This window comes from Loktanella sp. D2R18 (genome assembly GCF_003318235.1).
Classification (GTDB): domain Bacteria; phylum Pseudomonadota; class Alphaproteobacteria; order Rhodobacterales; family Rhodobacteraceae; genus Yoonia.
In genome coordinates, this window is record NZ_QOCG01000014.1 from 1 (window position 1) to 56,213 (window position 56,213).

Here is a 56,213-nt window from a genome sequence, read left to right on the forward strand (position 1 = left end):
CGCGCGTTGATCGTTGCCGCGACCGCGTCGTAGCAGCCAAACCAGCCAACAATGGATTTCATATGGGCGCGGGAGAGCTTCAGAAGGTCAGCCATTCGAAACCTCGTTTCCTTTGTCAGCATCGGAAAAAACGGCACAACTTCGGTATGAGGCAAAAACCTGAATTGAAGGGGGCATTGAGAGGGGCGCATTCATCGTGCGACTTCCTCGCTATTCGCAACGATGTATTCGCTCAGTCGATCAGCAACCCGGAGCGAACAAGTCCCGCCATTCATAAGACGCGAATAGAGCCGGCTATTTCCAACGGCCCGCTCGCAAACTGTCGAAGCAGCAAGGCCCGAACTGGCAGCAAACGCCTCGACCATTTTTATAATACGTTTTTCATTCATTCCCCGTATGTGGACTTTTGTCCGCATTACGTCAATGGACTTTTGTCCGCTACACCATCGTGCTCGAATAATTTAGTTTAGGCTCATGTCCAAAACCTTTCGCGATGCTCTAATTGAAATGCTTGAACAGACAAAAATGTCTGTTGCAGAGCTTGCACGCGTCTCAGGCGTATCCAAGGATCAGCTTAATAAGCTGCGCCAGCGCGATACAGCCAAGACAAACGTTGAGGATGCACGCAAGATCGCGTCAGCATTTGGGAAAACCCTAGATAACTTCATTGGTCACCCCATATCGAAAGACGATGTTGATTTAGCGAAAGTTCTATCTCAGCTAGAACCATCGGAACGCAAGTTTCTAATAAACGCAGCAAAAGCGCAGATCGCCGCACGGAATCAGTCTCAGAAACAACCTGACGAAGACGGCTAATAGTTTCTTGGTTTTGCATTTATGCACCCCAGATGTGTTTCAACAAACGGGGCGCATGGTCTCGCAGGCGACCGATACGGCATGTACCCTTGCGGTCAAAAAGCTATCGAACCGCAGTCGACACATACGAGAACATTAGAAGAACATCAGCTAGAGTTAGCATATTTCAGGTGTGGCTAAACTCTGCATTGCGGCTGCGATCATCCAGCATAGTCAATGTCAAATGCGCAGGTAAGAGCCTAAAAAGGCGGCCCAATCCAGTCCGAATACACGTCGCCTTCGTATAGGACTTTTGTATTTTTCAGCTTTGGACTTCAAAAAATAATACAGGACTTTTGTCCACATAATTATTGACGTGGACTTTTGTCCACGATAAATACCTCTCCAGCAAACGGAGAATGACATGAGAATGCCAAAGCACCCCCCAAACACAGCAAACGCCTGCGACATCGTCGGAAATCCGCAATGGTTTCACACCCGCAGCCTGCGCACGCTCGCTTGGGCGGCTCTAAAAGCGGATCGCGGCCAGACCGTCCATCAGCACCGCCTGCAGGTGATGAACATCGCGCAACCGTCCAGCCCAACAACATAAGGAATTTGAACAATGATAGGGCTTACCCCAACGCCAAACTATCCGCTTGCCGCGCAGCTTGGCATCGACATCGCAGCCATGACCCAGCACTTCCAATGCTGCGTGGCTGAAAGCATCGACAACCTTGATGGCTGCGACGCGGAAACAGAAATTCGTAAAGCCGTCGTTACACACGGCGGAACGCTGATCGAGCCCACGTCGCAGTGGGGGCCGCTCGAAGTGCAGCTATCCATGATTGGCGTCAGCGCATCAGGCGCAACCATCGCCGAAGCCGGGCGCCAATGGGTTAAGGCAGTCAGCCGCATGACGAAAGCTGCGGCCTAACTATGAACGCTACGCACCGCCCTGCCCGCACCAGTCGCACAACGAACGCAGGCACGCGCCTCAAGCGCTTAGGCTGGGCGCGCGGCATTCTCGCTGACATAGAAATTCATTCAGACGCGCGCATCCGGCGCGCCTGCAAAACAATCCTGACGCACAGTCACGACCACGCAGAGCGCCAACTATCCATCGATCTATGGCGGATGGTGAATTGTGGAAAACCACTAGAAGTAAAGGCGCAAAAATGACAACGACATTAATCGCCATCGATCCAGCTGCAATCGATGCCTTAACGGCTGAGATTAAACGTCTTCACCAGCGTTTAGATGCTGTTGAAATGACGCCGCGACCTGATTGGGTGACCGTAAAAGAGTATGCGAGCCACATTGGCCGAAGCCTTCGCACGGTTACACGAAGGATTGATGCAGGAGAGTTGGAAATTAGAAACGAATGTGGTGTTCGTATGGTCCGAATTAATCAAGACGCTTCGCAATAGATGCGGCGGGCTCATTATAATAGGTCATTAATTGTGAAATGTTTTTATGCCCAACCATCCGGGCCAAGTCTAAGACGTCCAACTTTCGCGCCAATCGAGTGATCGCAGAGTGCCTTGCATCGTGAAAGGTCAGCCCATCAACACCCGCGCGATCACGGAGCTTGCGCCACAAAGCATCTCTAGTCACGGCGTCCAAATTGAATATTGGATCTGCACGCGGAAGCGCGAGCAACAACCGCAAGGCCTCACGTGAAAGCGGTACATCACGCGCCGTACCGTTTTTCGTCATCGGTAAGTGCGCCACGCGGTTTTCTATATCTACATTGTCCCAAGTCAGCCCCAGTAATTCGCCCGAACGCATTGCCGTTTCAATCGCGAATAGAAATGCATGAAATGCGCGTGCTGTTGCCTTAGTCAGATCAGTGCCCGCAGAAATCGAAAGCGCATCCAACTCACGATCTGTTACCAAACGATCACGAGGACGCGCAGACTTTGGACGCCTCACGTCGGTCAACGGGTTACCGTTCATGTAACCCCACTCTTGACGGGCAGTAGATAGGACACCGGAAATCAAGCCGAGTTCGCGAGTGACCGTCCCACCCGCGACAGTTTCCAATCTCTTGTCACGCCATGCCGCAAAGTCTGACGCCTTTAATGCTGTTAATTGGATGTCCGCGAATGGCTCTTTGCGCAAACGTCGCAGACGCAAAACTTCCCAGTGCTCCCCACGCTTTGTGGGAGATACTTCGCGGGCATAACGCACGAAAGCTTCACCTAAGGTCACGCTTTTCTCAACGACCTCGACGTTGAGAATCAAGTGTTCTTCGCGCGCGGCCCAGTCTTTGGCCTCCTGGCGCGACTTAAATGACTTTGATTTCCTAACCCCTTGCCGTGCAATTTGAGCCTGCCAACGCCCTGACGGTAGTTTCTTGATGCTGGACATTACGAATCCTTCGGAATTTATTCGTAATGAATTGGCAAAACCCGTCTGTAAAGCAAGGACAAACCACCGTTCACGATGCGCGCAGTAGCTGCATTGTCTATATTTATCTAGGGAATGATGTCACCGGGTGACATTACTGGTGCCGATGGAGAGACTCGAACTCTCACGATATTACTATCGGGGGATTTTGAATCCCCTGCGTCTACCATTCCGCCACATCGGCCAGTGCGGACCTCCTAATGCGGTGCGCGGGCGGCGTCAATCAGTGGATTGCAGATTCATGCAAATATTCCGATTGCTTGACCCTGCGCCCCCATCGTGGCCTAACACATGGAACTTGCAAAGGGTCGAATAATGTTGCGCAGTCTTTATGAATGGACGTTGTCATTGGCGCAATCGCGCTACGCGCTTTGGGCGTTGGCCTGTGTCGCCTTTGTCGAATCGTCGTTCTTCCCAATTCCGCCAGATGTCTTGATGATTCCTATGATTATCGCCCGACCGTCACGCGCATTTTTGATTGCTGCAGTGGCGACAGTTTCTTCGGTCCTTGGCGGGATGTTTGGCTATTATATTGGTTTTGCCCTGATGGAGAGCGTCGGTCAGCCAATTTTGGATTTCTACGGCAAAGGGCACTATTTCGAAGAATTCGCGCTGAAATACAATGAATGGGGCGCTTGGGCTGTGTTGACTGCAGGCGTCACCCCCTTCCCGTTCAAGGTGATCACGATCGCGTCAGGCGTGACACAACTGTCACTCCCGGTCTTCTTGATTTCTGCCATTATCGCCCGTGCATTACGCTTCTTTTTGGTCGCTGTATTGCTTTGGAAATTCGGAGAACCAATCCGCGACTTTATCGAACGCCGTTTGGGGCTGATGTTTATTCTCTTTTGCGTGCTGCTGCTTGGTGGGTTCGCGCTTGTGGGGCTACTATGATACGTAATTTGATGGTTCTTTTTGCGGCTGGTGGGTCAGCGGCACTGATGGCTGGTGCCTATCTATTTCAGGCGCTCGGATACCCCCCTTGCGCAATGTGCCTTTGGCAACGCTATCCGCATGTGATTGCAATTTTGATTGGATTATTGGCGTGGAAAATACGCGGGCGGCTTCTGCCGACCTTGGGCGCGCTTGCTGCTGCAACAACAGGCTCAATCGGATTTTTCCATATGGGCGTCGAACGTGATTGGTGGGAAGGTCCGTCAAGCTGTACTGGCAACGGTCTTTTGAACGGCCTTGACGGTGCCGGGCTGCTTGCCGTCGAAGGCCCCAAAGTCATTATGTGCGATCAAGTGTCATGGGAATTTCTGACACTGTCGATGCCGACATGGAACGGAATCTTTTCGTTTGTCTTAGTCGGATTTTGGATTGCGGCCGTTATGCGGAACGACGCGTCGACAAAAGCAGGCTAGTTTCAGAGCGCGTCACACCTTCAAACCTGCGGATTGCGAACAGCACTTGATCGAAGTCTTCAAGCGTTGCTGTACTGATCTCCGCGATTAAATCCCAGGTTCCATTGGTCGAATGCACCATTTGGACTTGTGGCATCCGTGTCAGGCTTTTCCAGATTTTTTCTGTGCCGCGCCCGGCAATCTCGATCATCATCAAGCCGCGCACCGGATCAGGCCGCACGTCAGATCGCGTCACAACCGAAAACCCCACAATTTCGCCACCCGCGATCAACCGATCAAGCCGGGAGCGCACTGTACTGCGTGTCACGCCCAGATCGGCGGCCAATTCAGACAGTGACGCGCGCCCATTGCGGCGCAACGCCCCAATCAGTTGATTATCCATATCGTCCATTTTGATTATCCATGATGTCATATTTGGATTCATTTTGCACAATTTGCCAGCTATTTACACCCGTTCTTTTGCGCAATGATGCGGTATGACACAAAAACACTGCATATTAATTGGCGCCCCTGTGGATTGCGGTAAGCGTACACGTGGGTGTCTCATGGGCCCCGACGCCTACCGCACTGCCGGTATTTCCGAAGCCATCGCCGCACTTGGCCATAGCGTCGAAGATATCGGCAACCTTACCCCAGTCGCCGTTGACGTCCCTCCACCGTCAAACCCGTTGGTGCATAAACTGGCTGAAAATGTTGGGTGGACACAAACATTGATGGCGGCCGCACAGGCGCATGCGCCGCGTGGGATGCCGATTTTTTTGGGGGGTGATCATGCGCTTGCCGCCGGCACCGTTGCAGGTATGGCCGCCCATGCAGCGGACCAAAACCGCCCGTTCTTTGCGCTTTGGTTGGATGCACATAGCGACATTCACACGCCTGAGACTACGGATAGTGGCAATTTGCACGGCACGCCGATGGGTTATGTGACCGGGCGTGACGGGTTCGACGCCTTCCCGCCCCTGCCCGCGCCGGTCGATCCGGCCAATATTTGTATGATTGGCTTGCGGTCGGTGGATGCCGCAGAGCGCGCTGTGCTGGCGGATGGTGCGGTAACGCTTGTCGATATGCGGATGATTGATGAACATGGGATCAGTGCGCCGTTGCAAGCGTTCCTTGATCGGGTCTCCGCCGTGAACGGTATGTTGCATGTGTCATTGGACGTTGATTTTCTTGATCCGTCGGTCGCCCCTGCTGTTGGGACAACCGTGCCTGGCGGCGCGACTGTGCGCGAAGGACATCTGGTGATGGAAATGCTGTCTGATTCCGGGCTGGTGACATCACTGGACCTTGTTGAATTGAACCCCTTTCTTGATGACCGCGGCCAGACCGCAAACCTTATGGTGGACCTGACAGCATCGCTGATGGGCCGCCGCGTTTTTGATCGACCAACCCGGAGCATTTCATGACCCTCAAAGCCTCAGAGCTGGCGCTTGTACCATTTGTCAGCGTCGATAATATGATGCGCCTTGTGCATAGCATTGGGATCGACACGTTCATGGCCGATCTTGCGCGTGAAATAGAAACGGATTTTGCACGGTGGGAATTGTTCGACAAAACACCGCGCATCGGCAGCCATTCTGATGTGGGCGTCATTGAATTAATGCCAACATCCGACGGGACGCATTATGGGTTCAAATATGTAAACGGCCATCCGAAAAACATGAACGAAGGGCTGCAAACGGTCACTGCATTTGGCGTCCTATCTGACGTTTACACGGGTTATCCGATCCTATTTTCAGAAATGACGGTGCTAACCGCATTGCGCACGGGCGCGATGTCAGCGGTCGCCACCAAACAATTGGCCCGCAAAGACGCAAAAACCATGGCGATGATCGGCAATGGTGCGCAGTCTGAATTCCAATGTCTGGCGATTAAGGCGGTTTGTGGGATCAATGACATCCGGCTGTATGATGTCGACCCAGCCGCCACCGAAAAATGCGCGGCTAACCTTGCGGATCTTGGGTTTACCATCACTAAATGCACGACGCCTGAAGACGCCATTCAGGGCGCTGATGTGATCACTGTCGCAACAGCGGATAAGGACATGCAAACCATTCTGACAGACAACATGGTTGGCGCAGGCGTGCATATCAACGCCATCGGCGGCGATTGCCCCGGTAAAACAGAACTACACCGCGATATTGTTGCGCGCTCGTCTGTTTTTGTTGAATATCCGCCGCAAACCCGGATCGAAGGCGAAATTCAACAAATGCCTGATGATCACCCGGTGACCGAACTTTGGCAGGTCATTACAGGGGCGCAACAAGGACGTACATCGTCGGGTGAGGTCACGCTTTTTGACGGTGTTGGTTTTGCGATCGAGGATTTTTGCGCCCTGCGCTACGTCCATAAGCAGATCAAGGACACGCCGTTTTACGTTGATATCGACCTGATTGCCGACCCCGATGACCCGCGCGATTTGTTCGGGATGATCAAGCGGGCGAGATAAGCGCCAATCAACGCCAAATATATTCCCATAATAACAAAGGTTTAGGGCCTTACCGCGGTCCCTAAACCTGCAACTTTGCATCGCCCATTGCACCCTATATCAAGTGTCTGATAGTATACCACGAACGAGATATAGCAGTAAAAATAGCAACAGGCGGTCCACGTGAACTATACTCCTCAAACCCCTGAAAATGATGATGAAAACACGCCCTCAGCCTATGTGTACGATGGGCCTGCCGTTACTATCGAGCATGAGCTGAAAACCAGCTACCTTGATTACGCAATGAGCGTGATCGTTTCACGTGCGATCCCTGACTTGCGTGATGGGCTTAAGCCCGTGCACCGCCGCATTCTTTACGGCATGAACGAAAGCGGGAACACAGCTGATAAATCATACCGAAAATCGGCGCGTTCTGTTGGCGATGTGATGGGGAAATATCACCCGCACGGCGATAGTGCGATTTACGATGCGCTTGTACGGATGGCACAAGATTTCTCTATGTCGCTCAAGCTATTAGACGGCCAAGGTAACTTTGGGTCTATGGACGGCGACCGTGCTGCGGCGATGCGTTATACCGAAGTGCGCATGGATAAACCTGCAGCGTTCTTGCTGGCAGATATCGATAAAGACACCGTTGATTTCCAAGATAACTACGACGGAAAAGACCGCGAACCCACTGTTTTGCCAGCACGTTTTCCCAATATGCTGGTCAATGGCGCGGGCGGTATTGCTGTTGGTATGGCGACAAACATTCCGCCGCATAACCTTGGCGAAGTGATCACGGCTACGCTTGCGCTGATCGACGAGCCTGATCTGACATCAGAGCAATTGATTGAATACGTCCCGGCCCCCGATTTCCCAACTGGCGGGATCATTTTGGGCCGCTCCGGCGCGCATAAAGCTTATCTTGAAGGGCGCGGTTCCGTCATCGTACGGTCCAAAACGCACATCGAAGAAATCCGCAAAGATCGCTATGCTATCGTCATCGACGAAATTCCGTATCAGGTGAATAAGGCCGCGATGATCGACAAGATCGCCGAAGCTGCCCGCGACAAGCGGATCGAAGGCATCGCACATGTCCAAGACGAATCCGACCGGAATGGTGTCCGTGTTGTGGTCGAGCTTAAACGCGATGCAACGGCCGAAGTCGTCTTGAACCAGCTGTTCCGCTTCACACCGATGCAGACCTATTTCGGCTGTAACATGCTGGCGTTGAACGGCGGTAAGCCCGAACAATTGACGCTGCGCGTGTTCCTAACCTCCTTTATCGATTTCCGTGAAGATGTGGTCGCGCGCCGTACCGCGTTTGAGCTGCGCAAAGCCCGCGAACGCGCGCATATTTTGTGTGGTTTGGCAGTGGCCGTCACAAATATTGACGAAGTTGTCGCGACCATCCGGGCATCTATCGACGCTGCAAGTGCGCGCGAGGCGCTTATGACCCGCCGCTGGCCTGCAGAAACGATCCTTGAATATATCGCGCTGATCGATGACCCGACCCACACCGCCAACGACGACGGCACCTATAACCTATCAGAAACACAAGCCCGCGCGATCCTTGAGTTACGTCTGCAACGCTTGACCCAAATTGGCGTCAAAGAAGTCACCGACGAGCTGCAAGAACTTGCAGGTAAGATCCGGGAATACCTTGAAATTCTAGGATCACGTGACCGGATCATGCAGATCATTCGTGATGAGCTGAACGAAGTGCGTGAAAAATTCGCTGTGCCACGTCGGACGGAAGTCGTCGATTGGGCTGGAGATATGGACGACGAAGACCTGATTGAACGTGAAGACATGGTCGTCACGGTCACGTCTGGCGGCTATATCAAGCGAACCGCGCTTGCCGATTTCCGCGCGCAACGCCGTGGCGGTAAAGGTCTGTCATCCATGGCCACTAAAGAAGAAGACGTGGTAACCACGCTGTTCGTGGCTAATACGCATACGCAACTGCTATTCTTCACAACCGACGGTATGGTCTACAAGCTGAAAACATGGCGCTTGCCATTGGGCAGCCGGACAGCCAAGGGCAAGGCGATTGTGAACATCCTGCCAATCCCGGCAGGTGTTTCTATCGCTGCGATTATGCCTGTCGACCGCCCCGAAGAAGAATGGGATGACCTACAGGTCGTCTTCGCAACCTCTGCTGGAACTGTGCGTCGTAATAAGCTGTCAGACTTCACAAATGTGATGCGCAACGGCAAGATCGCGATGAAGTTTGAGGACGATCACGCCGAGACAACCCTGATCAATGCGCGCATTGCGTCCAACGATGATGATGTGATGCTTGTCACCGATTCAGGGCGCGCAATCCGCTTCCCGGCGACCGATGTGCGAGTGTTCAATTCACGTGCCTCTGTCGGTGTGCGTGGGATCAAACTGCAAGGCGATGATACCGTCGTATCTATGTCAATCATCGGCCATTTTGACGCCGAAGCGTCCGAGCGCGCCGCCTATCTGAAAATGCGCCGTGCAATGGCCGGGCTTGCGGATGATGCTGAAACAGATGATGAAGATGAGGCGGCACCTGGCGCTATCAGCCAAGAACGCTATGCAGAGATGTCAGCAGCCGAAAACCTGATCCTGACGATCACGTCGCAAGGGTCCGGTAAACTGTCATCCAGCCACGACTACCCTGTGCGCGGGCGTGGTGGCATGGGGGTTGCGGCGATGGATAAGGCGATGCGCGGCGGACCATTGGTGACATCCTTCCCTGTAGAAATGTCTGACCAGATCATGCTGGTCACTTCAACTGGCCAATCAATCCGTGTGCCAATCGAGGGTATCTCATTCCGCTCGCGCGGTGCTGGCGGCGTCAAAGTCTTTAACACGGGCAAAGGCGAAACCGTTGTCAGCGTTGCCTGGATCGCAGATCAAGGCGATGATGAGGAAGACGGCGAAGGCTAGTCGATCTCACATTTGCTTTAGTTTTTGTAAGTATAAGTAAGGATTTTCCTACTTCCATTTTGCAGAACCTGACGTTAGGTAATCAATTATTCATAATTTTATGAGTTGCGATCAATTTTGACCGCCGAAATTCTCATAAACTGACCCTATGTGGGGTCACTAACTAGGAGACGACCAATGACTAAGAACATTTTACTCGCAACAACTTGCCTTGTTGTTGGCGCAACAAGCGCGAGCGCACTTGAATTTACCGGCGCCACAATCGGTGCCGATTATACGGCTTACACAAGCTCCGGCTTAGACGAAGTAACCTCACTCGGTTTCTCAAGCGAGCTCGAATTTTCACTCGCTCCGAGCTTTTCGATGGCGTTGAACATTTCGCGTGAAAGCTTTGACGTTGATGGCGCGCCGTTTGATCTCACGTCTTCAGATATTTCCCTGCACGGGATTTATAGCGTGAACGACGCCGTAAAAGTTGGCGCATTTGTCGCCCAAAGCAGTTTTTTCTACTACGATTCAGATAGCTATGGGGTTGAAGCCGCTTATGATGGCGGATCATATAATGTAGCCGGCTATATCGGCGCTGCTGATTTCGAAATTGCTGACGAGACAATGACATTGTTTGGATTGAACGGTGATTACGGCTTCGCCAACGGTTTTGGCGTTCAAGCTGCCGTTGATGTCGTCGATTTCCAAGACTTTGATCTTACTGTTGCTACCTCAACTATTGGTGCAACCTATGACTTTGGGAACGGGGTATCAATTTCAGCTGATCTCGGCCGGATCGACATTGACGATACTGGCTCCTCTGACGAAGAAACCTTTGTTTCTGTTGGCACGACCTTTGCGTTTGGCCCAGAGGGTGGCACTACATTTAAAACGCCTAAGGGTTTCGACCTATTCTTCTTCTAGTCTGAGGACAGTTGCGTTCGAAAATAGTTTGCAAAAGCCCCGTGGGAAACCTCGGGGCTTTTCATTTTTGTGCGCGCACACTACATCCCTCATATGAAAAATACACTCAATATCATCGGCGGCGGCATGGCCGGATCAGAGGCCGCGTGGCAGGCGGCGAACGCTGGTCTGAACGTCATTATCCATGAAATGCGTCCCAAGGTAGAAACCTTTGCGCACCGGACCGGCAACCTTGGAGAAATGGTCTGTTCAAACTCATTTCGCTCTGACGATCATGAGCATAATGCTGTCGGTCTGCTGCATTGGGAAATGCGTGCTGCTGATGGGTTAATCATGAAAACGGCTGAGAAACACCGCATTCCTGCGGGCGGCGCCTTGGCGGTTGATCGCGACCCCTTTGCAGAAAGTGTTACCGCGGCGCTTAAAGCCCACCCCAATATCACGATTTCTTATGAAGAAATCACTTCCTTGCCCGAAGACGGTCATTGGATTATCGCCACCGGTCCGCTGACATCAGGCGCGCTAGCCGAAGCGATCCAAGCCGAAACCAGTGCAGAGGCGCTCGCATTCTTTGATGCTATTGCCCCGATTGTTTATCATGAAAGCATCAATATGGATGTCGCATGGATGCAATCGCGCTACGACAAAGGCGAAACAATCGAAGAGCAAACCGCCTATCTGAATTGCCCGATGACCAAAGACCAATATGAGACCTTTATCGACGCGCTTTTGGCGGCCGATAAGACGGAATTCAAAGAAGGCGAAACTGCGGGCTATTTCGATGGCTGCTTACCGATTGAGGTGATGGCCGAACGTGGCCGCGAAACATTACGTTTCGGACCAATGAAACCGGTTGGCCTGACAAATGCCCATGACCACGAAAACAAGGCCTATGCCGTCGTGCAGCTGCGGCGGGACAATGCGCTTGGCACACTTTACAATATAGTCGGGTTCCAAACTAAGATGAAATACGGCGCACAAAAGGATGTTTTTAAAACGATTCCTGCGCTTGAAAATGCCGAATTCGCACGCCTTGGCGGGATTCACCGGAACACATTTATTAATTCACCGACACTGCTTGATGGTCAAATGCGTTTGAACTCTCGTCCTAATATCCGGTTTGCGGGTCAAATTACGGGCGTTGAAGGTTATGTCGAAAGTGCGGCGATGGGCCTGCTAGCTGGCCGGATGGCTGTCTCCGAAATCACCGGGAAACCGATGCCCGCCGTGCCTAACACCACCGCGATGGGCGCGCTGGTCACCCATATTACGGGCGGGGCAGAGGCAAAGACATTCCAGCCGATGAATGTGAATTTCGGGCTATTTCCACCTCTCGAAGGCGCGAAAAACGGGCGTCGCAACCGTAAAACCCGTTACAAGGGCTATACCGACCGGGCCAAAGTTGATTGGCAAGGCTGGTTGGAGCAGAGCGCCTAGATGATCACGCGGTTTGCCCCCTCGCCGACAGGCCCGTTGCATCTGGGGCACGCCTACTCCGCGCTCACGGTCTGGGCTATCGCTAAAAAACACGACGGTACTGCGTTGCTACGGATCGAAGACACGGACAGCACGCGCGCGCGATCCGCATTTGAAATCGGTATTTATGATGATTTGGACTGGCTTGGACTACACTGGCCAACACCTGTACGGCGGCAGTCAGACCATCTGGCAGGCTACGCAGCGGCGCTGGAAAGCCTGAACGCACGTGGGCTGCTTTACCCATGCAGTTGCAGCCGTCGCGAAATTCTTGCGTCCGGTGCGACACCGGGTGCCGAAGGCTTGGTCTATCCCGGCACTTGCCGGCAACGGTCTATGGCGACCGCCAAACCCGGCGACGCCATAAGGCTGAATATCGCAGCCGGTCTTGATCACATTGGGCAGCTGCGTAGCTTTGTTGAATGCGGTGCGGGAAAGGTTGTCGAACATCAGGTTTCCACCAAATTCCTGCTTGATCAAATCGGCGATCCCGTCCTTAAACGCAAAGACAGCGGCGATATTGCTTACCACCTTGCCTGCGTCCACGATGATGCGCTCCAAAATATCACCCATGTGGTGCGCGGTATGGATCTCTGGTCGTTGACACCGTTTCAGGTTTTTTTACAGCAGCTTATGGGATGGAAGACTCCGCAATACCGCCACCACGCTTTAGTCACCGACGCGGATGGAAAACGCCTTGCCAAGATCGATCGCTCCAAGGCGCTGTCCAAATACCGTACCGAAGGAATATCACCAGATGACATCGGCGCAATGATCGGACTACCGATATCATCTCGCTAAAAATACTCCCGCGCGGCGCGCATCCCTAGCTCTCCAATGGCGCTTGCGTGATAAGTTCGACACCATCGACAACATCAGTGTAAAAACAAGTGCGACGCCCCGTGTGGCAAGCTGCGCCAATCTGGTTGACCATGACCAAAAGGCAATCGCGGTCGCAATCAATGCTAAAATTAACCAGTTCTTGCGTATGACCGCTGGTTTCGCCTTTGATCCAAAACGCCTGCCGCGAACGCGACCAATAGGTCACTCGGCCCGTCGCAAGCGTCTTTTCAACTGCGGCTGCATTCATCCAAGCCATCATGAGAACTTCGCCTGATGTGGCATCTTGCGCGATCGCCGGGATCAACCCTGCGTCATTATATGTGAGGTTGGTTGGGTCAAAAGTCATGGTGGCCCCCTTTGCATCTAGCTGATTGGCCCCTATCTAGGGGGGACCGCACGAAAGGGCAAACACTGTGTCAGCAGAAACAGATATGATCAAACTCTATTCGGGACGGATATTGGCGCTGGCTGCTGATATGCCCCGCACAACCCGGCTTGAAGCGCCCTCCGCGACCGCAAAAAAACGCGCACCACTGTGCGGATCGACAGTGACCGTGGATGTGCAAATCGCCGCTGGCATCATCACAGATTTCGGGCAAGATGTGAAAGCCTGCGCCTTGGGCCAGGCGGCGGCAGCTGTGGTTGGTGCCAATATTGTCGGGTTGTCCCCGGCGCAGGTCCAGGCGGGACGTGAGCAATTGTTTAATATGCTCAAGAATGACGGGCCGACACCTGTGGCCCCATTTGGCGATCTTGCGGTGCTTGAACCTGCAAAAGACTACAAAAATCGCCATGCGTCGATCTTGCTCGCGTTTGATGCGATTTTAGATGCGATCAACGCCGTTCCCGCATAAAAAACCGCCGCGCATCCGGGACAGGATGGCGGCGGCAAAGTTTTGTAACGCAAGGTCTGGTGAATTCCATCGGGAGAGGCAAAACCCCGGTCAGGATCGTTGACAGGCAGGTCATTCAGTATTGCATCGGTGGGACAGCGCAATCTGAGGGTCACCAAACCCGCGTTACATAGGCGGTCAGATCAATCCAGGCAGGGATAATCCGACAAACAGCATGACCATCAGAGCAACAACACCAAGCGCATCAGCCAAAATCGTGTCACGGGACCGGACAATAACGTCTCTGATTTCCTTAGCCATTTTATTGCTCCTTTGTTCTGTTGCCTCTTTGTTCCCATATCAGTAACTATCTGTAAAGAACTTTTTGAGAACATTTGCGAACAAAATATCTAACCAACTGAAATTAAACGAATTGCTTTGTCCTGCTCCATTAGCCAAAGCAGCGTACGGGCCGCCTGCCCCCGCGGTGTTTCAAGCGTCGGATCATCGTTCAACAAGGTGCGCGCATCTGATTGCGCAGTTGCCATCAACCCGGTTTGGCGCTCAAGATCTGCAATCCGAAAGCGTGGAATGCCAGATTGCGCTGTGCCGATCACGTCGCCCGCGCCGCGCATGGCGAGGTCTTCTTCAGAAATTTTGAAACCGTCTTCCGTCTCGCGTAGGATCTCAAGCCGGCGTTTGCCCGTCTCGCTCAGCGGTGCTTGATAGATCAGCAAACAGGTTGATGCCGCGGCACCGCGCCCGACCCGGCCGCGTAACTGGTGTAGCTGCGCAAGGCCAAAGCTTTCCGCGCGCTCAATCATCATGATCGACGCGTTTGGCACGTTCACCCCGACCTCAATCACGGTTGTTGCAACCAACACCTTAGTTTCACCCCTAACAAACCGCGCCATTGCGGCATCTTTTTCAGCGGGTGGCATTTGCCCATGAACCAAACCCACGACACCTTCGCCCAACGCGGCGCGCAACTGTTTGAACCGCTCTTGTGCTGCGGTCATGTCGATAAATTCGCTTTCCTCGACAAGGGGACAAACCCAATAAGCTTGGCGTCCTTCAGTTACCGCGTGGCGCAATTTGTCGACAATTTCATCCATCCGCGATGTCGAAACGAGCGCGGTTTGCACTGGCGTGCGCCCCGGTGGTTTCTCGTCTAAAACTGACACGTCCATATCGCCATATTGTGCAAGTGCCAGCGACCGTGGGATCGGGGTTGCCGTCATCACCAAAACATCCGTAGATGCGCCTTTTGCACCCAATTCCATGCGTTGCGACACACCAAAGCGGTGCTGTTCGTCGATAATCGCCAGCCTGAGATCGTTGAAAACGACGTCTTTTTGAAAAACGGCATGGGTGCCGACGAGAATTGCAATCTCTCCATCTACGAGTGCCGCTAGCTTTTGTGCACGCGCCTGCCCTTTGTCGCGGCCCGTCAATATCTCAAGCCTGACGCCAGCATTCGCCGCCAAAGGTTGCAAACCTTCCAAATGTTGCCGCGCGAGTATTTCTGTAGGGGCCATCATGACCCCCTGCCCGCCAGATTCGACCACCGCAAGCAACGCCATAAATCCGACCAGCGTTTTGCCTGACCCAACATCGCCTTGCAGCAAACGATTCATCTTGAATTGGGATGCGAGATCGGCGTTGATTTCTGCGACTGCGCGGGTCTGCGCGCCGGTCGGGCGATACGGGAGCGCGGCCAATACTTTCTTAGACAAAACGCCAGTACCTTGTGATGGCACCCCCTTTGCGCGTCGGATCACCGCCCGCGCTAAGGCAAGCGTTAACTGATGCGCAAGCAGTTCGTCATAGGCTAGCCTTTGTCGTGCGGGATCATGCGGGGATAGGTCTGTCGCGGCCTTAGGGCTATGTGCGGCCGTCAACGCATCATGCCAATCGGGCCATTTTTCGCGCTTTTTCAGCGCGGGATCGATCCATTCAGGCAAAGTCGCTGCCATCGCGAGCGCAGAGCGGGTCGCCCGGTACATTAGCTTTTGGCTGATTCCAGCATGCAGCGCGTAAACCGCTTCAAATGCTGGGATTTCTGCGGCCTCTTCCAAAGTAACCACGTGATCGGGGTGAACCATCTGCGCGATACTATCAAAAATCTCGAGCTTGCCAGACACCACGCGTTTTTGCCCGGTGGGCAGTGATTTTTGCAAATAATCGCCGCGCACGTGAAAATACACCAGCTGAAAAGAGGTTTGTTCATCCGTAACGTTGACCCGATACGGTCGCCCCCGCGTTTTTGGCGGATAGTGTTCACCGATCGTGACCGCAACAGTCGCGACTGCGGGCGCGACGACCTCTCGGACTGAGGCACGGCGATGACGGTCAACGCCGGACAGTGGCAGGGTAAACAACAGATCGCGTGGCTTGTTTATTCCTGCGCCGTCGAAAATCTGCGCAGTCTTGGGGCCGACACCATCCAGATTGGTCAATGCCCCAAAAAGCGGAAAAAGGATTTCGGGGCGCCCTGTCATGCGCCGCCGATCAAGGTTAACCAATCGTCTTCATCCATGGTTTGGACACCTAAATCGGCCGCCTTCTTCGCCTTTGATCCTGCACCGGGCCCCGCGACCAGTATGTCAGTCTTCGCGCTGACCGACCCCGATACCTTTGCGCCAAGCGCTTCTGCACGCGCTTTTGCCTCGGCACGGGTCATTTTTTCAAGCGTTCCCGTAAACACGACAATTTTGCCAGCAACCGGGCTATCGCTGTTGGCCGCGACCGCATCTTGGACTTCTAGTTGCGCAACCAAGGCGTCAATCGATGCGCGCTCAGCCTCTTGTTGCATCGCCGTGATCAAGGATGTCGCCATGACCGCGCCGACGCCATCAATGCTGGTTAATGTGTCCCAGGCATCGCCATTTCCGATTTGGGCCTGCGTCATTGCGGCCTCAAACGCGCTCCAGCTTCCATAATGGTTCGCGAGCAGGCCTGCAGAACTGTCGCCGACATGCCGAATGCCAAGCGAATATATCAGGCGCGAAAGCGCGATTTGTCGTTTGCTATCAATCGCATCAAAGAGCTTATTCGCGCTCGTTTCGCCCCAGCCGTCGCGGTTCTTAAGTTGCTGTAACCCATCGCCAAACCGCGCACGCAAGGTGAAAATATCGGCGGGCGTTTTCACCCACCCGTCGGCATAAAACTGTTCGACTTGTTTTGCGCCCATGCCTTCGATGTCGAACGCGCCCCGCGATACAAAATGGCGCAGCTTTTCAATGGCTTGCGCGGGACATATCATCCCGCCTGTGCAGCGGCGCACAGCGTCACCTTCTTCGCGGATCGCAGCAGATCCACATTCGGGACAGTGATCCGGAAACACAAAGGCCGGCGCATCCTTAGCCCGGCGCGACAGATCAACATCCTTAATTTTGGGGATAACATCGCCTGCGCGATAGATTTGCACCCAGTCGCCGGGGCGAATATCGCGCCCTTCACGGATCGGTTGCCCGTCACCATCGCGACCCGCGATGTAGTCTTCGTTGTGCAAAGTTGCGTTTGATACGACGACGCCGCCAACTGTGACCGGCGTCAGCCGCGCAACGGGTGACAATGCGCCAGTGCGCCCGACTTGAATATCGATCCGTTCCAGCCGCGTCCACGCGAGTTCAGCCGGGAATTTATGCGCGATCGCCCATCGTGGTGTTGTTGATCGAAAACCAAGGCGGTGCTGAAGGCCAAGGTCGTTAACCTTATAAACAACCCCGTCGATATCATAACCAAGCGTGGCGCGCTGCTGTTCAATTTTTTTGTAATGCGCAATCATCGCTGCGGGATCGCTGCATATCTGTGTCAAAGGATTGGTTGAAAAACCAAATTCTTGTAGTCGCGCAATCGCGTCGGACTGTGTTTGTGCCAAAGGCGCAGAAAGATCACCCCATGCATAGGCGAAAAACCGCAGCGGGCGCGCCTTGGTAATGCTGGCATCTAGTTGGCGTAGCGATCCGGCAGCGGCGTTACGCGGATTGGCAAATGTTTTGGCACCCGCATCCGATTGGCGGGCATTGAGCTCAGCGAAATCTTCGTGGCTCATGTAAACTTCGCCGCGCACCTCTAGCACGTCAGGCGCACCACTTATTTGATGTGGAATATCAGAGATCGTGCGCGCATTTGCGGTCACGTTTTCCCCAACTTCACCATCGCCGCGTGTCGCGGCTTGTAAAAGATGCCCGTTTTCATAGCGCAAAGACAGCGATAGACCGTCAATTTTCGGCTCTGCCGTATAGGCGAGGCTGGCGTCGTTTTCATGGCCAAGGTATTTGCGCACCCGCGTATCAAAATCAAACACGTCATCGTCATCAAATGCGTTTCCCAAAGATAACATACGGACAACGTGTTTAATTTTACCGAAACCCTCTGCCGGGGCTGCGCCAACTTGTTCGCTGGGGCTGTCGTCGCGCTTTAGCGTGGGAAACGCCGTTTCGATGGATTTGTTGCGCTGTTTGAGGTGGTCGTAGTCAGCGTCAGATATGTCGGGGGCGTCAGCGCCATGGTAAGATGTGTTCGCCGCACGCAATTGGCGCGCGAGCCAGGACAGTTCTGCCTTGGCTTGTGCGTTTGTGAGGCTTTCGACAGGTGCTTGCAGCGTGGTCGGCGTTTTATTGGTCACGAGGCCCCCCAGAATTTAACAGCCAGCATGCGCTGGTAACCCGTTTAATTCTTAGGCAACCCAGCCGACAAGGTCCAGTGCCGAAGCCGCCCAAGTCTGGCCTGATCAGATCCGTGAGTGGTGGAATATGGCTGGGTTAGGCGCTAACTGCGATGAGTTCCGATTGCGCGACTGGATCCGGATCACGCAATACATAACCGCGGCCCCAGACAGTTTCGATATAGTTTTCGCCATCGGTTGCTTCACTTAGTTTTTTACGCAGTTTGCAGATGAAGACATCGATAATCTTGAGTTCAGGTTCGTCCATGCCCCCATAGAGGTGATTGAGGAACATTTCTTTGGTCAAAGTTGTGCCTTTTCGCAGGCTCAACAGTTCGAGCATCTGATATTCTTTACCTGTGAGATGCACCGCCGCTTTCCCGACGTTAACGGTTTTTGCGTCTAAGTTGACGGCAATCTGACCTGTTTTTATGACTGATTGCGCGTGTCCTTTTGAGCGCCGAATGATCGCGTGAATGCGCGCGACCAATTCTTCGCGGTGGAACGGCTTGGTCAGGTAGTCGTCCGCGCCAAAGCCGAACCCTTTGAGTTTACTTTCGGTGCCATCATCACCAGAAAGGATCAAAATCGGCGTATCAATGCGGCTAAGCCGCAGCTGGCGTAGCACCTCATGCCCATTCATGTCAGGTAAATTCAGGTCAAGCAGGATCAAATCGTAGTCGTATAGCTTTGCGAGATCGATCCCCTCCTCCCCCAGATCCGTAGCATAGACGTTCAAATTGGCATGGGTCAGCATCAATTCAATGCTTTTGGACGTTGTTGGGTCATCTTCAACCAGCAAAACACGCATTCGGGATTCTCCGCTTTCTCGTTTATAGCGTTAACCTAAACTGCGAAAGGTTAACCACACGTTACCAGTGATTACGTTATTTCACTTCAATCTAGGGTTGTCTATACTGTTGCAGTGCCGTTGTCTTTAGCGCTGCTTCACCGTGCAGCGCGACCGCATTTTCCCATTCACTGAATTCTTCTTCGGACAGCCCATACCGTTCGAGCGCATCTTTGCGCGGGATCAACCCCCCTGATACCGCCCGGACAACGGCCGCTTTGCGCGATGCTACCCAACGCCGTGTATTTTCTGGTGGCAAATCTGCACGGGTCATAATCGACCCGTCTGGCAAGGTGATTGACCGTGGTCCTTCTACTTTTCTAAGATACATTACGCACCCCTTTCGGTTACTCCCGACTGAGGGTATGACGCCAAGGACTTAATGATCCGTATAACCTGCCCTTGAGAGTACGGCGCATTTTCCTATATTTCATATCGAACTTTACCCAACTGGACACGTTATGCCCCTTGATTCGCCGCTCAATTCGCTCGGATTTGCAAAGCCCCCCGCTAAAACGCGGGTTGTTGTTGCCATGTCCGGTGGTGTCGATAGCTCGGTTGTTGCCGCGCAGCTCGCTGAAGAAGGCTATGACGTCGTGGGCGTGACCTTGCAGCTTTATGATCATGGGGCTGCACTGGCCAAAAAAGGCGCGTGCTGCGCGGGCCGCGACATTCACGACGCGCGCCGCGTGGCCGAGGAAATGGGGTTCCCGCACTATGTGTTGGATTACGAAAACACATTCCGCGAGGCTGTGATTGACGAATTTGCGGATAGCTACCTTGCCGGCGCGACCCCTGTGCCCTGCATTCGCTGTAATGAGCGCGTGAAATTCAAAGACCTTCTTGAAACGGCCAAGGATTTGGACGCCGATTGTATGGCGACAGGCCATTATATCCAGCGCCAAATGGGCAATCAAAAAGCAGAGCTGCATTCTGCCGCTGACGCCAACCGCGATCAAAGCTATTTTCTGTTTTCCACAACGCAAGATCAGCTGGACTACCTGCGCTTTCCGCTTGGGCATTTGAAATCCAAGGATGAAACCCGCGCGCTCGCGACAAAATATGGGCTAAGCGTCGCGGATAAACCCGACAGCCAGGATATTTGTTTTGTCCCCGATGGGAATTACGCCAAGCTGATCGAGAAACTGCGCCCGGGATCTGCTGAACCCGGCGATATTGTCGATACGGACGGTAATGTGCTGGGTCAACACAACGGTGTGATCCACTATACCGTTGGGCAGCGCCGCGGGCTGGGCATCGGCGGGCTGGCTGATCCGCTTTATGTGGTGAAGCTAGATGTTGATAAAAAGCACGTCATCGTTGGCCCGCGCGAAATGCTGGCGACCCGGCGCGTGCCGATCCGCGAGGTGAATTGGCTGGGCGACGGTGGCTTTGCCGATATGAAAGAGCGCAATATCATGGTACGGGTGCGCTCCACACGGCCCCCTACTGATGCGATCTTACGCCCGATCTCGGATACCGAGGCTGAAGTCGAACTACTGGTTGCCGAACAAGGTGTGTCACCGGGGCAGGCATGCGTTTTCTACGACCCTGACAGCACGCGCGTTCTAGGCGGCGGATGGATTTGGCGCGGGGCCTAGCCGTGTAGGCGCTTCAAGTCAAAAGAGGCGGCAGGGCATAACCCTGCCAATCCCCACTATTTTTCGAGTTTGCGATAGGCATTGAGCCCGCCCGCAATGAACTTGGCATTCTTATAGCCCATCTCGCGCAGCGTCGCCGCCGAGAGCGCACCACGGTTGTAAGCATTGCAATAGCAAAGAATTGTTGTGTCGAGATCGCTGATCTCGCCTTCGATGTTCATCTCAAGCTTGCCGCGACTAACATTGATGCCGCCGGGAATATGGCCAGCATCATGTTCCTCTTTGTCGCGAATATCGAGAGGGATCGCACCCTGCGCTATCAGCTGATCGACGTCTGCGGGCTGGACTTCGTCGACTTTCTTGCGAGCAGTATCAGCCAAGGCTTGGAATTTTTCAGTATATGCCATCTACGCGATTCCCATCTGGTTCGGTCATTTGCCAAATGTTTAGCGATTGGCCCAAATTAGTTTGGTGATTTTGTCACAAAAACAATTTGCCGGGCCGGACAAAATGAAGGGGCCTATGTGGTATAAGCCCCCTCTTCGACAAGCGCCGAAATCAATATGCGCGCGTGGGGTCAGACACTAAGGTTTGATCATAACCTTGCCCTTGCGGCCCGGCGTGAGCGCAGCTTCCATCGCCTTGGTGACATCATCAATCCCGTAAACGCCGCCGTCGATCAGGTCCAATTGGCCCGTTGCGGCAAGTGTCACTAATTCGGTGATCAGGCGCTTACGGTCATCCGCAGGCATATCGCTGCTGACCCGTGATCCCCAGAAACCTTTGACTGTGATATGCTTGAAAATAAGCGTGCCAGACGACAGCGTGAGCGGCGCGCCCGTTGCTGTGCCAAAAACGATCAACTCGCCATTCACACCCAACAAATCGCACAGGTCTTCCGCCAATGCACCACCCACTGAATCAATCGCCGAGGCAGCGCCGGGATCACCCATGATCGCGCGTGCGGCGTCTTTCCAACCGGCGTCCGCAGTCACGATCACATTTTCGATACCAAGGTCAGTGAGCTCCTGTGCGGCCTCTGCACGGCGAACAAGATTGAGCAGGTTGATCCCGCGTGCCTTTGCCAGCACGGCCATGATTTTGCCCACCGCCCCATTGGCGGCTGTCTGAATGATCCAATCGCCTTCTTTCGCTTGCAGCGTTTCTAGCAAGGAAATCGCGCTGAAGGGCATCGCAATCAGCTGGGCGCCCAAAGTGTCAGAAATCATTTCAGGCAGTGGCAGCACGCCTTCCGCCGGGGCCGTGAAATATTCCGCCCATGTGCCGTGTACGCCCGCAATCGCGACGCGTTGGCCAATCATCATTTCATCAACACCTGCGCCGATGGAATCAATCACACCCACAGCCTCTGATCCGCCAATTGCGCCGGGAAGATCAGGCTTATAGCCATAGTCACCACGCACGGTCCAAAGGTCATGGTTATGGATGGGGGATAGGGTTGTTTTCACTAAAACCTCACCAGCACCGGGTGTAGGGGTGGTCACATCGGCTGGTTTCATAACCTCGGAAGGTTCGCCGAATGTATCATGGATAGCTGCGCGCATGGTGTGATCCTTTGTTATTTATCATGATGTTAGAAGTCAGGTAATCCTCGGCATCGCAGCATTCAAGCGCCGACCCTGCGTCAATTTAAGACTGGTAAATGATGCAATATCCTCCTACCCAGAAATCATGATTTATAATTTCATCTCAGCATTGTGTCGCTTACCGAGCCCCACTCTCGCGCGCTTCATGGTCATCGCTTGTGTGTCGTGCATTTTGGCGGTGCCAAGTGCCGCGCAACAGCAGCCCCCCGGACCTGGGTTCACATTGACCAGTCCCGCTTTGATTGATGGCGGCGCCCTGCCCGATGATCTGAAATGCACCCGCGATGGGGGTGACGGGCTGTCGCCACCATTGGCATGGTCGAACGTACCGCCTGAGGCGGCTGGATTTGCCATTGTCATGCACCATTACCCGCACGGCACCTATCCCGGCGTCAATGCACCCAGCCAGTATTGGCTGGTCTGGAACATCCCTGCCGATGCTGAGGGTGTCAGCCGCGGCAATCTTGAAAGTTTGGGCATTGAGGGCAGCGACAAAGATACGCGCGCCACAGGTTATACGCCGCCTTGTTCACCAGCTGGCGGTGCTACCCATGAATACACAATCTGGGTTTATGCGCTGAACGCGCCGCTGGAAAACTTGCCAAGTGACGATAGCATCGATGTCGATTGGGCAGATGTGATGGCAGCCCTCGACGGACACATCCTTGACGCGACATCGCTGACGTTCATGAATTGATTGATGTACGCGGCCGTACCGGCAATTATTTTAATACCGCGTTGAAAATAATCTGGTAGATTGATCATCATCCCGCTACCCAGAGGGCATGATTTACAATTCTGCCTCTGAATGGCGCGCTGCGCCACAAAAACGTGTTTTGCTGTTCGCGATGTCGGGCTTGGGCAAGACCTATCTGTCGTCGATGCTACGCGAGCAAGGCGATTGGTTCCACTATTCTATCGATTACCGCATTGGCACGCGCTACATGGGCGAACTGATCGCCGATAACGCCAAGCGTGAGGCGATGAAAGTGCCGTTCTTGCGCGATCTTTTGCGGTCGGACAGTATTTATATCGGATCGAATATTTCGTTCAACGATCTCAAGCCGATGTCGTCCTATTTAGGCAAGCCGGGTGACCCAGAGCAAGGCGGTTTGCCGTGGGATGAATATACCCGCCGTCAGGATCAGTTTCAGCAGGCCGAAGTCGCGGCCCTGCATGACACGGGGCATTTCATTGAACGGTCGTATGATCTTTACCAATATCCGCATTTCATCTGCGACACGGGCGGATCGATTTGCGAATGGGTGGATGCGGCGGACCCTAACGACCCAATTTTGACTGACCTCGCATCTAAAACGCTGATGGTCTGGATCGAAGGATCGGATGCGCATACCGCCGAATTGGTACGCCGGTTCGACCGTGAACCCAAACCGATGTCATATGATCCCGTGTTTTTGCTGAAAACATGGAACGCCTATTTGGAAGAATTTTCTGTAGCCCCAGACAAGGTGAACCCAGACGATTTCATTCGTTGGGCCTTTGCAAAGGCCTTGGCGCACCGTCAACCGCGCTACCGGGCCATGGCAGAAAAATGGGGCATTACCGTGCCGATGGACGCCGTGACAGGGGTCAAAGACGCGGAGGGCTTTGTTGGCATGATCGCTGACGCACTTGAGATGCGCGGGTAAGAGCCCTATTTCTTAACCCTGCTGCTTTAGGACGACCACTATGCCAATTAAACTGCCCTCTGCCCTGCCCGCCTTTGACGTTTTGTCGCGCGAAGGTGTGAGCGTCATGGCCGAAGAACAAGCCGCCCGACAAGACATCCGCCCGCTGCGGATTGCTTTGCTGAACCTGATGCCCAAGAAAATTCAGACAGAAAACCAGTTTGCGCGGCTGATCGGGGCGACCCCATTGCAGATCGAACTGACGCTGATCCGCATGTCAGAACATCAGACAAAAAACACCGCCGCCGAACATATGGAAGAATTTTATGTGCCGTTTAGCGATGTGCTGGATAAAAAATTTGACGGGCTGATCATCACGGGCGCACCAATTGAACATATGCCGTTCGAAGATGTGACCTATTGGGACGAGCTCAAACAGGTTTTCGCATGGACACAAACCAACGTACATTCCACCTTTGGCGTTTGCTGGGGCGGAATGGCGATGATCAACTATTTCCACGGAGTCAAAAAGCACCTCTTGGATCATAAGCTTTTTGGCTGCTATCGCCACCACCTGAACGAAAACACATCACCCTATTTGATGGGGTTTTCTGATGATTGCGTGATCCCTGTGAGCCGTTGGACTGAAATGCGCCAAGCCGAAATTGACGCAGCCCCTGGCCTGACGACGTTGATCAGCAGTGACGACGCTGGCCCCTGTCTGGTCGAAGATCCGGCGCACCGCGCGCTTTATATCTTTAACCATTTTGAGTATGACAGCGAGACGCTTAAGCAAGAATATGACCGCGACGTCGCGGCGGGCACAGCGATTAACGTTCCGCTGAACTATTACCCGCAGGATGACCCGACGAAAAAGCCGTTGAACCGCTGGAAAAGCCACGCACATCTTTTGTACGGGAACTGGATTAACCAGATCTATCAAACAACGCATTATGCGTTGGATGACATTGGGACGTAAGCGCATGAAATTTGCAGTCATGGCGCTAGGCTTTGGGGCTATGTTGACCGGTTGCGGTGCGCAATACCGCACCGAGCGAGCAGAAACCATCTACCCGCCACTGGGTAACTTTGTGACTGTTGACGGGTTGCAGGTGCATTATGTGCAAGCGGGTCAGGGTCCTGACCTTATTTTACTCCATGGAGCCGGGGGGAACCTGCGCGAATTCACCTTCGCGTTGATGGATCAGCTGACAGACCGCTACACTGTAACTGCATTTGATCGGCCAGGGTTAGGCTATTCCGACCCAGTTCCCCTTCTCTCAGCAACAGATGGGGCCAGCCCCCAAGACCAAGCGCGCATTTTGCGTGGTGCCGCTGAACAACTTGGGATTACATCGCCGATTGTTGCAGGGCATAGTTACGGTGGGATTGTGTCCTATGCTTGGGCCGTTGCAGGGTTGCATGAACAAAGCCCAGTGAATGCGGATGCCATTGTATCATTGGCAGGCGTGACATTGCCTTGGCCCGGGAAGCTGGACGCATATTACACGGTGAATGCCAGCGCTTTTGGCGGCGCTGTCACCGTGCCTTTGATATCGGCGCTTGTACCGCCCGGCGTCGTCAATAACAGGATCGAGGCAACATTTTTCCCGCAATCCGCACCAGTTGGCTACGCCGACTATATCGGCGCTGGGCTGACGCTGCGCCCGGATAGTTTTCGAGCGAATGTGCGGCAGGTCAATGCACTGCGTCCGTATGTTGTGACCTTGTCTAAAGATTATCCCGCGCTGACCTTACCTATTGAGATCGTACACGGCACTGCCGATACCACCGTGCCAATCCATATCCATGCGGAAGAAATCATCAAAATAGTGCCTTCGGCCCATTTGACCCGACTTGACGGTGTCGGGCACATGCCACAGCAAACCAACCCCGAAGCGGTGATCGCCGCGATTGACCGTGCGGCAACACGTGCTGGGCATTAGGGTTTATTTTACAGCGTGAATTGCGCTTGGGCGCACAAATCTCCATATATATATCAACACAGTACCGGGAGAGTTTTCATGGAATTGCCATTTGATGGTGGGATTAGCGCATTTTACCGCGATCAGGCCCCGGATGCGGTCAAGAAAGCGATCAAATCCAAGGGTAAATCCGATATTCTCAATCCCGACTATCCGTATGGTACACGCTGGGACAAAGACGACTACGAAGATGCACTTGCCGCTCTTCAGATCGAATTGGTACGCATGCAAGCATGGGTGCGCGACACCGGGCAGCGGATCGCGATTGTGTTCGAAGGCCGCGATGCGGCGGGCAAAGGCGGGACGATCAAGCGACTGCGCGAAAATCTGAACCCGCGTGTGGCCAATGTCGTGGCCCTATCCAAACCCACCGATGTTGAGGCCGCGCAATGGTATTTTCAGCGTTACATCGCGCATCTGCCCGCAAAGGGGCAAATTACGATTTTTGACCGCAGTTGGTACAACCGCGGTGTCGTCGAACATGTGTTTGGCTTTTGCACACCAGAACAGCGCAGCCGCTGGTTTGGTCAGGTGCCCGCCTTTGAACAAATGCTGGTCGACGAAGGGATCACGTTGATCAAAATCTGGCTCAATGTCGGGCAAGCCACGCAATTAAAACGGTTTTTGGACCGTGAGAAAGACCCGCTTAAGCAGTGGAAACTTAGCAGTATTGATGTCAAAGGCCTATCCAAATGGGATGCCTATAGCGCCGCAATTGATGAAACGCTAACCCGTACACATAGCGAAACCGCACCTTGGACCATTGTGCGTTCTGACGATAAACGGCGCGCTCGGGTGCAAACCATTCGCAGTATTTTGCACCAATTGGACTATGCCCGCAAAGATGTGGATGCGGTGGGGCCGATTGATTCAAAGATCGCTGGAGGCCCTGATCTCTGGCATGTCTAAACGCGGGTATCATCACGGCAATCTGCGAAAGGCCCTGATTTCAGGCTGTTTGACGTTGATTGAAAAGCGGGGACCGACCGGGTTTACGCTGTCGGAAGCGGCCCGCGAAGCAGGCGTGACCCCCGCCGCCGTATACCGCCATTTTGATGGGCGCGAAGATTTGATCGCCGCCGCTGCACAACAGGGTTACGAGATGTTCGGCGATGCGATGGAAATTGCCTATGGCAATGGTCAGCCGTCAGACTTGGCCGCGTTTGAACGCACAGGCCGCGCCTATCTGACCTTTGCGCGTGATCACCCGGGCTATTATATCGCGATGTTTGAATCGGGTATATCAATGCATCGCTCAACACAGCTTCATGCGGCGGCAACGCGCGCGATGGGTGTTTTGGAAAAAGCAGCCGAGGAACTGAGCCAGCATATCCCCGCAGACAGGCGCCCGCCCCCACAGATGTTTAGCGCGCATATCTGGGCGCTGTCACATGGGGTTGTTGAACTTTTTGCCCGTGGCAATCCCGGTTCAAAAAGCCCATTTTCACCCGAAGACCTGCTGGAAAGCGGGATTGGTATCTACCTGCGTGGCCTTGGGTTGCTTGACGCGGATCAATAGGAGTTTCCGATGGACGGATCGCTTGCGATTATTTTTCTTATTACCAGCCTCACCGATATGGGGTTGAACGACTGTCGGACAGGCGTGTGTTTGGCACAAGATTCAGCTACTTCCCGGCTTTCGCTTCAAATTGCGGAGATGGAATTCCAAGAAGAGAGCATCAGTGAAGAAGTCTATGTCGGTTACGACATGGACCGTCGTTATGGCCCGTTTCAACCGACATTTGGTGCCTCTATCGCTAGCAATGGCGCAACTTGGGTTGGCGCGGGTTTCAAATGGACAAGTGCAGACGCGATTGACAGCCCGTTTTTCATCGAAACATCATTGATGCCCGGTTACTACACACATGGCGATGACGGGCCTAATTTGGGTGGCAATTTGCATTTTAGGTCTGCATTTGGTGCGGGCTACGAATTTAACAACGGCGCGACGCTCACAGTGCTTTATGATCACCGATCTAATGGCGATACCCACAAATTGAACCCCGGGCTTGAAACCATCGCTGTCCGTTACGCGATCGCGTTGCACTAGCTCAACAACACAAGCGCGCGTTCGCCCCAGATAACCTGCGTTGCCCACATTCAAAATAGGTCGACCAATGAGGTTTTTCATCGCGATACTAACGGGTTGACTGGCGACGCACCTAGAATTCGGAAGCCGATAAAGCGTTTCTGGGTCGGCAAGCTGTCTGATCTCGCCTTCAAACATCACCGCGATCCCGTCGGACATGACAAGCGCCAGAACCACCGGAAATGATGCCCGAAATAGGAACAGCCCACTGATATAGACGGGCATGGTCGGGCTTGCTCCTGAAAGGAAGGAGCCGATGATGAATTCATCAAGCGAAATGCTGAAAGCGGCTTTCGACGAGATCCATCGCGGCTTCTTCCATCGCAAGGTCAAGGCTTTGAAACGCACCATTCAAAATCGCGATGTAAAACGGTGTGTAGATCAACACATGTGCCGCGATAACTGTCCAATTTGACAGGCATAGATCAAAAATCTGCACCACGACGCTCAATAGCGATACAGTAACAATGATTTCGGGCAGTACCAGCGGCAACATGATAAACTCCATGATCCCGGCCTTCATGCTGGTGCTTTTGGACCCGCGTGTTCAACGTCAAAAGCCCAACCCCCAAATCAGAGGCCGCTTGTGGTCGCGTCAGTCCACTCGTCGTTACATCTCGGCGAATCGCGTCTGTGTATCTCGGCGCCATTCTCAATCTCCTTCATAGCAAACATTGCTCGAAAGAGGCCAAAACTAAATCGCAACAAGACCAGTTCGGGGATATCCGGTCACGTATCGCGCACAGCCGTGATCCAGATAAACTGAACAAGCAGAAATTGCGCTTTAGCACGGGTTCACATGCACGTCACAAGGAGGGATATATGGGCTTCGCTCGATCCTCTGCCCCGTTACACAAAAAAGAAATGTGCTAACTATTTGGCGCTACGCCAAAGTGTTTTTGTCTCTGGAAATTCTACGTGGCAGAAATCATAAACCGATGCGTAAAAATCTCTGCACGCATTCCTTTTAGCCTCTGGCAGCGCTAACTTTTTAGATGTGTTCACTTTTTCGCTCGCATCGAAAACAGTAAGGTCACGCTGTAAGAAATGACCTAATCTCTTGAGGGACGTCTCATCAAACAAGTTTTCGTAAATGCCAAAATGAATGTCAGATTCATCAAAAGCCGATCGAAGATTAATGACCGTCTTGTCATATAGTGTATGATCAAGGCTTCGTTGTAATTTATAAAATTCATCGAACATATTGAGTAGCGCGTCATCGTCGATGTGTCGTCCGCTACGGGCGACTATCCTTTGCCGCATCAGGCACGCGCTCCAATTGCGGGCGACCGGGTCGCGCATAATGAACACCACTTTTACGGCAAAGCCTGCTTCTTCTAGTTCGTTACGTATTTTGGTAAAATGAGAGGCATCGAGACCCGAGTAAGATGGCGTAATGTCACCTGTCGTGTTGACGTTGCCATGAATGCGACTTTTAAAATAGTTTGCGTATGCCCCGTCTTCGGTTTGCATTTGTAAACACTTGAGAGTGTTTGCATGTCGTCGTGAACCCAATTTAGCGGCACCTTTAGAGTACCACTTGGGATTAGCTAGGAAGCTGTCAAAATGAGGAAGAAAGACTGCATCCCAAATATGGTATTCTTTTCGAAAACCTAAATCGACAGTGTCTTGCCGCGCAAGCTGCGCGTAAAGCCAAGACGTACCCGATTTCTGAGCACCAACCCCGAGTATAAATGTTGGTTTTTGTGTTGGTTTCATTGGAGACAAGGCGACCATGCTAAAGGGTTGACAGAAAATATTGCAATGCCACCCAATAGTCTAGGTGTCTGGCCTGGGTATCGATGAATGACATCAAAACAAGAAAAGCGCGAAAAATCGCGCTTTTCAACAGCAATAATGGATAAGCTAAAGGCCAGCTTAACGCTTCGAGAATTGGAAGCTCTTACGGGCTTTTGCTTTACCGTATTTCTTACGCTCAACAACACGGCTGTCGCGTGTGAGGAAGCCAGCGGCTTTCAACGCGGCGCGCAGGGACGGGTCATAAAGTTGCAGGGCTTTGGAAACGCCGTGCTTAACCGCACCAGCTTGACCAGAAAGACCGCCACCTTTGACCGTCGCCATGACGTCGAATTGGCCCGTGACACCAGCAACCGAAAACGGCTGTGCAAGGATCATTTGCAAAACAGGACGAGCAAAATACGTGTTCATGTCTTTGCCGTTGACGGTGACCTTACCAGAACCTGGCTTGATCCAAACGCGAGCAACCGCATCTTTCCGTTTACCGGTTGCATAAGAGCGGCCCAGCTCGTCACGAACAGGTTCGCGCGGTGCGGCAACTTCAACAACGACTTCAGCAGCTTCAGCAACTTGGCCCAGCTCTTCGAGAGAATTCACTTGATCAGACATTATGCAGTCCTCGTGTTCTTTTTGTTCATGGACTTAACGTCCAGAACTTCTGGCTTTTGGGCTTCCATGCCATGCTCTGTGCCGGCGAATACACGCAGGTGAGTCATTTGCTGGCGAGACAGTTTGCCACCGGGCAGCATGCGCTGAACGGCTTTCATGACGACGCGCTCAGGGTGCGCACCTTCAAGAATCTCGGCTTTTGTCTTTTCTTTGATCCCACCGGGGTGGCCAGTGTGCCAGTAATATTTTTCATCACGCTTGTTGCCAGTCATCTGAATTTTTTCAGCGTTGATGACAATCACGTTGTCGCCCATATCCATGTGCGGCGTGAAGGAAGGTTTATGCTTGCCGCGCAAGCGCATAGCGATGATCGACGCAAGGCGACCCAGAACAACGCCTTCAGCGTCGATCAGGATCCATTTCTTGTCGATATCCGCTGGGGTAGCGGTAAAGGTTTTCATATCTCACCAGAAGTTTGGGGTGGCGCGAGGCCACAGTCATTCGGATTGGGGTGTTATAGAGAGGTTCACAACACAGTCAAGCGACATGAGTTCCAATTAAATATGCAAAAACAATAAGTTGCAAATTAGGTATTATTTTACCTCAACTAAATTGCGATCCGCTCTGGCGGGTGGTCAAGCAAATCGCGCAAGCATTCCATCGCTTGCAAGAAATGCGCATGCGGCACGAGCCCATTCACGGCGATGCGCACCGCGTGTACTGATCGACTTTCGCGCAACGCAAAATCATCTGCCGATTTGATCAAGATCCCTGCCGCCTCGGCGGCCTGACAAAACTCCCCTGCCCGCCAGCCAATTGGCAACTCCAACCACAAAAACGGCACGTTGCCCGCATAGCGCATTTCATAGCCATCTAGGATACGCACGGCCGCAGATATATCATCACTGATGCGGTCTTTGACTCGTTCAACAATCGCATCAATTTCAGCATGGTTCATAATCGTTGCGTAAAGGTCGGTTACCATGCGGGTCACGCCAAACGATGAAAAGGTCGCAGTTCGGGTCAATGCCTTGCTCCAACCTTTGGGGGCTACGGTAAAACCAATGCGCAAAGAGGCCGTGATCGATTTGGATGGGGATGTCAGATACCAACCCAGCCCTGGTAGCAACGCGCGGTAGCTTGGGCCGATCCGTCTTGTGTTCATCAACCGGTAACAATCGTCGTCGATGATATGCATGCCATGAGCTTGTGCCAACGCGGCGATTTGGCTCCGGCGCTCTGGCGTCGTTTGCTTGGCGGTGGGGTTGCTCACCTCCGCAGAAGTGCAAAAAGCCTGAATTTTATGAGTTTTAATGGCGGTTTCAAGCGCGCTGACAAGTGGCCCGTCGTCATCCCACGGAATACCCACCACCTCAGCACGGCAAAGCACACCCGCGGATCGAAACCCACCATAGCTCAGCTCATCCACGGCAATCACGGGATTTGCCCCTGTCAGAACGCTTTGCAAAATCATGACAATCGCGTTTTGTCCGCCGTGGCTGGTGACAATGTTATGAATATCAAAGGCACCAACCTGCTCAGGATCAAGCGTCGCGGCAAATGCTTCGCGTGCGGGCAAATCTGTATCGCGCGTCGGGTAGCGCAGGAACATGTCGGGCGAAGTGGTATCTGCCAGCATGTGCATGGCTTCGCGGATCATATCGGCTTGTCCCACATCGGGCATTTTCGGGCTTAGCAGATGCGCCTGACCGTCACGATCAAGCGCGGGATCAAAAAACCGATCCGCTGAAGGCAGGCTGCGCACCGGGGTCGGCTTTGCTTTGGCGACAAAGGTTCCTCGCCCGACACCTGCCTCAAGCAAGGTTTCATCAATAAGCAGCTTGTAAGCCCGCGCAACGGTCCCCGGTGTCACACTGACGCGGTACGCCAAATCTCGCACCGGTGGCAGCTTTTCACCCTCAGCAAGCTGCCCCGATGTAATCCCTTCGCGGATCGCATGCGCCAACGCCTGATATTTAGACCGCCCTGCACCAGCAAGGGTCGGTTGCCAAATTGTATCGGTTACAATCATTTTCTAGACCTGCGCAAAAACACTTTGTATCAATTCAATTACAGCAAGGCACGATATTGTGTCAACACAATTAAAGGAATACACCCATGTCATACGCGCTCCCAGCGGCGCAATTCGCCGCAATAAGTTCACCTTCAAGCATGCCGCTCGCGGCACGTATTGCGGTTCGCTTTGCAGTGGCCGTGACAAAATGGGACACGCGGCGCAAAACCCGCAAGCATCTTAAGGCGCTTCCCGCGCATTTATTGAACGATATTGGTTTGGATTCAGCAACCGCCAAGGCGGAAGTGATCAAACCTTTCTGGCAAGCCTAACACGTTTGCATCTTCCTGACTGGGCCGGAAATTCTCCGGCCCTTTTTTTGTGCGGGATGATTACAGCCCGTAGATACCTCTGAACTTCTCTTCGAGATAATCCAACAATGGCGCTTCGCTTGGCATTGTACCCGTTGCGTACGCGATTGTATCTGTCGGGGTGCGCAGCCCACCGAATTGTTGCAAGTTTTCGCGCAACCAAGATGTTGCGGCCGACGTATCCCCTTGGGCCAGATCATCATCCAAATCCGGAACCGCTTTGCGGAGTTTCGCATTCAAACACCCAGCATAAACATTGCCCAGCGTATAGGTCGGGAAATAGCCAAACAGCCCTTCGGACCAATGCACATCCTGTAAGACCCCATTAGATGGGCGATCAACCGCATAGCCAAAATCAGCTTTGAACCGGTCGTTCCAAGCAGCCTCGAGATCGTTGACCGCTAGATCCCCAGCCATCAACGCACGTTCAAGATCAAAACGAAGCAGTACATGCAGGTTATATTGCACCTCATCGGCCTCGGTGCGGATAAACCCGTCGCTGACACGGTTCACGGTGGCGTAAAACGCATCCTCATCCGCAATGCCAAAGTCTCCGAAAGCGTCGCGCATTTGTCCATAGACCCAGCCAGTAAACGCGCGACTCCGTCCCAATTGGTTCTCATAAATCCGGCTTTGGCTTTCATGCACCCCCATCGACACACCCGCACCAATCGGGGTCAGAAGGTGTTGATGATCAATCCCCTGCTCGTAGGCTGCATGGCCCACCTCGTGAATTGTTGAATAAAAACAGTTAAATGGGTCTGTGGGATTTGTGCGCGTGGTGATCCGCACATCAAGCCCAGAACCAGATGAAAACGGATGCACGGCCTTATCGATCCGGCCATTCCCAAGGTCGTAGCCAAAAGCAAGCGCAAGCTTTTCAGATAAGGCAAGCTGAGCCGCCTCATCAAAACTGCCGGAGAGCTGCGCAGGCGCCGGGCGGTCCAAAATGGCCGCGCGCAAGTCTACCAGCCGCGGGCGTAATGCATCAAACATCGCACCAAGGCTGGCCCCTGTTGCACCCGGCTCGTAATCATCAAGCAACGCATCATAAGGGTCAGAATTGCCAGCGATCGCAGACGCCTCTTGCTTGCGCAAATCAACGACCTTTTGAAGCATTGGCAAGAAACTCGCGACATCCTCATCCGCGCGGGCCTGTGCCCAAGTGCGGTGCGCCAGCGACGTCGTTTTCGCCAATTCCGCAGCCAAACTGGCAGGCACTTTGGCTGTGCGTTCAAAATTGCGTTTGATATGGCGCAGGTTTGCCGCGGCGATATCATCAGCAGACTCTGCCTGCGCCAACCAATCGCCGACTCGCGGATCAGTCCGGCGCGCGTGCAAGATATTGGCCATCGCGCCATGTTCTTCGGCCCGTTGGGGCGTGGCCCCTTCGGGCATCATGGTCTCTTGATCCCAGCCAAGCCGACCTGCAATTTGCCCTAGAGCTTCGGTTTCACGCTGGAATTGCATCAAGTCATCATATGCGGTCATTTATTTAGCCTCGGACAGATTGTGAAATAGGGTATTGTGACAGAAAACGTGCGCGCAGTATCAACATCCACAGAACGATAGCGCCAACTTGATGTACAATCGCGATATGCCACGGGGCAGAGTAGATCACCGTGAAAATGCCCAGAACCATCTGCAAAAACATCATACCTATCACCCCGTGAAAGGCTGCCCGGATCTTACGGTTTGCCGATTTTCGGGCGCGCATGAACACAAACAATCCATAGGCAAACAACAGGTATCCCGCCATCCGGTGCATGAATTGCACCAGCCCATCGTTTTCAAAGAAGTTGCGCCACAGCGGCTCGATATCAAAGGGCTGCGGCGGCAAAAATCCTCCGGCCATCAATGGCCAGTCAGGATATCCGCGCCCAGCGTCGATCCCGGCGACCAGCGCCCCAAGGACAATCTGCACAAAGGCAAAGACGACAAGCGTAGTCGCTAGCCGGACCATCCGCGCATCCGTCGCCCGGCGCGCCTGCATCAAATCGGCCTGCGCGCGCCCTAACCGCAGCGCATAGACCATCAAAAGGCCAAGGATCACAAAGGCGAGCCCAAGATGCGTCGCCAAACGGTACGACGCCACATCAAGCATCCCCGCACCTAGGCCCGATGACACCATCCACCAGCCAATCGCACCCTGCACCCCAATCAGTGCGCCAATGCCAAACAACCGACCCGTCCAGCCAGTCGGGACTTTGCGCAAGCCAACAAATGCCAAAAAGCCGACAGCCCAAACCAGCCCGATCAAGCGACCAAGCTGGCGATGGCCCCATTCCCACCAATAGATGGATTTGAATTCCGACAGCGTCATGCCCTTGTTTTGCAGCTGATATTCAGGGATTTCTTGGTATTTCGCAAACTCAGAGTCCCAGGCTTCTGCATTCATCGGGGGGATGGCACCAGTGACAGGTTTCCATTCGGTAATGGCAAGTCCGCTATCGGTTAAACGGGTCAAACCGCCGACGGCAATCATCACAACAACCATTGCCATCAACGCAAAAAGCCATGCCCGGATCGCGCCGCGCGCACCCTGCCCTGAGCGGTCAATCGCGCCGGGGGCTGCCACCTGTTTGGGGGTGTCGCCGACCTCTTCAAAGATGGAACGTTTTGTCGCCATGATATTGGCCTCCGAAAAAATAGCTTAGATGGAACCTAGGTGCCGTGCAGGCAGGGTGCAAGCAGCCCGTAGGGTGGATCTTGATCCACCTACCCCCGTTCTTTCCAGCGCACCATTTGTCGCATCACCCCATGCAGCATTTGCACGTCCGCGCGGGTCAGCGGCATGCGTGACCACAGGTTGCGCAGGTTCAGCTTCATGTTCGCGGCTTTATGTTCGGGGAAAAAGAAACCCGCCTCATCTAGCCGCTCTTCAAAATGCGCGCCCAGCTTTTCAATCTCGATCTGTTCCGCCCAGCCGGCCATTGCAGAGACAGTGACATCCGGCACAGGCACGGCTTCACGGCGCCATTCATAACCTGTGAGCAAAACACATTGCGCAAGGTTCAGCGACGCAAATTCGGGGTTCACCGGAACCGAAATAATCGCATTGGCGCGCGCGATATCGTCGTTTTCCATTCCCGCACGTTCTGGGCCAAACATCACCGCAACTTTTCCGCCCGCCGCAATCCGCGCGCGGGCGTCCTTCATCGCGGCTTCTGGGGTAAAGACGGGTTTGGTCAGATCACGTGGACGTGCCGTCGTGGCATAGACAAAATCACAATCGCCAATAGCGGAGGGGGTATCATCAAAAAGCTGCGCCTCATCCAGCAAACGCCCGGCCCCGCTTGCCATTACGACAGCCTTTTGATTGGGCCAGCCATCGCGCGGGTCAACAATCCGCATCCGATCAAGCCCGAAATTCCACATCGCACGTGCAGCCGCGCCGATGTTTTCGCCCATCTGTGGACGGATCAAGACAAAAGCAGGCTGTTGGTCAGGGCTTGGCATAGGTCTTCCTTTGATATCGGCTGGCGTGATACGCTGGGTCGTATCACAACGCAAGGAAACCCGATGGCTTACGACGAAGGACATGCAGAATTACTGCGCGAGGATCTTGCGGATGAACTAGGCATTTCCGAGAAGAAGATGTTTGGCGGACTGTGTTTTCTGAAATGTGGCCACATGGTTTGCGGCGTCCACAATGGCGGCGGAATGGCCCGGGTCGGCAAAACAGCCGAGGCACAAGCGCTTGAAATTGATGGGGTTACACCGCTGTCGTTCACCGGACGAAAGATGGGTGGCATGGTCGATGTCGCCGAAGAATTGTTTGCAGATGATGCCCGGCGCACTCAGATTGTCGGCATGGCGCTTGATTATGCGCGCAGCCTGCCGCCGAAAGCATAGCCAAGCAAGGTAATCCCAGATAGAACGCCCAGAACAACGCCTTATTCGAAAGCCGATCCCATGTCAGACGCCCCCGAGCAGCCGCAAATTTACTTGATCACCCCGTCAGAATTTGATTTGTCGACCTATCCCGATCAGCTGGCAGCCTGTTTGGACAGCGCCGAAGTTGCCTGTGTGCGCTTGGCTTTGGGCACAACAGATGAAACACGCATCGCCAAAGCCGCCGACGCGCTTCGCGATGTCACCCACGCGCGTGACGTCGCGCTGGTGATCGATAGCCATATTATGATGGTTGAACGGCTTGGATTAGACGGCGTTCATCTGATGGATGCAGCCAAATCGGTGATCAAAACCCGCAAAGAACTTGGCGAAGACGCAATTGTCGGAACTTTCTGCGGCACTTCCAGCCATGAAGGCATGTCAGCAGGCGAAATGGGCGCTGATTACGTCAGTTTTGGCCCCATTGGGCAGTCACCGCTGGGTGCGGGCGAACAGGCGGGGCTTGATCTGTTTGAATGGTGGTCGATGATGATCGAAGTCCCTGTCGTCGCCGAAGGCGCGCTCGATGCCGATCTGATCCGTGCTTTTGCGCCGCATAGCGATTTCTTCGGCATTGGCGATGAGATTTGGCGCAGTGACGATCCCGCCACGGCGCTCGCCGCATTACGTGTTGCGATGACGGTTTAAGCCAGCGCGCACTGTTTCCTCTAGCGCTTTGGCCATTTTTTTGCGGTCCGCAAACGCGGCCATTTGCACGGGTGGATGGTAGACCGCCGTCACGCCACCTTGCCGTTTTGCGGCCAGTGTCGCCAGCAAATGCGGCCCAAAATCCATATCTCCCCACCAACCGTAAAACCGTGGGTCAGCCCCATCCGGCGCATGATAGATCACGGTCACGGGCTGGATCGCCAGACCATCCCGCAGTTCACTATCAAAGAACGCCGCGAAAAGCGTTGATTTAAAAGGTAAAATTTGCAACCCGTCCGTTGACGTCCCTTCAGGAAAAAACAACAAACGATGCCCAACGGCAAGCCGTTCCTTAAACAATGCGACCTGATCAGGTGCCGCGCCACGCGCACGTCTAATAAACAATGTGCCGGTGGCGCGCGCCAGCCAGCCTATGCCAGGCCAATCTGCGACCTCTGACTTGGCGACAAAATAGATTCGCTTACGCGCATTAAGCGCAAAAATATCAAGCCACGACACATGATTAGCAACAACAGCACCGCCGCCTGTCATCGGTTTCCCGATCGTGGTGAATTTGAGCCCGAGAAGGAAAAGCGCACCGCGGCAAACCCACTGCGTGATATGTGGCGTAACAGGCCGTGCCACACCGCAAAAAAGGCGTTCAAAAAGCCGGATAAAGAGCAAAAACAAAAGCCCGCCAAACACTAATACCACCATCGGAACCGCCCGACACAGGACCCGCAGCCACCCGGCCCAGCCAAGCGGCGTCACGTCCGGGGTATCGTCAGAGGTCCAGGCCTTAGACATTTTGACCGCCACGCACATAGATATCGCGTTGCAATTGCGATACGGCATCTGCCGCCAAAACCATACAAATATCCGTTGTATTAAAGAGCTTATCGACAAAAGCCCCATCGCCCACAGTGCCACCCAATCTCAGATAGGCTTTGATCAGCGCGGGCGTGTCCCGCATGGCGCTGACCCGGTCGATTTGCTCGGGAGGCAAGCGATTCATATCGGCGGCGCTCGGGCCTTTGGCTGTAACACGCAGGGTTTCTGGGGCTAAATGCCGATGGTAAAGCAGGCTTAGCGGGGCCGCGAGCCTGTCGACATCCGTGCCATGAAACGATGCAGCCCCAAACAGCACATCAATTTCGGCCAGCGCAACATAGTCGGCTAATGCCCCCCATAGATGCATCATCGCAGCCCCGCCCCGGTAATCGGGGTGCAAACAAGACCGGCCCAATTCAAGCAGTCGCTTGCCACTTTGACGCAGGACAGTTAGGTCAAATTCGTCTTCGCAATAGAATTGTCCGGCCTGATCGGCCTGCGCTTGGGTCAACAGACGGTATACGCCCACGGTTTGATCATCTGCGGGCCGCGCAAGATCACGCAGCAAAAGGTGATCCGCAAAATCATCAAAACGGTCACATTCAAGCTGTGCTGCATGATCCACCATGTCACCTGCCCCGCCAAGTTCACGAATAAACACAGCATAGCGCAGTTTTTGCGCCGCGCGCAGGTCATCGGGCGATTGCGCGTGTGAAACCTGAAACTGTGGGGAATGTATCGGCATGAATACTTGTAAGCGCCTTTGGCTTTCGCGCTCAGTTTCTACTGCGCCGTTAACGTTTTGACAACCATTGAAGGGCTACCTCTACACAAAGAAGGTTAACTACTGATCCACAATGGCCAAAGCGAGACGCGTTCCATCTACAACGACTTTACCCTGTTCGCGAAAGTTAACCGTGATTTTGCCGCCAATGTTTGACTGCACTTGCCCGGTGCCCCAATCTGGTTGGGCAGGGTTCCGGACAAGCATGCCGGGTTCTAAAATGGCGTTAATGCCGATCATATTTCATTCCTCAAAGGAGAGACCACGCCATGCACCCTGATTTGGCCGCACTTGTTGGCTCGCGCATTTGTCATGACCTTATTAGCCCAATTGGCGCGATCGGCAATGGGATGGAATTATTGGAGCTTACCAGCGGCGATACTGCCCCTGAAATGGCCTTGATCAATGACAGCGTGCATAACGCAAATGCGCGAATTCGACTATTTCGGATCGCCTTTGGGGCCGTTGGGGAAGATCAGCGGGTCAGTAGCACTGAGGTGCAAGACATTCTTAACGCCGTGACCCGTGGCGGGCGGCATCAATTTCATTGGAATATCAGTGGCGACCAGCCCCGACATGTCGTGCGTTTGGCGCTTTTGGTCTTGCTTTGCTTTGAAACGGCCCTACCGATGGGCGGCGAAATCACTGTAACCTGCACAGGCGACGAATGGCTATTTGACGCCCAGGCAAAACGCGTGACTATTGACGCAGAACTATGGGCGTGTTTCAGCGCTGAAGGCAGCACCCATCGGTACACGGCAGCTCAGGTACAGTTTGCATTGCTGCCGTCCGCCTTGGCAGCAGCCGCGCGTAGCCTGAAGTTTGATGCCAGCGAGACACGCCTGACCGCGCAGTTTTAGCTGCGGGTCGTGCCGTCCCCCGTCACCAGATATTTAAAGCTGGTCAATTGCGTTGCGCCTACGGGTCCGCGCGCATGCAGCTTGCCTGTCGCAATCCCAATTTCAGCGCCCATGCCAAATTCACCACCATCGGCAAATTGTGTCGAGGCATTGCGCATCAAAATCGCGCTGTCGAGATCGCGGAAAAACTGGTCCGCAACTTTGTCATCTTCGGCAATAATCGCGTCGGTGTGATTAGATCCAAATTCACGGATATGCGCCACTGCGCCATCGATCCCGTCAACGGGTTTGGCGGCGATGATCATATCCAAGAATTCATGCCCAAAATCGTCGGCTTGCGCTGGAACGGTGCCCGCGGTTTCGGCCAATGCTCCGGCGGCGCGGACCTCTACCCCCGCAGCTAGTAGATCGCGCGTCAGAATATCGCCGTGTTGATCGAGAAACGCCTGATCCACCAACAGACATTCCGCCGAGCCACAAATTCCCGTCCGGCGGGTTTTCGCATTCAGCAAGACGGCGCGGGCCTTTTCTAAATCGGCGCTGGCATCGACATAGATATGACAAATCCCTTCAAGATGCGCAAAGACGGGAACACGCGCTTCGCGTTGCACCAATCCGACCAAACCTTTCCCGCCGCGCGGCACAATAACGTCAATGTAATCAGTGGCTTGCAGCATCGCAGACACCGCAGCGCGGTCGCGCGTTGGGATCAGTTGAATGGATGTTTCTGGCAGGCCAGCGGCCTTTAGCCCCGCCACCAAACAAGCGTGAATGGCTTGGCTAGAATGAAATCCTTCAGAGCCGCCGCGCAAGATAACCGCGTTGCCAGATTTTAGACAAAGTGCCCCTGCATCGGCAGTCACATTTGGCCGGCTTTCATAGACTACGCCGATCACGCCAATAGGCGTGCGCACACGTTTGATATTCAGGCCAGTTGGTTGTGTCCATTCTTCGGTGACCGCGCCGATGGGGTCATCTTGGGCAGAAACAGCGCGCAAACCGCTCACGATGCTGTCGATCCGATCCTCATCAAGCATCAGCCGGTCCATCATCGCAGGCGACAGCCCTTTATCCGCACCAAATGCCATGTCTTTCTTGTTGGCCGCGATAATCTGGGCACGTTGGTCCCATACGGCATCAGCCGCCGTCGCTAGCGCGCACGCCTTTGCCTCAGCGGTCGCGGTCGCCAGCGCAGTCGCCGCCGCGCGCGCGCCTTGGCCGATCTGTGTCATCATCGCTTCAATTTCGGTCGCATCATTCATCTTGCTGGCCTCTCAAAGCACCATATCATCGCGGTGTACCAATGCAGCGCGGCCTTCATAGCCCAACACTGCGGTCATTTCGTCGGACCTGCGGCCCATAATCAAACGTGTTTCAGCCGCCGTATAGCGGGTGAGCCCCTGTCCAAGTTGGGTGCCTTGTGCGTCTAAAATCGCAACGACATCGCCCCGGCCAAACTGGCCAGCGACACCACAAATGCCGGCGGGCAGCAGGCTCTTGCCGCAGATCAGCGCGGATTTCGCCCCAGCATCAATCGTCACCGAACCTGCCGGTTTCATCGATGCAATCCAGCGTTTACGGGCGGCTTGCGGGTCGGTCTGCGCGGCGAACCATGTGGTGCGCGCCCCGGCTTCAAGTGCGGCAAGCGGGCTGTTTTCAGTGCCAAGGGCAATCGCCATCGCACAGCCCGCCTCGGTCGCCATGCGGGCAGCCATGATTTTTGTGATCATCCCGCCTTTGGACAAACCCGACCCAACATCGCCAGCCATATCTTCTATTTCTGGTGTTATTTTGTCAACTATATCAATATGTTTTGCGTCGCTGCTGACGCGTGGATTGGCCGTATATAGCCCATCCACATCCGACAAGAGGATCAATTGATCTGCGCCAATTGTAACCGCAACCTGCGCTGCAAGCCGATCATTATCACCGTATCGGATTTCATCCGTCGCGATCGTATCGTTTTCATTCACGATCGGCGTCACACCCAATGACAGCATGGTTTCCATCGTCGCACGACTGTTCAAATAGCGGCGGCGATCATGAGAATCTTCAAGAGTAACAAGCACTTGACCGGCGATAATCGCGTGCTCCGCGAGCGCCCCTTCGTAAGCGCGGGCCAGACGGATTTGGCCAACAGCGGCAGCGGCTTGCGATTGTTCAAGCGGCAGTGCGGACGCTGGCAAGTCCAAAACGCCCCGCCCAAGCGCGATTGACCCCGAAGAAACCAGTACCACATCGGTGCCACGAGCGCGGATCCGCGCGACATCAGCGGCAAGTGACGTGAGCCATGATTGACGCAGCGCGCCCGTCTCCGCATCAACAAGCAGAGCCGAACCAATTTTGACAACCAGTCTTTTTGCGCCGGTTAAGGCTGCCATGGGGCGTCCTCCACCGTTTCCTCCGCAGCTTTACGGTGACGTAGACGGTTGTCGTCGATTTCAGCACGCAGCGCGCGCAGCACATCGGGAATACCTTCTTGGCTCACGCCCGACATCATTAGAACAGGGCCAACGGCCACCGCCGCGATCTCATCACGCAAGAACGTGCGTTCTTCGTCATCAAGTGCGTCAATTTTGTTCAACACGGTAATCCGTGGTTTAGTTGCTAGCTCACCACCGTAAGCTTCCAACTCGCCAATAATCGTGGTCAGATCGCCTGCCGGATCACCAGAGGTGCCATCAACCAAATGCAAAAGCACGGCGCAGCGTTCCACGTGGCTTAGGAATGTATCGCCCAGACCACGACCCTCAGAAGCGCCAGCGATCAATCCGGGGATGTCAGCGACTACAAATTCAACCTCGTCAATGCCAACAACACCAAGGTTTGGGATCAGTGTGGTGAACGGGTAATCTGCGACCTTAGGGCGTGCGTTTGATGTGGCCGCCAGAAATGTTGATTTACCCGCGTTTGGCATGCCTAGCAAACCAACATCAGCAATCAGTTTCAAACGTAGCCAAATCGTGCGTTCAATACATTCTTGCCCCGGATTGGACCGGCGTGGCGCTTGGTTCGTGGCAGATTTGAAATGCAGGTTGCCCCAGCCACCGTTACCGCCCTTGGCGATCACAATCCGCTGACCGACTTCGGTCAGGTCGGCGATGACGGTTTCTTCGTCTTCATCAATGATTTCGGTGCCAACGGGGACGCGCAGTACTTTGTCTTCGCCGTCTTTCCCGGTGCGTTGGCTGCCCATCCCGTGCTGGCCATTGCCCGCAAAGAAATGCTGCTGATAACGAAAATCAATCAAGGTGTTCAGACCATCGACGACTTCGACGATGACATCGCCGCCGCAGCCGCCGTCACCACCGTCGGGCCCGCCGTATTCGATGAATTTTTCGCGCCGGAAAGAAATACAGCCGCCGCCACCGGCACCGGACCGGATATAGACCTTGGCGAGATCAAGAAATTTCATGAGTTTTTGCTTTCCGCGCTATTCAGATGTGGCGATAGTCTATTGCGCGCGCCACCTCAAGGCGCGCGCCACGCTATGCGCCCATTTTCAGCGTGTAAGTCCATGTTGATACGGTTGCGTTGCGCGCAACAGAGAATGCCTCAGCATCCCCAAGATAGTCAAAGCCGCAATTGGTCAACACACGGGCCGAACCCGGATTGTCCTGAAATGCTTCGGCGAAAATGGTTTTCGAATGATGCGGATTGGCGGCAATCAGTGCGCGCACCGCTTCTGAGGCCAGCCCAGTGTTCCAAAAGGCAGGCGCAATCCAATAGAAGATTTCAGACTGGTTGCGGTCCATGCGTTCAAGACTGATGAGCCCCAAGGCCTCGGCATGGCCCTGTGCTGATCCGTCGATGACCCAGATGTCTTCGGTCCGGTGGGCAGCACCTGCCCGGTCGATCATCGCTTCGATCGTGCCGGGTGGCAGCGGATGTGGAATGCTGCGTGTGCCACGCGCAACGCGTTCATCGCCCGCATACATCGCGATCAATCCTGCATCGGATTTACGACATGGCCGCAGCACGAAACGCGCGGCGGTTATTGTCTCTTGAACTGTAATCTCTTCGTGAATCACTGTTTTCCCTCCTCGAAAACACGACCATCATCAGCACGTCTAAATTGATATAGTGGCAAGAGTATGAACGAAAAAGGGGACCGGCTCTCGCCGATCCCCCTAAAATTCAACCTTAAGGTATTCGGCTTATTCAGCGGCCTCCGCCACGGGAAGAACCGAAATAAAGGTACGGCCCTTCAGGCCTTTGTGGAACTGTACGTTGCCTTCGACGGTTGCAAAGATTGTGTGATCTTTGCCCATGCCAACGCCCATGCCCGGCCACATCTTTGTGCCGCGCTGACGCATGATGATGTTGCCAGGAATGACAACTTCGCCACCGAATTTTTTCACGCCAAGGCGACGACCAGCTGAGTCGCGCCCGTTACGGGATGAACCGCCTGCTTTTTTATGTGCCATTGGTGTCTCTCCTTAGCCTTTTGCCAGCTCAACCGCTTGCGCGATCCAGCCTTCACGTTCGATGCGGCCTTTGAAAGACAGTTTTTCGTCCATCGCAGCTACATCTTCGGGTGTCCATGCTGCGATCTGTGCGAATGTTGTCACATCAGCCGCGTGCAATTTTTTCTCAAGTGCGGGGCCAACACCGGACAATTGTTTCAAATCGTCAGAACCGGCTGCCGCTGGGGCTGCCTTAGGTGCCGCAGCTTTCTTAGGCGCCGTTTTTTTTGCAGCAGGTGCAGCAGCAACAGCTGATCCCGCGCCGTTTACAGCAGCTTTAACACCAGATGCGTCTGCGCCTCTTTCAAGGATATCGCCGATGCGCACCAATGTCAGTTGCTGACGGTGGCCTTTTTTACGCGCCGAAGAGTGCTTACGACGACGTTTTACGAAATTGATCGTCTTTGGACCTTTGATTTGGTCGATGACTTCGGCTTGAACGCCAGCATCTGCAACCAAAGGCGCGCCAACAGTGGCGCCAACCATCAGAATCTCGTTGAATTGAACTGTTTCGCCAGCGGTCGCCGCCAGCTTTTCTACGCGGAGCACGTCGCCAGAAGCGACTTTGTACTGCTTGCCGCCGGTTTTCAAAACCGCAAACATATGATCTTCCTTCGTTTTTCGCGTCTCTGAGGCCCCGGATTGTTCCGGCGTTGGTGGCTAAAGCCGCCTGTAAACAGCGCGCCCAATGGGCGTAATTTTACCTACACCCGCACAAAACACTTGTACGGATGGCGGCTTATCTGACCAATACCCTTACAAGTCAACCCATAGAACGGGCGAAAACACGATGAAACGCAGTCTGATTGCCCTTACCATCCTGTGCGGATGTAGCACAGAGGCAAATCACATTGGCAACCCGTTGCTGCTGCCGTTTTCCGCGATCAGCACCGGGATCGGCAATGCCGCCTATAATCAGCGCCGGGGTCAGGTCGAAGTTTACGTGAAATCCAACCACACAGCAATCATGATGGATATTGTAAATGGTGGCGGCGATCATATCACCCGCGCAATGGATATCGCGGGGATCGCGACAGAAGACCGCCCTGCCCGGCTGATCCAACTACGCAGCGATCAAGCGCTTTATCAAACAAGCCCCGAGGCCTTGATCACAGCTTTGATGGTCTATTCTTAATACGTTCGGATCATGGGACATTAGGTCCGTCCTCACGTTGGTTAGAACAGCAATCACTCCACGAGGGCCAGGGCTTGCACCCACAATCTACTCAGAGAGTTTGTTGCCCAAAACCTCATCAATGAATTCACAGCCTTCTGCACCGCGCGCATGAACGCACGTCAGTTGCCGCGCTGCTGTATTGTAAATTTTTGTTCCGTTAAGGATGATGCTGTATTCATCGTCTTCGTTCCCATTTTGATGATACCTGACTCTGAAAAGCCACAGGTCAGCTCCAGCTTCATAGTTTTGGGAAGAGTAGTGTATGTTACCGCACACTTTAGACAATATTGCTGTCGCGCAGTTGTCCAACATACACAAATCTACTGCTCTAGTGTCGTTGCCAAGAGTAACTGTTCCGGCATCAATACAGGCAGAGTTTCCTATTGTACCCTGCGATAGTAGGAACATCGTTGATCCGACGAGTGCGTTAAACCTGTTACGCTTCGCATAAACGTTCATCGGTGCCCACCTATACTTAGAAGTTCGCGTAGGCGGAATCGCGTTGTGCGACGAGGTCCCAGAAGGCTTTGGATTTGGCGATCTCTGCCGCCATATCCGCAGGAATGCCGCGTGCGATCATCCGTTGGTAAAGCGTTTCGGGGTAGCCCGGAGTCACGGATGGGACGCTGACCATTGGGTTGATGTCAGCGGAGCGCGCGCGGGCTTCTACGGGGCAATCTTTGGTCGGGTTGCCGTTGGCGGACAGGCTGTCCGCTTCGAGCTTGGCCACAGCCGCGTAATAAATGGCACATTCGCTCATGACTAAGGCCTGCTGGCGCGGATCATCAAGCGGCAGATTGTCTTCGACCACAATCGGTGGGGTTTGATCGCAAGCAGCCAAAAAACCACATGTAAGAACGACAAATTTAATGGGTGACATGGTCAATTCCTTCGATATTCAGTTGCAGCGTAGCATAAGCCCAATTGTGCGAAAGCCAAGACTGGACGCGTTAGAAAACCCACCTAACCCGCGAAAACCACGGGAATTTCTCTTGCACAGGGGATACGATCCTATTTGCTGACGCCGTCAAGGAGAGGTGCCAGAGTGGTCGAACCGGGCGTTCTCGAAAACCGTTGTAGGTGCAAGCCCAACCAGTGTTCGTATCCATGTCACTCTCCTCGCGCAGCAAGCGGACTTCTTTGCGAGGGCGTTCATTTTCTTTCTCAACGTCTTCGTACGGGCTGTACATCAGATCACCGTGTTGATGCTTCTGAACCCATTTGTTCAACGTCGAGACTCGTCTGTGTATCTCGTCGCCTTCATAGCAAACATTGCTCGAAAGAGAGCAGAACTAAACCGGGGCAAGTCCACAAATGTGGTATCGGGGCGGGAACGCAATATCTTTTATTCGGTTGAAATCCATTGACGGCATAAAAGCAAAAAAGCCTTCAAGCTATTGAGCTTGAAGGCTTATTATGGCTCCGACGGTAGGGGTCGAACCTACGACCAATTGATTAACAGTCAACTGCTCTACCACTGAGCTACGTCGGAACATCTGCGGGCCGTATAGCAATGCGTATTCCCGGCGTCCAGAGGTTTTGTGCGTTTTTTTTACATTCCTGTGACGGGCAATTCAGCCGCATCATTTATCTGAAATTTTGCGTCAAATCCGATGTTTGGGGTCGCAAAAACGACATGCCGCTGACAGAGATCAATCAGATGCGCAAAGACATTTCGCTGTGCTGCTGGCAGTAGCCCGGGCGAAAGGTCGCGGTAGATCGATTCTGTCAGGGAGGGAATCTTCGCTGCGCCCTGCCTTAACGCGGAAAGAATTTGCGCTTCTCGGTCTTGGCGATGGGTCATGAGCCACGCGAGCCGTTCTTCCGGTTGGGACACTGCCGCTCCGTGGCCCGGAAAATATCGTACTGCAGGGATATCTTGCAGCTTGCGACATGACTGCATGAATGCTGTCAAATCCCCATCGGGTGGTGAGATCAGCGATGTCGACCAGCCCATGATGTGATCGCCCGTAAATATATCATCGCCCCATGCAAAGCACAGGTGGTTCGCCATATGGCCCGGCGTGTGGATCGCGGTTATCTCTCCCCACGGGCCGTTGATCTTGGCGCCGTCAGCCAGATAGGCATCGGGTCGAAACCCCTTGTCTACGCCTTCTCCACCTTGCGTCATTCCCGCGGCAACAAGGGCGGTCATGATATCGCTGCGCCCGGCCTCACTATCGCCAAATCCAGCGATTGGCACCCCGGTTTGTTTGGCCAGCGCCATACAAAGCCCTGAATGATCTAAATGGCTGTGCGTAACCAAGATATGTGCGACCCTGCGGCCATCCAACGCTTGCAGTAATGCGTTGAGATGCGCTGGATCATCGGGGCCGGGATCAATCACTACGACGTCGTTTTCACCCAGAATATAAGTATTTGTGCCCCAATAGGTCATAGGCGATGCATTGGGGGCTAACATCCGTTGCAGCCCCGGTCGCAGCTGTTCGGCGATGCCAATAGGCGGCATTTTTTCGCGATGCGTCATATTCTGCGCTTTCCGTTTAAAGGTGATAACGGTACCCTTGCCCCATGATTTTCCGTTGGCTCAAAACCTATATGCCGCGCGGCATCTATGCGCGCGCTGCCCTGATCTTGATTTTGCCAGTTTTGCTACTGCAATTGTTGATTTCCGTCGTCTTTATTCAGCGCCACTTTGAAGGCGTAACACAGTTAATGACAAGCGCAGAAATTATCGACCTCGACTATATGATTGAAAGTGTGAACGCCGCGCCTGATATTGAGGCGGCGGGTGAGGTTGCTGGCCGTATTGGCATGGCCCTGCAAATTGCTGCCGTGTTTTCCGCCAATGATATCCCGTCACAAGACCAAATACCCTTTGTTGATCTCACCGGAAGTTCGGTCATCGCGACGCTGCGGAACCGCATTGATCCGATTTTAGCAGTATCACTGGCGGATCGCCGCGTCGTGGTCATATGGATTGAAACGCGGCACGGGCCGCTGCGGTTCGAGTTTAGCAGGCGGCGGGTGTCTGCCTCAAACCCGCACCAACTACTGGTAATCATGGTTGTGATGGGCGCATTTATGACTGCGATTGCATTTATCTTTTTACGCAACCAGCTCCGCCCGATCAAACGCATGGCAAAAGTCGCGACCGATTATGGGCGTGGACGGATCACCAATTTCACCCCCACCGGCGCCGTTGAAGTGCGCGCGGCGGGGACGGCATTTCTTGATATGCGCAACCGGCTAGAACGCCAAATCCAAAGTCGCACCTTGATGCTTTCGGGGGTCAGTCATGATTTGCGCACCCCGCTCACGCGTATGCGGCTTGGCCTGTCGTTCTTAGACGAAGAAGACGCCGCACCGCTGATTGAAGATGTCGACGAGATGCAGCGCCTATTGGATGCGTTTTTGGACTTTGCGCGCAGTGATGCCAGTGACGAAATCGCGCATACAGCGCCGGGTGACATCGTGCGCGGTGTGCTTGCCAGTCACAAACGCATGGGCGATGCGCTGACCCTTGACCGCATCGAAGGCGGCGATATCCCCGTTCCGCTGCGCCCAACCGCAATCCGGCGTGCCTTGGATAATCTTGTGGGCAACGCCCTGCGCTATGGCGATCGCGCACAAATCGGCGTGAGCGTCACAGATCGCGCAGTCCGGTTTTGGGTCGCTGACGATGGCCCCGGCATTCCGCCTGAACAATATGACAACGCGATGAGCCCCTTTGTTCGGCTTGACCCTGCCCGCAACCAGGACAAAGGCAGTGGCGTAGGTTTGGGCCTTTCGATTGTTGCCGATATTGCACGCACCCATGGCGGTGTCCTACGGCTAAGCCGTTGTGAAAACCTTGGCGGGCTGAAGGCCGAATTGGTCATCGGTAGGTAGCGGGGTATGGGGCCGCTTCCACGGCCCCTAAAGTCAGGTAAACCGTAGATCCAACGTCCAAAACTGATGCGTGTTCTCGCGCGGGCGGATCGGCGTGAAGCGTTCTGGCGTGTGCTGCCCGGGTACGAAACGTACACGGCGTCTGCCTTCGGCCTCGAGCTCATTCACGGGACGGGTTTCATGTGCCCGCCCGCCTTGGTGCGCGACATGATAGGTCAGCCCGCCAACAGAGCGCCCAATCGTTTTATCATAAAGATCGAACACAAGCGGCGCATGAGCCGGAATTGTCGGATGCAGCGATGACCAAGGTTGCCAACTGCGGAACCGAATCCCCGCCCCGCGCATGTCAGCCCCGTAATCACGTAAGGGCACTTCGACCTGATTACAGGTCAAAATATAGCGATCAGACCATTGGCCCGCGACAGTAATCTCAACACGCTCAAGGGAGCTATCGACATAGCGCGACGTACCGCCGGCGCTGCTTTCTTCGCCCAAGACCAGCCAAGGCTCGATTGCATTGCGCAGGCTGAGGGTAAGCCCTTCGACCTCGGTGGTGCCGACTTCGGGGAAGCGGAATTCAAACTGCGCATCATACCAATCAGGGCGGAACTCAAACCCGTGGGCCTGCGTCAGATCAGCAAGCACCTCTTGGAAATCATCCCAAACATGATGCGGCAATAGGTGCTTATCATGCAGATCGCTGTCCCAATCGATCAGCGGTTCTGTATAGGGCGTGTCCCAGAACCACGCCAAAAGCGCGCGAATGATCAGCCCCTGCGCCATCGACATTTGCCAATGCGGCGGCATTTCAAACCCGCGAAACTCCACCAGCCCCAAACGCCCTGTTGGGCTATCGGGAGAGAACATTTTGTCGATACAGATTTCTGCGCGGTGCGTATTGCCGGTCAAATCCGTCAGCAAATGCCGCAAGATCCGGTCAGACAACCAAGGGAACCCCTGCCCGCTGTCTTGCATCCGCTGCAATTCTGAAAGCGCGATTTCCATTTCATAGACATTGCCAGACCTGCCTTCGTCAAATCGCGGCGCCTGCGATGTGGGCCCAATAAAAGTGCCCGAAAACAGATAGGAAAGCGACGGGTGCCGCTGCCAATAGCGCACGACAGAGGCCGCAAGATCAGGGCGGCGCAAAAACGGGCTGTCGGCAGCAGTTTGCCCGCCAACAACGATATGATTGCCCCCGCCAGAGCCGGTCAACCGCCCATCAACCATGAAGGTAAAACTGTCCAATTCGCATTGGCGCGCTTCTTCATACAGCGCCTCTGTAATGTCGCGCAGCCCATTCCAATTGCTGGCCGGGTGAATGTTGATCTCGATCACGCCGGGATCTGGGGTGACGCGAATGACGTTGATTGACGGATCACGTGGTGGTTCGTAACCTTCGATCCGCACGGTCAGCCCCATGTCTTTGGCGGTATCTTCGGCGGCTTCGACCAGATCAAGATATTCATCAGCTGATCCAGTGGGCGGCATAAAGACGTGCAAAATCCCTGCGCGGACTTCAACAGTCAGCGCGGTGCGGATGGGTGTGCCTTCTTCCCAGAACGTCTGACCACCCGCTATCCAGTCGTCAGAGCTGCCGACGTCGCGCAACCAATGATTTGCGTCATAATCTTGTGCCGGCCCGGTCGCGCCACCAGATGCGGCCTGCATAACCTGCCGCGCGGGCAGCGGTGGGCGTCGTGTCATCGGATCGCGGACAAACGGTTTATCCACGCGGTGGCGTTTCCCTTGTTTGTTGCGTTCATTCTTGCGCAATGTTGCAAGCGGCAAACGCAGCCCTGCGGGGCTATCGCCGGGCGTCAAAAACAGCTTACCGCGCCGCGTCGTCCAGCGTTCAGACGCCCATTTGAACCGACGATGCGACGATGCCTTTGCCTGCGCAAGTTGTAGCGGGATCGCAAAGCTAGATGGTTTATCTAAGCCATTGTTCATCATACGGATAAGACGCGCACGTTCTTGCGGGTCTGACAATTCACTGTCTTCGGCGGTCACATTTTCAGGTAAAAGCGCCTCTGTCCCCATGAAATGCAGCGGATCTTCGTAGATTTCATGAACATACTCATCATCGAACCCAAGGTTCTCTGCGAGCTTTGACGCAAAATCGCTGGCTGTTTCCGATGTGGCGGTGCCTGTGCCCTCTTTCGCGATCAAATCAACATCAGACCAAAGCGGTAGCCCGTCGCCGCGCCAAATGATCGAATAGGCCCATCGCGGCAATGCTTCGCCGGGATACCACTTGCCTTGTCCGTGGTGCAAAATACCATGCGGCGCGAACCGTTTGTGCAAACGACGCAGTAATTCATCGGCGTGTTGTTGTTTGGTCGGGCCGACCGCATCCGTTGTCCATTCAGCCCCATCACGATCATGCGCCGATATAAAGGTCGGCTCGCCCCCCATGGTCAGCCGCATATCTTGCGCCTTGAGCTTGGTCTCAATGGTTTGGCCCGCCTGGTCGATTTCAGACCATTGATCCGGCGACAAAGGCCGCGTGACACGTGGGGGCTCTGCAATCCGTTGCACAGACATTTCAAAGCCGAACGTAACTTCGGCCATGTCGTGTGCGCCGGTAATCGCAGCAGCCGAACTTGGCTCAGGCGTGCAAGCCACGGGAATATGGCCTTCACTCGCAAACAGCCCTGACGTCGGATCCATTCCGACCCAGCCCGCGCCGGGCAGGTACACCTCTGTCCAGGCGTGCAGGTCGGTGAAATCTTCGGTTGGGCCGGACGGTCCCGAAATCGGTTTTTGGTCTGCAGTTAACTGGATCAGGTAGCCCGACACAAATCGCGCCGCATAGCCAAGGCTCCGAAACAGCGCGACCAACAACCATGCGCTATCACGGCATGACCCAAGCGCCTTCTTGATCGTTTCAGTTGGCGATTGCACGCCCGGTTCCATACGAATGGTATAGGCGACCGCATCAGCTACATATTGATTGATCGCCACCAACCAGTTGTTTGTCTGGCCCGTTTGAGGCGGCGCATTTGCCACGAATTCATCAAATATTGCCCCGCGCGCGATTTTTTTAAGGTACGGGCGCAAATCACGGGCCAACGCTTTATCATACAAAAACGGCACTTCTTCGGCGCTGGCATCAAGAAAGAAGTCAAATGGGTTAATCGCCACCATATCCGCAACCAGATCAACGGTCACCGATAGTTCACGCGTGGGTTCGGTAAACACGGTCCGGGCCTGCCAGTTTGAAAATGCGTCTTGCTGCCAGTTCAAGAAATGCGTTTTTGGCTCTACCGTTAGACTATAACTCAGGATCGGTGTGCGCGTATGCGGGGTTGGGCGAAGCCGAACAATATGCGGTGCGAGGGTGACCAATCGATCATAAGTGTAGGTTGTTTTATGTGAAAGTGCCACTTTTATAGACATGTGTGAACTATTTCCTCGCTAAACGCCGCAATGGGCTTGGTTTCGACTATTAGATGTTATTTCCTGAACGATGAAAACAGTTAGGCGCTTTTCCAAGCCGCAACAAAGGTCAAATGCACAAAAAAACGTCAGGAAGTAGTATGTATAATGAGATGTTTCGCGGATCGGGCCTGCGTGACGAATACGCAGTGATCGATGCGTGGTTAAAAAAACACGGTCCAACGGCGCTTTTGGATCGTCAGGCAGAAGCCGAAGAAATGTTCCGCCGCATCGGCATTACTTTCGCCGTTTATACCGAAGGCAGCGATCCTGACAGACTGATCCCATTTGATATGGTGCCGCGTGTTTTCAATGAAAAAGAATGGTCAATTGTCGAACGCGGGTCGATCCAGCGCGCCAAAGCACTGAACTGCTTTATTGCCGACGTGTACGGCGACCGGAATATCGTGAAAGAAGGGATCATGCCCGAAGCGATGATCCTCAACAATCCTGCCTATATTAAACAGATGAATGGCTACCGCCCGCCCAACGATATTTGGTCGCATATCATTGGTGTTGATATTGTCCGCACCGAGGAAGACAAATTCTTTGTTCTCGAAGACAATTGCCGCACCCCTTCGGGCGTCTCTTATGTATTGCAGAACCGCGAGGTGATGCATCGCATGTTCCCTGACCTTTTCGAAGGTGGGCGCGTGCGTCCTGTCGATGGCTACGGCGAACTATTAGCGGCGGCGATGCAGGATTGTGCACCTGCAAACTGCCCCGGCAAACCCACCCTCGCGCTCTTGACCCCCGGACAATATAACTCAGCCTATTACGAACACTACTTTTTGGCCGACCTTATGGGGATTGATCTGGTCGAAGGGTCAGATTTGTTCGTTGATAATGACATTGTATATATGCGCACAACAAACGGCCCCCAACGTGTGGACGTGCTGTATCGCAGGCTGGACGATGAATTTATGGACCCCGAGGTGTTCTTTGAGGGCAGCACTCTTGGTGTACCTGGAATTATTCGCGCGATGAAAGCGGGCAATCTCACAATGGTTAATGCTCCAGGCACAGGCATCGCCGATGATAAATCTGTCTATACCTATGTCCCTGAAATGATCCGGTTCTATCTGAACGAGGAGCCGATCATCGAAAACGTAACCACATATTGTTGCGAACGCCCGGATGAGCTAGCCTATGTTCTGGAACATTTATCAGAACTCGTCGTTAAAGAGGTCCACGGGTCAGGTGGCTACGGGATGCTGATCGGCCCAACGTCAACGGCCGCGCAAGTCGAAGAATTTCGCGCCAAACTTATCGCGCGTCCCAACAACTATATTGCACAACCGACGCTCGCATTGTCGACATCGCCGATCTTGACGCCTGACGGTATGTCGCCGCGCCATGTTGACCTGCGGCCATTTGTGATTTCGGGCAACCAAACATCGCTTATTCCAAGCGGGTTAACCCGTGTTGCCCTGCAAGACGGATCGCTCGTGGTGAATTCAAGCCAAGGCGGTGGCGTCAAAGATACATGGGTATTATCAGATCGGACATCACATGCTTAGTCGGACCGCAGAAGGGCTTTTTTGGATGTCGCGCTATGTGGAGCGCATGGATAACACAGCGCGGCTTTTAGATGCCGGGCGCAGGTTGGACGCATTACCTCGTCAAGATGGGGCCACATCGAGCGAATGGACATCAATCGTGATCGCATCGGGATGTTCGGACAGCTTTCCAGACGATCCGGAATCCGCAACATCAACCACGGTCCGTGAACATCTTGTCCGCGACGAAACAAACCCATCGTCCATCGTGTCTTGTATTCTTGCAGCACGACAAAATGCCAAAGCCGTGCGCCCGTCACTGACCTCTGAAGTTTGGGAAGCGATCAACCAGACACAATCAGAGTTGAAAAAACATCTTCACAACGAATTTGACCGCAAAAACCTGAACGCATTTTTAGACTGGGCACATGGCCGGGCCGCGTTGATCATCGGGTCGGTCTTAGGCACAATGATGCGCGATGATCGCTATGGGTTTGTGCAAATCGGGAAATGGTTTGAACGGGCTGACGCGACGGCGCGCCTCTTGGATGTCAAATACCATGTTCTTCTACCCAAAGTCGCCGATGTCGGTGGTGGGTTCGATTATCTGCAATGGCTTCAAATTTTGCGAGCTGCCAATTCTGCGACAGCATTTCGGCACGCCTATGGGCGTAGCCCAGATGCAGAAGGTGTGGTTGATCTTTTGGTGCTCAACCCACAAAGCCCAAGATCCTTACGGACCGCACTCGAACAACTCGACTTTGAATTGACGTCATTAACCAAAGGCAATGTAGGGCTTCAGCAAAAGTTGCTGGCCCAGGTTAAATTGCAAAGTCGGGCGATTGATCAACTTGCACTCGAAGATATTTTTGCCCGTGGGTTACACGAATGGTTAACAAACTTTATATTGGAAACCAATAACTTAGCGCGCATGACAGCTGTGGCGTTCGGGTTTGGCGCGATCCCGGAGCCTGACGCTTCATAAAAAATTTGTGAATTCGTTGTATCGTTTACATCGATCAACTTGCGACACGTGTCCAGATGCCTCATAGAACGGCTCTGAACGTTTCTCTACTGGAGCAAAAAATGACGTATTGCGTCGCAATCAAACTTGATGCCGGGATGGTATTTCTATCGGACACACGCACAAACGCGGGTCTCGATAACATTGCCAAGTTCAAAAAGATGTTCACTTGGGAAGTTCCGGGTGACCGTTGCATCACGTTGATGACCGCAGGCAACCTTGCGATTACGCAAGCCGTGATTTCGCTGCTGCAAGAAAATATCGACCACCCGGAAAATGGCTTAGAAACAATTCTTTCTGCGCCTTCAATGTTTCGGATCGCGGAACTTGTTGGTGATGCGATGCAAGTTGTGCAAACCCGCTATGGCCCCGGCATGACGCAAACCGGTGAAAGCACCATGAGCTCAATCCTTGTCGGCGGGCAACGCGCAGGCGGTGCCCCGCGTTTGTTCCACGTCTACACGGCTGGCAATTTTATAGAAGCAACGGCTGAGACACCCTATTTCCAAATCGGCGAACATAAGTACGGTAAACCGATCCTAGACCGGATCATTACGCCCGA

60 protein-coding genes, 2 tRNA genes and 1 pseudogene (1 of these 63 running past the window's edge) are annotated in these 56,213 nt (G+C 53.8%); 31 read left to right on the forward strand and 32 right to left on the reverse strand.

The features are described from left to right. Positions 1-474 precede the first annotated feature (474 nt). From DS901_RS09185 to DS901_RS18570, 5 genes are all read left to right on the forward strand, one after another. On the forward strand, positions 475-816 hold the full coding sequence (locus DS901_RS09185; RefSeq protein ID WP_113776651.1) for a helix-turn-helix transcriptional regulator: 342 nt from the start codon (positions 475-477) through the stop codon (positions 814-816). A 409-nt stretch (positions 817-1,225) separates the two neighbouring features. Then, positions 1,226-1,408 (forward strand): hypothetical protein, encoded by a 183-nt coding sequence (locus tag DS901_RS09190; RefSeq protein WP_113776652.1) that lies wholly within the window; start codon positions 1,226-1,228, stop codon positions 1,406-1,408. 12 nt (positions 1,409-1,420) lie between these two features. Then, on the forward strand, positions 1,421-1,732 hold the full coding sequence (locus tag DS901_RS09195; RefSeq protein WP_113776653.1) for a hypothetical protein: 312 nt from the start codon (positions 1,421-1,423) through the stop codon (positions 1,730-1,732). 2 nt (positions 1,733-1,734) lie between these two features. Continuing rightward, positions 1,735-1,977: a hypothetical protein gene (locus tag DS901_RS18740; RefSeq protein WP_113776654.1), complete on the forward strand. Its 243-nt coding sequence runs from the start codon at positions 1,735-1,737 to the stop codon at positions 1,975-1,977. Continuing rightward, entirely contained in the window at positions 1,974-2,225 is a 252-nt protein-coding gene (locus DS901_RS18570) for a hypothetical protein (RefSeq protein ID WP_147249892.1), read from the forward strand. Before DS901_RS18740 ends, DS901_RS18570 begins: the two co-directional genes overlap by 4 nt. Here DS901_RS18570 and DS901_RS09205 read toward each other — a convergent pair. Together DS901_RS09205 and DS901_RS09210 are read right to left on the reverse strand one after the other, a co-directional pair. Further along, the gene (locus DS901_RS09205; RefSeq protein ID WP_113776655.1) at positions 2,203-3,168 is read right to left on the reverse strand and encodes a tyrosine-type recombinase/integrase; all 966 of its coding nucleotides are present in this window, start codon (positions 3,166-3,168) and stop codon (positions 2,203-2,205) included. The genes DS901_RS18570 and DS901_RS09205 overlap by 23 nt on opposite strands. A gap of 137 nt (positions 3,169-3,305) precedes the next feature. Continuing rightward, positions 3,306-3,391 (reverse strand) — tRNA-Leu (locus DS901_RS09210). A 131-nt stretch (positions 3,392-3,522) separates the two neighbouring features. Here DS901_RS09210 and DS901_RS09215 point away from each other — a divergent pair. Then, positions 3,523-4,101, forward strand: coding sequence for a YqaA family protein (locus DS901_RS09215; protein WP_113776656.1), 579 nt, complete (start codon positions 3,523-3,525; stop codon positions 4,099-4,101). Next, positions 4,098-4,574, forward strand: coding sequence for a disulfide bond formation protein B (locus tag DS901_RS09220; protein ID WP_113776657.1), 477 nt, complete (start codon positions 4,098-4,100; stop codon positions 4,572-4,574). The genes DS901_RS09215 and DS901_RS09220 overlap by 4 nt, the downstream gene beginning before the upstream one ends. Here the strand turns inward: DS901_RS09220 and DS901_RS09225 are convergent. Then, entirely contained in the window at positions 4,540-4,965 is a 426-nt protein-coding gene (locus DS901_RS09225) for an Lrp/AsnC family transcriptional regulator (protein ID WP_113776729.1), read from the reverse strand. The genes DS901_RS09220 and DS901_RS09225 overlap by 35 nt on opposite strands. Before the next feature lie 85 nt (positions 4,966-5,050). Here DS901_RS09225 and rocF point away from each other — a divergent pair, with 85 nt between their 5' ends. The 6 genes from rocF to gluQRS all read left to right on the forward strand — a co-directional run bounded on the left by rocF (position 5,051) and on the right by gluQRS (position 13,116). Beyond that, positions 5,051-5,980 (forward strand): arginase, encoded by a 930-nt coding sequence (gene rocF, locus DS901_RS09230; RefSeq protein WP_113776658.1) that lies wholly within the window; start codon positions 5,051-5,053, stop codon positions 5,978-5,980. After that, a complete protein-coding gene (locus tag DS901_RS09235) occupies positions 5,977-7,023 on the forward strand; it encodes an ornithine cyclodeaminase (protein WP_113776659.1) in 1,047 nt (348 codons plus the stop codon). The genes rocF and DS901_RS09235 overlap by 4 nt, the downstream gene beginning before the upstream one ends. Positions 7,024-7,185: 162 nt before the next feature. Then, entirely contained in the window at positions 7,186-9,927 is a 2,742-nt protein-coding gene (gyrA, locus tag DS901_RS09240) for a DNA gyrase subunit A (protein WP_113776660.1), read from the forward strand. A gap of 177 nt (positions 9,928-10,104) precedes the next feature. After that, entirely contained in the window at positions 10,105-10,839 is a 735-nt protein-coding gene (locus DS901_RS09245) for a hypothetical protein (RefSeq protein WP_113776661.1), read from the forward strand. Between the two features lie 93 nt (positions 10,840-10,932). Beyond that, positions 10,933-12,276: a methylenetetrahydrofolate--tRNA-(uracil(54)-C(5))-methyltransferase (FADH(2)-oxidizing) TrmFO gene (gene trmFO, locus DS901_RS09250; RefSeq protein WP_113776662.1), complete on the forward strand. Its 1,344-nt coding sequence runs from the start codon at positions 10,933-10,935 to the stop codon at positions 12,274-12,276. Further along, on the forward strand, positions 12,277-13,116 hold the full coding sequence (gene gluQRS / locus DS901_RS09255) for a tRNA glutamyl-Q(34) synthetase GluQRS (protein ID WP_113776663.1): 840 nt from the start codon (positions 12,277-12,279) through the stop codon (positions 13,114-13,116). It abuts the gene before it with no gap. 25 nt (positions 13,117-13,141) lie between these two features. Here gluQRS and hisI read toward each other — a convergent pair whose 3' ends face one another. After that, positions 13,142-13,504, reverse strand: a complete 363-nt coding sequence (gene hisI, locus DS901_RS09260) for a phosphoribosyl-AMP cyclohydrolase (protein WP_113776664.1) — start codon at positions 13,502-13,504, stop codon at positions 13,142-13,144. A gap of 67 nt (positions 13,505-13,571) precedes the next feature. Between hisI and DS901_RS09265 the strand changes: the two genes are divergently transcribed. Beyond that, the gene (locus DS901_RS09265; protein WP_113776665.1) at positions 13,572-14,012 is read left to right on the forward strand and encodes an iron-sulfur cluster assembly scaffold protein; all 441 of its coding nucleotides are present in this window, start codon (positions 13,572-13,574) and stop codon (positions 14,010-14,012) included. Between the two features lie 177 nt (positions 14,013-14,189). Here the strand turns inward: DS901_RS09265 and DS901_RS18975 are convergent, their stop codons facing one another. From DS901_RS18975 to sciP, 5 genes are all read right to left on the reverse strand, one after another. After that, positions 14,190-14,312, reverse strand: coding sequence for a hypothetical protein (locus tag DS901_RS18975; protein ID WP_258546694.1), 123 nt, complete (start codon positions 14,310-14,312; stop codon positions 14,190-14,192). Between the two features lie 89 nt (positions 14,313-14,401). Then, on the reverse strand, positions 14,402-16,492 hold the full coding sequence (recG, locus tag DS901_RS09270) for an ATP-dependent DNA helicase RecG (protein WP_113776666.1): 2,091 nt from the start codon (positions 16,490-16,492) through the stop codon (positions 14,402-14,404). Then, positions 16,489-18,624, reverse strand: a complete 2,136-nt coding sequence (ligA, locus tag DS901_RS09275) for an NAD-dependent DNA ligase LigA (protein WP_181820823.1) — start codon at positions 18,622-18,624, stop codon at positions 16,489-16,491. The genes recG and ligA overlap by 4 nt, the downstream gene beginning before the upstream one ends. A 136-nt stretch (positions 18,625-18,760) precedes the next feature. After that, positions 18,761-19,474: a response regulator transcription factor CtrA gene (ctrA, locus tag DS901_RS09280; protein ID WP_113776667.1), complete on the reverse strand. Its 714-nt coding sequence runs from the start codon at positions 19,472-19,474 to the stop codon at positions 18,761-18,763. 91 nt (positions 19,475-19,565) lie between these two features. Further along, positions 19,566-19,844, reverse strand: a complete 279-nt coding sequence (gene sciP, locus DS901_RS09285) for a CtrA inhibitor SciP (protein ID WP_113776668.1) — start codon at positions 19,842-19,844, stop codon at positions 19,566-19,568. Positions 19,845-19,974: 130 nt separating this feature from the next. Between sciP and mnmA the strand changes: the two genes are divergently transcribed. Further along, positions 19,975-21,114, forward strand: a complete 1,140-nt coding sequence (mnmA, locus tag DS901_RS09290) for a tRNA 2-thiouridine(34) synthase MnmA (RefSeq protein WP_113776669.1) — start codon at positions 19,975-19,977, stop codon at positions 21,112-21,114. Positions 21,115-21,170: 56 nt separating this feature from the next. Here the strand turns inward: mnmA and DS901_RS09295 are convergent, their stop codons facing one another. After that, positions 21,171-21,521: a rhodanese-like domain-containing protein gene (locus DS901_RS09295; protein WP_113776670.1), complete on the reverse strand. Its 351-nt coding sequence runs from the start codon at positions 21,519-21,521 to the stop codon at positions 21,171-21,173. A 177-nt stretch (positions 21,522-21,698) separates the two neighbouring features. Beyond that, positions 21,699-22,679, reverse strand: coding sequence for a zinc-binding dehydrogenase (locus DS901_RS09300; RefSeq protein WP_113776671.1), 981 nt, complete (start codon positions 22,677-22,679; stop codon positions 21,699-21,701). 127 nt (positions 22,680-22,806) lie between these two features. On the opposite strand from DS901_RS09300, the gene DS901_RS09305 reads away from it, so the two are divergent. The 7 genes from DS901_RS09305 (at position 22,807) to DS901_RS09335 (ending at position 28,384) form a co-directional block, all read left to right on the forward strand. After that, on the forward strand, positions 22,807-23,418 hold the full coding sequence (locus tag DS901_RS09305) for a YbhB/YbcL family Raf kinase inhibitor-like protein (protein WP_113776672.1): 612 nt from the start codon (positions 22,807-22,809) through the stop codon (positions 23,416-23,418). 88 nt (positions 23,419-23,506) lie between these two features. Continuing rightward, on the forward strand, positions 23,507-24,370 hold the full coding sequence (locus DS901_RS09310) for an ATPase (protein ID WP_113776673.1): 864 nt from the start codon (positions 23,507-23,509) through the stop codon (positions 24,368-24,370). 40 nt (positions 24,371-24,410) lie between these two features. Beyond that, the gene (gene metA / locus DS901_RS09315; protein WP_113776674.1) at positions 24,411-25,328 is read left to right on the forward strand and encodes a homoserine O-acetyltransferase MetA; all 918 of its coding nucleotides are present in this window, start codon (positions 24,411-24,413) and stop codon (positions 25,326-25,328) included. A 4-nt stretch (positions 25,329-25,332) separates the two neighbouring features. Further along, entirely contained in the window at positions 25,333-26,295 is a 963-nt protein-coding gene (locus DS901_RS09320) for an alpha/beta fold hydrolase (protein ID WP_181820824.1), read from the forward strand. A 78-nt stretch (positions 26,296-26,373) separates the two neighbouring features. After that, a complete protein-coding gene (gene ppk2 / locus DS901_RS09325; protein ID WP_113776675.1) occupies positions 26,374-27,243 on the forward strand; it encodes a polyphosphate kinase 2 in 870 nt (289 codons plus the stop codon). Continuing rightward, complete coding sequence (locus DS901_RS09330) at positions 27,236-27,853, forward strand: TetR/AcrR family transcriptional regulator (RefSeq protein ID WP_113776676.1); 618 nt, start codon at positions 27,236-27,238, stop codon at positions 27,851-27,853. Before ppk2 ends, DS901_RS09330 begins: the two co-directional genes overlap by 8 nt. 9 nt (positions 27,854-27,862) lie before the next feature. Then, entirely contained in the window at positions 27,863-28,384 is a 522-nt protein-coding gene (locus DS901_RS09335; RefSeq protein ID WP_113776677.1) for an acyloxyacyl hydrolase, read from the forward strand. Positions 28,385-28,585: 201 nt separating this feature from the next. On the opposite strand, the pseudogene DS901_RS09340 reads toward DS901_RS09335, so the two are convergent. The 5 genes and pseudogenes from DS901_RS09340 to DS901_RS09360 form a co-directional block, all read right to left on the reverse strand. Next, positions 28,586-28,943: pseudogene (locus DS901_RS09340) on the reverse strand (ABC transporter permease); the annotation flags it as partial. 353 nt (positions 28,944-29,296) lie between these two features. Beyond that, positions 29,297-30,142, reverse strand: a complete 846-nt coding sequence (locus tag DS901_RS09345; RefSeq protein WP_147249893.1) for a hypothetical protein — start codon at positions 30,140-30,142, stop codon at positions 29,297-29,299. Between the two features lie 159 nt (positions 30,143-30,301). After that, on the reverse strand, positions 30,302-30,790 hold the full coding sequence (gene rpsI, locus DS901_RS09350) for a 30S ribosomal protein S9 (RefSeq protein ID WP_113776679.1): 489 nt from the start codon (positions 30,788-30,790) through the stop codon (positions 30,302-30,304). Continuing rightward, on the reverse strand, positions 30,790-31,251 hold the full coding sequence (gene rplM / locus DS901_RS09355; RefSeq protein ID WP_113776680.1) for a 50S ribosomal protein L13: 462 nt from the start codon (positions 31,249-31,251) through the stop codon (positions 30,790-30,792). The genes rpsI and rplM overlap by 1 nt, the downstream gene beginning before the upstream one ends. A gap of 146 nt (positions 31,252-31,397) precedes the next feature. Continuing rightward, positions 31,398-32,822, reverse strand: coding sequence for an aminotransferase-like domain-containing protein (locus DS901_RS09360; protein WP_113776681.1), 1,425 nt, complete (start codon positions 32,820-32,822; stop codon positions 31,398-31,400). A gap of 86 nt (positions 32,823-32,908) precedes the next feature. Between DS901_RS09360 and DS901_RS09365 the strand changes: the two genes are divergently transcribed. Further along, positions 32,909-33,136 (forward strand): DUF1127 domain-containing protein, encoded by a 228-nt coding sequence (locus DS901_RS09365; RefSeq protein ID WP_113776682.1) that lies wholly within the window; start codon positions 32,909-32,911, stop codon positions 33,134-33,136. A gap of 60 nt (positions 33,137-33,196) precedes the next feature. Here DS901_RS09365 and DS901_RS09370 read toward each other — a convergent pair whose 3' ends face one another. The 3 genes from DS901_RS09370 to DS901_RS09380 all read right to left on the reverse strand — a co-directional run bounded on the left by DS901_RS09370 (position 33,197) and on the right by DS901_RS09380 (position 36,634). After that, positions 33,197-34,666 (reverse strand): carboxypeptidase M32, encoded by a 1,470-nt coding sequence (locus tag DS901_RS09370; protein WP_113776683.1) that lies wholly within the window; start codon positions 34,664-34,666, stop codon positions 33,197-33,199. A gap of 4 nt (positions 34,667-34,670) precedes the next feature. Next, positions 34,671-35,804, reverse strand: coding sequence for a heme A synthase (gene ctaA / locus DS901_RS09375; RefSeq protein ID WP_113776684.1), 1,134 nt, complete (start codon positions 35,802-35,804; stop codon positions 34,671-34,673). 89 nt (positions 35,805-35,893) lie between these two features. After that, entirely contained in the window at positions 35,894-36,634 is a 741-nt protein-coding gene (locus DS901_RS09380; protein WP_113776685.1) for an RNA methyltransferase, read from the reverse strand. A 63-nt stretch (positions 36,635-36,697) separates the two neighbouring features. Here DS901_RS09380 and DS901_RS09385 point away from each other — a divergent pair, with 63 nt between their 5' ends. Both DS901_RS09385 and DS901_RS09390 read left to right on the forward strand, forming a co-directional pair. Beyond that, the gene (locus DS901_RS09385; RefSeq protein ID WP_113776686.1) at positions 36,698-37,030 is read left to right on the forward strand and encodes a TfoX/Sxy family protein; all 333 of its coding nucleotides are present in this window, start codon (positions 36,698-36,700) and stop codon (positions 37,028-37,030) included. Positions 37,031-37,090: 60 nt separating this feature from the next. Further along, positions 37,091-37,717: a thiamine phosphate synthase gene (locus DS901_RS09390; RefSeq protein WP_113776687.1), complete on the forward strand. Its 627-nt coding sequence runs from the start codon at positions 37,091-37,093 to the stop codon at positions 37,715-37,717. Here DS901_RS09390 and DS901_RS09395 read toward each other — a convergent pair. From DS901_RS09395 to DS901_RS09405, 3 genes are all read right to left on the reverse strand, one after another. Further along, entirely contained in the window at positions 37,694-38,524 is an 831-nt protein-coding gene (locus DS901_RS09395; protein WP_113776732.1) for a lysophospholipid acyltransferase family protein, read from the reverse strand. The two genes, DS901_RS09390 and DS901_RS09395, sit on opposite strands and share 24 nt — an antisense overlap. After that, a complete protein-coding gene (locus DS901_RS09400; RefSeq protein WP_113776688.1) occupies positions 38,517-39,293 on the reverse strand; it encodes a GNAT family N-acetyltransferase in 777 nt (258 codons plus the stop codon). Before DS901_RS09400 ends, DS901_RS09395 begins: the two co-directional genes overlap by 8 nt. Positions 39,294-39,392: 99 nt before the next feature. Then, complete coding sequence (locus DS901_RS09405) at positions 39,393-39,572, reverse strand: DUF3553 domain-containing protein (protein WP_113776689.1); 180 nt, start codon at positions 39,570-39,572, stop codon at positions 39,393-39,395. A 29-nt stretch (positions 39,573-39,601) separates the two neighbouring features. Between DS901_RS09405 and DS901_RS09410 the strand changes: the two genes are divergently transcribed. Continuing rightward, positions 39,602-40,192, forward strand: coding sequence for a histidine phosphotransferase family protein (locus DS901_RS09410; protein ID WP_113776690.1), 591 nt, complete (start codon positions 39,602-39,604; stop codon positions 40,190-40,192). On the opposite strand, the gene DS901_RS09415 is transcribed toward DS901_RS09410, so the two are convergent. The 6 genes from DS901_RS09415 to DS901_RS09440 form a co-directional block, all read right to left on the reverse strand. Then, positions 40,189-41,454, reverse strand: coding sequence for a glutamate-5-semialdehyde dehydrogenase (locus tag DS901_RS09415; protein WP_113776691.1), 1,266 nt, complete (start codon positions 41,452-41,454; stop codon positions 40,189-40,191). The genes DS901_RS09410 and DS901_RS09415 overlap by 4 nt on opposite strands. A gap of 12 nt (positions 41,455-41,466) precedes the next feature. Next, on the reverse strand, positions 41,467-42,573 hold the full coding sequence (gene proB, locus DS901_RS09420; protein ID WP_113776692.1) for a glutamate 5-kinase: 1,107 nt from the start codon (positions 42,571-42,573) through the stop codon (positions 41,467-41,469). Beyond that, complete coding sequence (gene obgE, locus DS901_RS09425) at positions 42,561-43,607, reverse strand: GTPase ObgE (protein ID WP_113776693.1); 1,047 nt, start codon at positions 43,605-43,607, stop codon at positions 42,561-42,563. Before obgE ends, proB begins: the two co-directional genes overlap by 13 nt. 73 nt (positions 43,608-43,680) lie before the next feature. Further along, positions 43,681-44,223 carry a GNAT family N-acetyltransferase gene (locus DS901_RS09430; protein WP_113776694.1) on the reverse strand — a complete coding sequence of 181 codons (543 nt, stop codon included), beginning with the start codon at positions 44,221-44,223 and terminating at the stop codon, positions 43,681-43,683. Positions 44,224-44,349: 126 nt separating this feature from the next. Beyond that, entirely contained in the window at positions 44,350-44,619 is a 270-nt protein-coding gene (gene rpmA / locus DS901_RS09435; RefSeq protein ID WP_090197892.1) for a 50S ribosomal protein L27, read from the reverse strand. Between the two features lie 12 nt (positions 44,620-44,631). Then, positions 44,632-45,261, reverse strand: coding sequence for a 50S ribosomal protein L21 (locus DS901_RS09440; RefSeq protein WP_113776695.1), 630 nt, complete (start codon positions 45,259-45,261; stop codon positions 44,632-44,634). A gap of 187 nt (positions 45,262-45,448) precedes the next feature. Here DS901_RS09440 and DS901_RS09445 point away from each other — a divergent pair, with 187 nt between their 5' ends. After that, the gene (locus DS901_RS09445) at positions 45,449-45,793 is read left to right on the forward strand and encodes a hypothetical protein (protein ID WP_113776696.1); all 345 of its coding nucleotides are present in this window, start codon (positions 45,449-45,451) and stop codon (positions 45,791-45,793) included. 517 nt (positions 45,794-46,310) lie between these two features. Here the strand turns inward: DS901_RS09445 and DS901_RS09455 are convergent. The 3 genes from DS901_RS09455 to DS901_RS09470 all read right to left on the reverse strand — a co-directional run bounded on the left by DS901_RS09455 (position 46,311) and on the right by DS901_RS09470 (position 48,323). Further along, positions 46,311-46,715: a hypothetical protein gene (locus DS901_RS09455; protein ID WP_113776698.1), complete on the reverse strand. Its 405-nt coding sequence runs from the start codon at positions 46,713-46,715 to the stop codon at positions 46,311-46,313. 537 nt (positions 46,716-47,252) lie between these two features. After that, positions 47,253-47,327: transfer RNA gene (locus tag DS901_RS09465), tRNA-Asn, on the reverse strand. Positions 47,328-47,387: 60 nt separating this feature from the next. Then, positions 47,388-48,323 (reverse strand): MBL fold metallo-hydrolase, encoded by a 936-nt coding sequence (locus DS901_RS09470; RefSeq protein ID WP_113776700.1) that lies wholly within the window; start codon positions 48,321-48,323, stop codon positions 47,388-47,390. Positions 48,324-48,367: 44 nt separating this feature from the next. On the opposite strand from DS901_RS09470, the gene DS901_RS09475 reads away from it, so the two are divergent. After that, positions 48,368-49,687, forward strand: coding sequence for an ATP-binding protein (locus tag DS901_RS09475; protein WP_113776701.1), 1,320 nt, complete (start codon positions 48,368-48,370; stop codon positions 49,685-49,687). Between the two features lie 33 nt (positions 49,688-49,720). On the opposite strand, the gene DS901_RS09480 is transcribed toward DS901_RS09475, so the two are convergent. Further along, positions 49,721-53,089 carry a transglutaminase family protein gene (locus DS901_RS09480; protein ID WP_113776702.1) on the reverse strand — a complete coding sequence of 1,123 codons (3,369 nt, stop codon included), beginning with the start codon at positions 53,087-53,089 and terminating at the stop codon, positions 49,721-49,723. A gap of 140 nt (positions 53,090-53,229) precedes the next feature. Here DS901_RS09480 and DS901_RS09485 point away from each other — a divergent pair, with 140 nt between their 5' ends. The 3 genes from DS901_RS09485 to DS901_RS09495 all read left to right on the forward strand — a co-directional run. Further along, positions 53,230-54,648 carry a circularly permuted type 2 ATP-grasp protein gene (locus DS901_RS09485; protein ID WP_113776703.1) on the forward strand — a complete coding sequence of 473 codons (1,419 nt, stop codon included), beginning with the start codon at positions 53,230-53,232 and terminating at the stop codon, positions 54,646-54,648. Continuing rightward, the gene (locus tag DS901_RS09490; RefSeq protein ID WP_113776704.1) at positions 54,641-55,612 is read left to right on the forward strand and encodes an alpha-E domain-containing protein; all 972 of its coding nucleotides are present in this window, start codon (positions 54,641-54,643) and stop codon (positions 55,610-55,612) included. The genes DS901_RS09485 and DS901_RS09490 overlap by 8 nt, the downstream gene beginning before the upstream one ends. A 101-nt stretch (positions 55,613-55,713) precedes the next feature. Further along, positions 55,714-56,213, forward strand: partial view of a peptidase gene (locus DS901_RS09495; RefSeq protein ID WP_113776705.1) — the 5' portion only. Its footprint extends 262 nt past the window's final position; the window shows 500 of its 762 coding nt (coding positions 1-500); the start codon lies at positions 55,714-55,716; its stop codon lies off the right edge, out of view.

Coding starts and splice junctions, on each gene's coding strand:
- DS901_RS09185 (WP_113776651.1), top strand. CDS start 475: ATGTCCAAAACCTTTCGCGATGCTCTAATTGAAATGCTTGAACAGACA.
- DS901_RS09190 (WP_113776652.1), top strand. CDS start 1,226: ATGCCAAAGCACCCCCCAAACACAGCAAACGCCTGCGACATCGTCGGA.
- DS901_RS09195 (WP_113776653.1), top strand. CDS start 1,421: ATGATAGGGCTTACCCCAACGCCAAACTATCCGCTTGCCGCGCAGCTT.
- DS901_RS18740 (WP_113776654.1), top strand. CDS start 1,735: ATGAACGCTACGCACCGCCCTGCCCGCACCAGTCGCACAACGAACGCA.
- DS901_RS18570 (WP_147249892.1), top strand. CDS start 1,974: ATGACAACGACATTAATCGCCATCGATCCAGCTGCAATCGATGCCTTA.
- DS901_RS09205 (WP_113776655.1), bottom strand. CDS start 3,168: ATGTCCAGCATCAAGAAACTACCGTCAGGGCGTTGGCAGGCTCAAATT.
- DS901_RS09215 (WP_113776656.1), top strand. CDS start 3,523: ATGTTGCGCAGTCTTTATGAATGGACGTTGTCATTGGCGCAATCGCGC.
- DS901_RS09220 (WP_113776657.1), top strand. CDS start 4,098: ATGATACGTAATTTGATGGTTCTTTTTGCGGCTGGTGGGTCAGCGGCA.
- DS901_RS09225 (WP_113776729.1), bottom strand. CDS start 4,965: ATGGACGATATGGATAATCAACTGATTGGGGCGTTGCGCCGCAATGGG.
- rocF (WP_113776658.1), top strand. CDS start 5,051: ATGACACAAAAACACTGCATATTAATTGGCGCCCCTGTGGATTGCGGT.
- DS901_RS09235 (WP_113776659.1), top strand. CDS start 5,977: ATGACCCTCAAAGCCTCAGAGCTGGCGCTTGTACCATTTGTCAGCGTC.
- DS901_RS09245 (WP_113776661.1), top strand. CDS start 10,105: ATGACTAAGAACATTTTACTCGCAACAACTTGCCTTGTTGTTGGCGCA.
- trmFO (WP_113776662.1), top strand. CDS start 10,933: ATGAAAAATACACTCAATATCATCGGCGGCGGCATGGCCGGATCAGAG.
- gluQRS (WP_113776663.1), top strand. CDS start 12,277: ATGATCACGCGGTTTGCCCCCTCGCCGACAGGCCCGTTGCATCTGGGG.
- hisI (WP_113776664.1), bottom strand. CDS start 13,504: ATGACTTTTGACCCAACCAACCTCACATATAATGACGCAGGGTTGATC.
- DS901_RS18975 (WP_258546694.1), bottom strand. CDS start 14,312: ATGGCTAAGGAAATCAGAGACGTTATTGTCCGGTCCCGTGACACGATT.
- recG (WP_113776666.1), bottom strand. CDS start 16,492: ATGACAGGGCGCCCCGAAATCCTTTTTCCGCTTTTTGGGGCATTGACC.
- ctrA (WP_113776667.1), bottom strand. CDS start 19,474: ATGCGTGTTTTGCTGGTTGAAGATGACCCAACAACGTCCAAAAGCATT.
- sciP (WP_113776668.1), bottom strand. CDS start 19,844: ATGTATCTTAGAAAAGTAGAAGGACCACGGTCAATCACCTTGCCAGAC.
- mnmA (WP_113776669.1), top strand. CDS start 19,975: ATGCCCCTTGATTCGCCGCTCAATTCGCTCGGATTTGCAAAGCCCCCC.
- DS901_RS09295 (WP_113776670.1), bottom strand. CDS start 21,521: ATGGCATATACTGAAAAATTCCAAGCCTTGGCTGATACTGCTCGCAAG.
- DS901_RS09300 (WP_113776671.1), bottom strand. CDS start 22,679: ATGCGCGCAGCTATCCATGATACATTCGGCGAACCTTCCGAGGTTATG.
- DS901_RS09305 (WP_113776672.1), top strand. CDS start 22,807: ATGATTTATAATTTCATCTCAGCATTGTGTCGCTTACCGAGCCCCACT.
- DS901_RS09310 (WP_113776673.1), top strand. CDS start 23,507: ATGATTTACAATTCTGCCTCTGAATGGCGCGCTGCGCCACAAAAACGT.
- metA (WP_113776674.1), top strand. CDS start 24,411: ATGCCAATTAAACTGCCCTCTGCCCTGCCCGCCTTTGACGTTTTGTCG.
- DS901_RS09320 (WP_181820824.1), top strand. CDS start 25,333: ATGAAATTTGCAGTCATGGCGCTAGGCTTTGGGGCTATGTTGACCGGT.
- ppk2 (WP_113776675.1), top strand. CDS start 26,374: ATGGAATTGCCATTTGATGGTGGGATTAGCGCATTTTACCGCGATCAG.
- DS901_RS09330 (WP_113776676.1), top strand. CDS start 27,236: ATGTCTAAACGCGGGTATCATCACGGCAATCTGCGAAAGGCCCTGATT.
- DS901_RS09335 (WP_113776677.1), top strand. CDS start 27,863: ATGGACGGATCGCTTGCGATTATTTTTCTTATTACCAGCCTCACCGAT.
- DS901_RS09345 (WP_147249893.1), bottom strand. CDS start 30,142: ATGAAACCAACACAAAAACCAACATTTATACTCGGGGTTGGTGCTCAG.
- rpsI (WP_113776679.1), bottom strand. CDS start 30,790: ATGTCTGATCAAGTGAATTCTCTCGAAGAGCTGGGCCAAGTTGCTGAA.
- rplM (WP_113776680.1), bottom strand. CDS start 31,251: ATGAAAACCTTTACCGCTACCCCAGCGGATATCGACAAGAAATGGATC.
- DS901_RS09360 (WP_113776681.1), bottom strand. CDS start 32,822: ATGATTGTAACCGATACAATTTGGCAACCGACCCTTGCTGGTGCAGGG.
- DS901_RS09365 (WP_113776682.1), top strand. CDS start 32,909: ATGTCATACGCGCTCCCAGCGGCGCAATTCGCCGCAATAAGTTCACCT.
- DS901_RS09370 (WP_113776683.1), bottom strand. CDS start 34,666: ATGACCGCATATGATGACTTGATGCAATTCCAGCGTGAAACCGAAGCT.
- ctaA (WP_113776684.1), bottom strand. CDS start 35,804: ATGGCGACAAAACGTTCCATCTTTGAAGAGGTCGGCGACACCCCCAAA.
- DS901_RS09380 (WP_113776685.1), bottom strand. CDS start 36,634: ATGCCAAGCCCTGACCAACAGCCTGCTTTTGTCTTGATCCGTCCACAG.
- DS901_RS09385 (WP_113776686.1), top strand. CDS start 36,698: ATGGCTTACGACGAAGGACATGCAGAATTACTGCGCGAGGATCTTGCG.
- DS901_RS09390 (WP_113776687.1), top strand. CDS start 37,091: ATGTCAGACGCCCCCGAGCAGCCGCAAATTTACTTGATCACCCCGTCA.
- DS901_RS09395 (WP_113776732.1), bottom strand. CDS start 38,524: ATGTCTAAGGCCTGGACCTCTGACGATACCCCGGACGTGACGCCGCTT.
- DS901_RS09400 (WP_113776688.1), bottom strand. CDS start 39,293: ATGCCGATACATTCCCCACAGTTTCAGGTTTCACACGCGCAATCGCCC.
- DS901_RS09405 (WP_113776689.1), bottom strand. CDS start 39,572: ATGATCGGCATTAACGCCATTTTAGAACCCGGCATGCTTGTCCGGAAC.
- DS901_RS09410 (WP_113776690.1), top strand. CDS start 39,602: ATGCACCCTGATTTGGCCGCACTTGTTGGCTCGCGCATTTGTCATGAC.
- DS901_RS09415 (WP_113776691.1), bottom strand. CDS start 41,454: ATGAATGATGCGACCGAAATTGAAGCGATGATGACACAGATCGGCCAA.
- proB (WP_113776692.1), bottom strand. CDS start 42,573: ATGGCAGCCTTAACCGGCGCAAAAAGACTGGTTGTCAAAATTGGTTCG.
- obgE (WP_113776693.1), bottom strand. CDS start 43,607: ATGAAATTTCTTGATCTCGCCAAGGTCTATATCCGGTCCGGTGCCGGT.
- rpmA (WP_090197892.1), bottom strand. CDS start 44,619: ATGGCACATAAAAAAGCAGGCGGTTCATCCCGTAACGGGCGCGACTCA.
- DS901_RS09440 (WP_113776695.1), bottom strand. CDS start 45,261: ATGTTTGCGGTTTTGAAAACCGGCGGCAAGCAGTACAAAGTCGCTTCT.
- DS901_RS09445 (WP_113776696.1), top strand. CDS start 45,449: ATGAAACGCAGTCTGATTGCCCTTACCATCCTGTGCGGATGTAGCACA.
- DS901_RS09455 (WP_113776698.1), bottom strand. CDS start 46,715: ATGTCACCCATTAAATTTGTCGTTCTTACATGTGGTTTTTTGGCTGCT.
- DS901_RS09470 (WP_113776700.1), bottom strand. CDS start 48,323: ATGACGCATCGCGAAAAAATGCCGCCTATTGGCATCGCCGAACAGCTG.
- DS901_RS09475 (WP_113776701.1), top strand. CDS start 48,368: ATGATTTTCCGTTGGCTCAAAACCTATATGCCGCGCGGCATCTATGCG.
- DS901_RS09480 (WP_113776702.1), bottom strand. CDS start 53,089: ATGTCTATAAAAGTGGCACTTTCACATAAAACAACCTACACTTATGAT.
- DS901_RS09485 (WP_113776703.1), top strand. CDS start 53,230: ATGTATAATGAGATGTTTCGCGGATCGGGCCTGCGTGACGAATACGCA.
- DS901_RS09490 (WP_113776704.1), top strand. CDS start 54,641: ATGCTTAGTCGGACCGCAGAAGGGCTTTTTTGGATGTCGCGCTATGTG.